Origin of the sequence: Pseudomonas sp. Marseille-P9899 (genome assembly GCF_903166565.1) — a bacterium.
GTDB classification, from domain to species: domain Bacteria; phylum Pseudomonadota; class Gammaproteobacteria; order Pseudomonadales; family Pseudomonadaceae; genus Aquipseudomonas; species Aquipseudomonas huaxiensis.
The window spans coordinates 1-57,671 of sequence record NZ_CAESCG010000006.1; the positions used below are offsets into that span (position 1 = coordinate 1).

The window sequence follows — 57,671 nt, forward strand, 5'->3', positions numbered from 1 at the left end:
GGCGATCTGCACGTTGGCGCTGGCGAAGGTACCGTTGACGGTGAGGCCGCCCGCGTTGACCGAGGTGTTGCCGGTGTAGGTGCTGGTGCCGGTCAGCAGAAGCTGGCCGTTGCCGTTCTTGATCAGCTCGCCGTTGCCACTGAGCGCACCGCTCAGCGTCAGGTCATGGCTGCCGCCCAGCGTCAGTTGCTGCGCCACGACAATGTTGTTGCTCACTTGCAGATTGGCGCTGGTGTCCAGGCTGGTATTGCCGAGAATGCTCAGCGCACCCGTACCCAGCGCGGCGTTGTGACCGAGGGTCAGGCTGCCGGCGTTGAGCAGGGTTCCACCGCTGTAGGTGTTGTTGCCGCTCAGGGTCAGGTTGGCAGCGCCGTTCTTCGCCAGAGCGCCGGTACCGCTGATAGTGCCGGTAAGGCCAAGGTCGTTGCTGCCGGCGAGGATCAGGCCATCGTTCACGGTCACGGCGTTGCCGAGGGTGACGGCGCGGTTGCTGTCCAGCGTGGTCAGGTCGGCGGTGGTCAAGGTGCCGGTGCCCAGCGCGGCGTTGCTGCCCACTACCAAGGTGCCGCCATTGAGCTGAGTACCGCCGCTGTAGCTGTTGTTGCCGTTCAGCACCAGGGTGCCGGATTCCAGTTTGTTGAGGGTCGCGCTGCCGGTCAGGTTCACATCGACCGTAGCCGTGTTGCCGCTGCCCACGCGTACGCCGGCATAGCCAGTGGAACCGTTGATCAGGTTCAACTCACCCGCAGTACCCGCAACCACGTTGTAGCCATCGGTGAGGAACTGCAGGCCGGTGGTGCTTTGAGTGCCTTCGACCGTGACGGTACCCGCCGCGCCCTGGAACACGGCGAAGCCGTCCTTCCAGCCCTGGTCGAAGTTGCCGGTGGCGTTGGTCCAGTTGCTGGCCGTGCCGCCCCAGGTGCCATTGCCGCCGACAATGCCGCCAGGGGCGGTGGTGCTGCCGTTCCAGAACAGCACGCTACCCGCGCCGCCACCCACCAGCAGGTTGACCTGATTGCCGACGCTGGTTTGCACTTCCAGGTCGCCCGCCACCAGGCCACCCGGGATCGTGCCGATCGCCAGACCGTTGTCGGTGAGGGTGCCGGTGTAGTCGATCAGGCGGTAGACGCCCAGGCCGAAGCCGCCCACGTCAGTGACGTTGAGCTTGCCGTCCAGCACCAGGTTGCCGTTGACCTTGATCATTCCTGCGGCACCGGCGACGGCGGCGCCGAGGAGGGCATCAAGGTTGGAGTCGTTGTTGAGGGTCAGGTTGCCCGTAGTCAGCGTGTTGGTGCTGATGGCTTGCAGATGGCCGCCATCGGCGATGGTCACGGCGCTGATGATAGTGCCGCCGCCGCCAAGGGTCGCGCCGTTGGCAACGGACAGCGAAGACGTAGCAAGCGCACCATAAACATACAGGCTGCCCGAGGAGACGGTGGTGGCACCGGTGATGCTGCCAAGGCCGTTCAGCGCCACGATTCCGGAGGCGATGTTCAGGCTGCCAGTCCCGGTGATGCGGCCTGCATAGCTACCATTACGCAGGGTAAGGACGCTATTGTTGTTGAGCTGGACCGCGCCCTGCCCGCTGAGCATGTGCACGGTGCTGTCGACACCAACGCCGAGCATGCCGTTCCTTTGAATACTGATCCGCGGGGCGTTCGAGCCATTGCTGCCCAGCAGGTTGAGGAGACCGCCGTAGATCTCGTAAGAGCCGGAGAAGTTGCTGTTGCCCGTGAGGTTCACGGTGCTGAAGCCCTGCTTGACCAGAGTGCCGTCACCGCTCATCGCGCCGCTCAGGATCAGGTCATGGCTGCCGGCCAAGGTCAGGCTGGAGCCGGAATTGATGCCGATCGCGTTAGCCAACGTCATTGCCGTGCTGGTACCGAGGTGGGCCGGGCCAGCGACGGTAAGCAGGCCGGTGCCCAGCGCGGTGCTGTTGCCCAGTACCACCGTGCCGGCGTTGAACGTGGTGCCGGCATAGCTGTTAGCCTGATTCAGGGTCAGCGTGCTGCCGCCATTCTTCACCAGCGTGCCAGTGCCCTGCACCAGGCCGTTCAGCGTCAGGTCCTGGCTGCCAGCCAGGGTCAGTGCGCCGTTGAGGAGCAAATCGTTGACCAGGCTGACCGCCTTGTTGCTGTCCAGCGTGGTGCCGGCGGAGGTGGTCAGGTTGCCGGAGCCCAGCGCCGCGTTGTTGCCCAGCACCAGGGTGCCCGCGGTCAGGAGAGTTCCGCCACTATAGGTATTGGCGCCATTGAGCACCAACGTGCCGCTGTCGACTTTGTTCAGCACACCGCTGCCGCCCAGGCTCACGTCCAGCGTCGCGGTCGCGCCGTTGTCCACGCGCAGCATGCTGTAGCCGCTGGTGCCGTTGACCAGTTGCAGCGAATCCGTACCGCCGCCCACCAGTTGATAGCCATCGGTGATGAACTGCAGGCCGGTGACGCTTTGGGTGCCATCCACGACCACTGTGCCGGCCGCGCCCTGGAACACCGCGAAGGAACTGTTCCAGGCACCGTTGAGCCCGGCGTTGATAGTGGTCCAGTTGCCGTTGCTGCTGCTCCAGGTGCCGTTGCCGCCTTCGACGGTTCCATTGCCGGTCAGCTCGCTGCCGTCCCAGAACCGGATGTAGTCGGGGCTGCCCACCACCAGGTTGACCTGGTTGGAAACATTGGTCTGCAGTTCCAGTTCATTGGCCAGGAGGCCCGTCGGCAACACACCGAACTGCAGGTCGTTGTCGATCAACGAACCGTTGTAGTCGAACAGGCGGTACACGCCCAAGCCGAAGCCACCGACGTCGGTGATATTCAGCTTGCCGTCCAGGGTCAGGTTTCCGCTGACGTTGGCCAGTCCCGCCGCGCCCGCAATGGCGGCGCCGAGGGCGACGTCGAGGTTGGAGAGGTCATTCAATACCAGCGAGCCGAGGGTCAGTACCGAACCGCTGGCCAAGCTCAGGTGGCCGCCATTGGCGACGGTCACTGCGCCGCCCAGGGTGCCGCTGCCGGTCAGGGATGCACCGTTCTCGACCGAAACACTGCCGTTACCCAGACTGCCATTGACCCGCAAGATGCCACCGGCAATGGTGGTTGCCCCGGCCAGCGCGCTGTTGCCGCTGAGTTGCAGTGTGCCGCTGCTGTTTTTGTAGAGGTCGCCGTTTCCGCTCAGCGCGCCGCTGAAGGTGCCCTCATCAACCCGGAATTCGCCCGCATCGAGTTGCACATTACCCGCGCCGTTGAGCTGGCCGGTGGCAGCACCCGCGGCCAATTGCAGGGTTGCGCCGGACGCGACATTGATCGCGCTCGGCTCGCCCAGGGTGATCGCGGTGTTGCTGATCAGGCGACCGCCGTTGACGTTGTAGACACCGTAGAAACCGTCGCCGCCGTTAAGGGTCAAGGTACCGCTGCCAGCCTTGGTCAGACTGCCCATGCCGGTGATGGAGCCGTCGAGGGTCAGGTTGTTGCTGCCCTGCACGGTGAGGGCGCCACTGATGGTGACGTCGTTGCCCACGGTCAAAGCGCTGCTGCTTTCCAGCGCGCCGGTGCCGTTCACATCCAGCCGGCTGAGGCCCAGCGCCTGGGCATTACCCAGCACCAGCGTGCCGGCGTTGAGGGTGGTCGGGCTCTGGTAGAGGTTGGCACCGCTCAGGGTCAGCTTGCCGGTGCCGTCCTTGACCAGTCCGGAAGCCCCGGAGACCACGCCCGAAAGGGTCAGGTCGTTGCTGCCGCTAACCGTGAGTTCGCCGCCGAGGGCGACGGCGTTACTGACGGTAAGGTTCGCCGCCGCCTGCAAGGTCGACACGCCGCCGACCACCAGGTTGGCGTTGCCCAGCGAATTGTTACTGCCAAGGCGCAGTGTGCCCTGGTTCAACGAGACGCTGCCATTCAAGGTGTTGGCGCCCGTCAGGCTCAGCGTGCTGGTGCCGTTCTTGATCAGGTTGCCGGTACCGGACACAGTGCCGGTAAGGGACATGTCGCGGCTGCCGAGTACCGTCAGGTTGCCGCTCATGGCCACATCGTTGCCGATCTGCACGCCCGCCAGGCCGCTGTCCAGCGTGGTGTTGTTGAGGGTGTTCAGGGTGCCCAAACCCAACGCGGAGTTGCTGCCCAGCACCAGGCCACCGGCATTGAGCCAGGTATTGCCCAGTTGCCCGTTGTTGCCGCTCAGCACCAGGCTGCCGGTACCGATCTTGACCAGACCGCCAGCGCCGCTGACGGCACCAGTCAGGGTCAGATCGGCGCCGCTGCCAACCACGATGTTGGCCACACTGTTGAGAACCACAGTGTTGGTCAACTGCACAGCAGTGGTGTCGGTGCTGAGGAGGGTGCCGGCGCCAAGCGCCAGCGTACCGCTGCCCACAGCGGTATTGCGGCGGACGATCAGGGTGCCCGCCGTCAGTGCAGTACCGCCGCTATGAAGGTTGTTGCCGGCCAGGATCAAGGTGCCGGCGCCGGTTTTCTCCAGCTTGCCAGCGCCGCCGATCTGGGCGTCGATCAGGGTGGAAACCCCGGTGTCGGTGCTGATGGTCGCCGAGCCGCCGGAGGTGTTGACCAGGCTGAGCAGGCCGCCTGAAGCGCTGCTCAGGGTATAGCCACTGGCACTGAACAGCAGGCTGCTGGCGGTCTGGGTGCCTTCGATGATCACCAGGCCCGCAGTCCCCTTGAACACCGCCGACACGCCATTCCAGCCGTCGATGCTGTTGCCGTTGGCCTTGGTCCAGTTGTTTTCCACGTTGTTCCAGACACCGGTGCCGCCGTTGATCACGCCGTTACCGTAAGTGCCGCCGCCGTCCCAATACTGCCGGGCCAGCAATGCCGAGTTGACGACGACATTGACGATGTTGTTCTGGCTGATGTCGAGGGTGATCTCGCCTGACAGGATGCCCGTCGGCACGGTGCCCAGGGTGCCACCCGTATAGGTGAGCGTCCCGGTGTAGTCGAACAGCCGGTAGATGCCGTTGGCCATGTCACCGGCGTCGGTGAAGTTGAAGGTCGGGCTGGCATTGATGGCGAGATTGCCGTTGACGCTGGCCATTGGCGTGGCGACCGTCGGCGTGCCCAGCGCGATATCCACGATGCTGCCGCTGGACAGCGTCAGCGCACCGGTGGTGAGCTTGTTACCGCTGGCAAGCGCCAGATGACCACCGTTGTTGATGGTCAGGCCGCCGGTGAGCGTACCGCTGCCCCCCAGGGTCCCGCCGTTGGCCACGGTGACCAGGTTGCTGGTCAGCCTGCCGCCAGAGGCGATGTTGAGCCGGCCGCCGTTGACTGTGGTGGTACCGGTGTGAGTGCTGATGCCAGTCAGGGTCAGGAGACCGGTACCGGCCTTGATCACAGCGCCAGGACCGCTGATGACGCCGTCGAAGGTCGAACTGGCGTTGCCGTTGCCAATGGTCAGTGGCCCGCTGTTCACGGTTATCTGACCGGCCCCGGTCAGGCTCTTGAGGCCCGCGCCGAAGTCGATCGTGACCAACGCGCCGCTATCGATGTTGAGGTTCGGATTGTTGCCGAGCGCATTGGAGACCGCTGATTTGACCGTACCCTGGCGCACATCCACCAGCCCGGTGAGCGTGGAGGCTATAAACAGTTCCAGACTTCCGGTGCCGGTTTTGACGAGATCACCAGCGCCGGACATCTGAGCGTTGTAATTCACCGTGACGTCGTTGGAAAACTCCAGGGTGTTGCCGCTGTTGATAGTGATCGGGGTCAGCCCCATCAGCGAGGTTCCGTACACCAGACGGCTGTTGCCCGTGACGGTCAAAGCGCCGCTGCCCAGCTCTCCGTTGTCGGCGGGGGCGGTGAGGGTACCGCCGTTGAGTTCGATGCCACCCTGGAAGGTGTTGGCGCCGCTGAGAGTGAGGTTACCGCTGCCGGTCTTGATCAGCTTGGCGGTCGTTCCACCGCTGACAACGTTGTTGAGGGTAATGTCGTTGCTACCGCCGACGGTCAGGTTGGCGACCAGTAATACCTTGTTGTTCAAGGTGACCGATTGGGTGCTGGTCAGGGTGGATGCACCGGTGACCCTCACGTCGCCGCTGCCCAGGGCCAGGTTGTTGCCAACGCTCAACGTACCCGCCGACAGCGTGGCGCCGTCCTGGAAGGTGTTGGCGTTAGTCAGAATCAACTGGCCGCTGCCAACCTTGGAAATGCCCCGGCTGGTGATGTTGCTGATGATGCCGGTCAGGGTCAGGTTGCCGGTACCGCCAAAGGTGCCGTTACCTGTCAGGCTGATGTTGTTGGCGAGGCTGACCGAGCCGCTTGCATCGAGACGGGCGCCGGCGGCACCAATGGCAACACCGCCCGTGCCGAACGCCTGGTTGGTGCTGACCACGGCGGTGCCCGCATTGAGCGTGGTGCCTCCGGCATAGGTGTTGGCGCCGTTGATGCGCAGGGTGCCGGAGCCGTTCTTGATCAGCGTCCCCGTGGCCCCGCCGGACACCACACCATTGAGGGTGAGGGTGTTGATGCCGGTGGTTGTCATGCCTGCGGTGCCGATCAGGATATTGTTGGCCAGGTTGACCGTGCCGACGTGGGTGGTGAGGGTGGCATTGTTGATGCTGACGTCACCGCTGCCGAACACCGCGTCATTGTTCACCGACAGCGAACCACCGATCAGGGTGGTGCTGGTGTAGCCGGTCAGCAGCGCACCGCTCACCGTCCAGCTACCGGCCTGCACCAGCAGGTTGCTGAAGTTGAGGAAGTTCGCCGCCGACACCGAACCCGAGCCCGCTGTGCCGCTACCGCCGCCGATAGCGTTCTGCAAGGCCAGGGTATTGGAGGCACCTGCCCCGCCATCGACGGCACCAGGTCTGACGAATACCAGGTTGGAGTTCGAGTCGACGGTGACCGAATCAGTGCTGCTGGCACCGCCACTCACTACCGACGAGCCGGTGACCGCGTTGAAACGGTTGTTGCCACCACCGGCGCCCAGGGACAGGCTGCCCGCGACTGTGCCGGTGTTGGTGAAGATGTTGCCTTCGACCGATGCCTGGAACGCGACCCGGCCATAGATATCGTTCATGTTGGTCATCTCGACCTGGGCACCACCGTAGACCGCCATAACCGGCATGTCCGCGACCAGCACGCTCGCCCCGAGGATCCGCTCGCTCTGGATGGTCCCGCTGTTGACGATGGTCACCTTGCCGCCCGCCCCAGCCTGCGCATCGACCGCCATGCCCTTCAGATCAAGCAGGGATGCGCCGAGGTCGGCGCTGGTGCCGGACAGTCGAGCATCGGTGTAGTTGGTGATGGAGATGTTCTGGGTAAAGGCGTTACCGACTTGCAAGCCGGTGGTCAGCACTGTCTGCTGGCCGATGTAGGACGGATTGATCCAGCCTTGGTTGTTGATGCGGTTGTTGCTGCCGGTGAGTTGCATCACCGGGTTGCCGGAGCCATCGGAGCCCACCTGGGCAGTGTAGGAAACGTTGACCATGAGGCTGCTGGCCGCGCTGCTGAAGTTGCGCTGGTCGGTTCCGCTACAGGTCACCGTGACACCGTTGCTGGGCACGCCCGGTGTACAGGCTGCCAACACCTGCGCACTGCTGAGGCTGGCCAGCAGTCCCATGGCCGCCAGGCTGATGGAAAGCGACAAGGGGCTACGACGTACACGAATGGATAAGGCTGACCGACTGTCCACACACAACTCCCGATGTGGATCAGGCGACTCACACCTGACAACGCAGGTATCAACGCAATAGGCGCGGTTTCCTGCGGCTATTCAGTTGAATGGCCCGACCTTGGCAATGTAAGAATCCGAATGGGAGAGTTTTACAGCAAAAAGCCATCATCTAGGTAGGAAATGTCTTACTTAAATTACTTTGCGCACTTACCAGCGTGTTCGTGGCCGATCGCCGATGAACAACCCTGGAACGCCCCTGATCGCTTATTCATTCACGCGGCGTTTGAACCCTCGTCATAGGGCTGCAACGGTGGCAAGCCATAGGCCGCGCGGGCATCGTCGCAGCTCGGGTTGTGTTCACCGTTTTCCCACGACGCCTCGAACTCCCGGCAGGTGCTGGAACGTTGCGCATACATGTTGCAGCTCACGCCCTTGCCCACCTCTCCCGCCAGGGACATGCAGCGTACGGGCTTTGCGTCGGTGCCGATCATCGCCACCCGGCTGGGGCTGATCTGCACCACCACCTCGTCCGGCACACAGCCACCGGACGAAGCGCATTCGCCCCAGAAAAAAGACACACGAAAATGCGCGCAGCAGGCGCCACAACTCATACAAGGACTGGTCTTGGACATGATTAGGAGGGGGGGGGAGAATTGTCGTTATAGGGGGAATCCCGGCGACCATTCTATGCAACGGCTTGCGCTTGAGAAGGGGGGCAAAAAAAGAAATACCGGCAGCCGACCGGCGGAAATGAAAACGCCCCGCCAACGCCTTGCGGCATCAGCGGGGCGTCGTTCGATCGACTAGCCGCGAGCAGGTTTGCCAGCCTTCGGCGGCTCGATGCCATCGGCGCGGAACATCTGGCGAATGCCGCGAACCGCCTGGCGGATACGGTCCTGGTTTTCGATCAGGGCGAAACGCACATGGTCGTCACCGTAGTCACCAAAACCAATACCCGGCGACACGCAGACCTTGGCCTCGGCCAGCAGCTTCTTGGAGAACTCCAGCGAACCGAGGTGGGCATATTGTTCCGGGATCTTCGCCCAGACATACATCGACGCCTTGGGGTTCTCGACCATCCAGCCCATCTCGTGCAGGCCCTTGACCAGTACGTTGCGGCGCTGGCGGTATTGCTCGGCGATGTCGAGCACCGGTTGCTGGTCGCCCTCCAGCGCAGCGATGGCCGCGACCTGCAGCGGCGTGAAGGTGCCGTAGTCGTGGTAGCTCTTGATCCGCGCCAGGGCGCTGACCAGTTCCGGGTTACCGACCATGAAACCGATCCGCCAGCCGGCCATGTTGTAGCTCTTGGACAGGGTGAAGAACTCGACCGCGATGTCCTTGGCGCCCGGCACCTGCATGATCGACGGGGCTTTCCAGCCGTCGTAGACGATGTCGGCGTAGGCCAGGTCGTGGATCACCAGCACGTCGTACTGTTTGGCCAGGGCCACGACGCGCTCGAAGAAGTCCAGCTCGACGCACTGCGCGGTCGGGTTCGACGGGAAGCCGAGGATCATCATCTTCGGCTTGGGGATCGACTCGCGAATGGCCCGTTCCAGCTCATTGAAGAAGTCCACGCCCGGCACCAGCGGCACCGAACGCACCTGGGCGCCGGCGATGACTGCGCCATAGATGTGGATCGGGTAGCTGGGGTTGGGCACCAGGACGGTGTCGCCATGATCCAGGGTTGCCAGCATCAGGTGAGCCAGGCCTTCCTTGGAGCCGATGGTGACGATGGCTTCGCTTTCCGGGTCGATCTCGACCTCGTAGCGGTCCTTGTACCAGCGCGAAATGGCCCGACGCAGACGCGGAATGCCGCGAGAGGTGGAGTAGCCGTGGGTATCTTCGCGCTGGGCGACCTGCACCAGTTTCTCGACGATGTGCGGCGGCGTGGCCCCGTCGGGGTTGCCCATGCTCAGGTCGATGATGTCCTCGCCACGACGGCGCGCAGCCATCTTGAGTTCGGCGGTGATGTTGAAGACGTAGGGGGGGAGACGATCTATGCGCGCAAAGCGGCGCGGCGAACCTTGGTCGGCCATGACTTCCTCGAAGACGTAAGCGCCCGGAACCGTCCGAGCGACGTTGGCCACTGCGGTGGCCGATCTGGAAGATAGTGGCTGACGGGGAAGGCTGTAAAGATTTATTTCTGTGGCCAGGCTCCAAGGCCACAAACAAAAACGCCCCGAACCTTTCGGTCCGGGGCGTTCTCGTCAAACCTTTCGCACTCAGTGCGCGTAGGTCAGCAACAGCTCGGCAGGCACCTTGGTGTCCAGCGACATCATCACGCTCAGGGCGGTGATGGTGAAGATGGAGAACACGAACAACTTGCGTGCCCACAGACGATCATCCTTGGCCTTGTAACCGGTCCAGGCCATGTACAACCAGTACATGCCCATGGCCGCGGCCACCGCCAGATAGCTCATGCCGGCGTAGCCACCAAAGGTCAGCATCAGGGTCGCCGCAAGGAAGGCCACGATGTACCAGAGGATGTGCTTCTTGGCCACCAGGATGCCGCGCTTGACCGGCAGGACCGGAATCGAAGCAGCCAGGTAGTCGTTGAAGCGGAAGATCGCGATCGCGTAGGAGTGCGGCATCTGCCACAGGCTGAACATCACCAGAAGGGTCAATGCAGCCAGGTCGAAGGTACCGCTCACGGCGCAATAGCCGATCACCGGAGGCATGGCACCGGACAGGCTGCCAACCAGGGTGCCGTGCACCGATTTACGCTTCAGGTACAGGCTGTAGAAACCCACGTAGATGATGAAGCCAATCAGGCCGAACAGCGCCGCCAGCGCATTGGCCTGCACATACAGCAGGCCGAGGCCGGCCACCCCGAGCAGGGTGGCGTAGACCAATGCAACTTTCGACGAAATCAGCCCCTGAACCATCGCACGGTTCTTGGTGCGCTCCATCTTGATATCGATGTCGCGGTCGATCCAGTTGTTGAAAACACAACCGGATGCGACGACCAGCGAAGTGCCAATCACCGTGGCGAGGAACAGCATGAAGTCGACATGCCCTTGTGCAGCGAGGAAGAATCCGCCCGCTACCGACAACACGTTACCGAAAATGATTCCCGGTTTGGTGATCTGGATAAAGTGCTTGAGGGACATGCCGCCTTACCTCACTTCGCCATCATGCTTGAGTGGATGCTGAACATGATCCACAGCGACAGGCCGACCAACAGCGCAATGACCAGCGCCGTGAACAGGAACGACGTCACGCTGGAGCGTGCTGCTTGCGAGCCATCCAGGTGCAGGAAGTAGTACAGGTGCACCACGATCTGGATCACTGCGAACGCAACGATGATCAGCAGGGTCATGTCTTTCGGCAGGGTCGGGTACATCACCAGGCCGAATGGAATGACAGTCAGGATCACCGACAGGATGAAGCCGATGGCGTAGGACTTGACGCTGCCGTGGTTGGCTTCGTCGTGGCCGTGGCTGCTGTTGTGTGCGTTAGCCATTTACAGAACTCCCATCAGGTACACGACGGTGAACACGCAGATCCAGACCACGTCCAGGAAGTGCCAGAACAGGCTCAGGCAGCTCATGCGGGTCTTGCTGGTGTTGGTGATGCCGTGCTTGTTGATCTGGTACATCAGGATTGCCATCCAGATCAGACCGGCGGTCACGTGCAGACCGTGGGTACCGACCAGGGCGAAGAAGCCCGACAGGAAGCCGCTGCGCGATGGGCCGAAGCCTTCGCTGATCAGCAGATGGAACTCGTTGATTTCCATGCCGATGAAGCCGGCGCCCAGCAGCCAGGTAACGGCCAGCCAGCCCAGTACGCCGCTCTTGTTGCCTTTGTACATCTGCAGCATCGCGAAGCCGAAGGTGATACTGGAGAACAGCAGCAGCGCGGTCTCACCCAGTACGTAGTTCAGTTCGAAGATGTCATGACCCGACGGGCCGCCGGCAAAGTTGCCGGACAGCACCGCGTAGGTAGCGAAGATCGACGCAAACAGAATGCAGTCGGTCATCAGGTACAGCCAGAAACCGAATACGGTCATCTGGCCTGAGTCATGGTGGTGATCGTCGTGCCCATGGTCGTGACCATGAGCACCTGCGTTGATTACTTGACTGGACATTGATTAAACCCGCTCGAACGATTCAACACGTGCGCCAGCAGGCGCGCCGGTGGCCAGACCCAGGGTCTTCATGCGCTCACCTTCGATGCGCGCCACTTCCTCGGCAGGAACCATGTAGCCCTGGTCGTCACGCGCAGCGTGGCGAACGAAGACTGCAACGGTAGCGAACAGGCTCACACCCACCAGCCACCAGATGTGCCAGATGAAGGCGAAACCGAAGATGGTCAGGAACAGGCCCATGAACACACCGGTAGAGGTGTTGTTCGGCATGTGGATCGCTTCGTACTTGGCTGGAGCCTTGTACGCAACACCGGCTTCCTTGGCTTCGTGCCAGGCGTCCAGGCCCACTTTCTCAGGCATGGTGGCGAAGTTGTAGAACGGTGGTGGCGACGAAGTCGACCATTCCAGGGTACGGCCGCCCCATGGGTCGCCGGTCACGTCCAGGTTTTCGTTGCGATCGCGGATCGACACGTACAGCTGGATCAGTTGGCAAGCGATACCGAACAGGATCAGCACGGCGCCGACCACGGCAACGTACAGGTACGGTTCCCAGGCAGGGTTGTCCGAGCTGTTCAGACGACGGGTCATACCCATGAAGCCCAGTGCGTACAGCGGCATGAAGGCCACGTAGAAACCGGAGATCCAGAACCAGAAGGCAGCTTTGCCCCACTTCTCGTTCAGGGTGAAACCGAAGGCTTTCGGGAACCAGAAGGCGAAGCCGGCGATGTAGCCGAACACCGCACCACCGATGATCACGTTGTGGAAGTGAGCGATCACGAACAGGCTGTTGTGCAGCACGAAGTCAGCGCCCGGTACAGCCAGCAGAACGCCGGTCATGCCACCGATGGAGAAGGTGACCATGAAGCCGAGGGTCCACAGAACCGGCGCGGTGAAGCGCAGACGGCCCTGGTAGATCGTGAACAGCCAGTTGAACAGTTTTACCCCGGTCGGGATCGAAATCAGCATCGTTGCCAGACCGAAGAAGGTGTTGACGCTGGCGCCAGAACCCATGGTGAAGAAGTGGTGCAGCCATACCGCAAAGCCAAGTACCGCGATCGCGCCCGATGCATAGATCATCGAGTGGTGACCGAACAGGCGTTTGCCGGTGAAGGTCGAGGTGACTTCCGAGAACACACCGAAGGCCGGCAGGATCAGGATGTAAACCTCAGGGTGACCCCAGGCCCAGAACAGGTTGACGTACATCATCGGATTCCCACCAAGCTCGTTGGTGAAAATGTGGAAGTCCAGATAACGGTCAACAGTCAGCAGAGCCAGTGCAGCAGTCAGGATCGGGAACGAAGCGACGATCAGAACGTTGGCCCAGGTGCAGGTCCAGGTGAAGATCGGCATGTCCATCAGCTTCATGCCAGGCGCGCGCATTTTCAGCACGGTTGCCAGGAAGTTCACGCCCGTAAGCGTTGTACCCAGACCCGATAGCTGTAGCGCCCAGATGTAGTAGTCAACCCCGACACCAGGGCTGTACTGGATTCCCGCAAGCGGCGGATAGGCTACCCAACCGGTCTTGGCGAACTCGCCGACGCCCAGGGAGATGTTGACCAGCGCAACGCCGGACACCAGCAGCCAGAAGCTCAGGGAGTTGAGGAACGGGAAGGCAACGTCACGTGCACCGATCTGCAGAGGAACCGCGAGGTTCATCAGGCCGGTGAAGAATGGCATCGCCATGAAGATGATCATGATCACACCGTGAGCGGTGAAGATCTGGTCATAGTGCTCTGGGGGCAGGTAGCCCTCGGCACCGCCGGTGGCGGCCGCGAGCTGGGTACGCATCATGATGGCGTCGGCGAAGCCGCGGATCAGCATGAGCATCGCGACGATGATGTACATCACGCCGATCTTCTTGTGGTCGACCGAGGTCAGCCACTCGGTCCACAAGTAGGTCCACTTCTTGTAGTAGGTGATTAGCGCGAACAACGCGATACCGCCGAGCGCAATCATGGCGAGCGTCACCATGACTATCGGCTCGTGGTACGGGACCGCGTCCAGACTTAATTTACCGAACATCTCTTACTCCTCTGCCCCAGCAGCTGAATGCATACTCACGTCCATACCCTCGGTAGCGGCCGCTGCCTGCTTGTGCTCGGCCTTCTCGTGTACTACCGGCTTGCCGCGGTTCATGCCTTCGTACTTGTCGACGATGGTCTGGAACTGCTCGGCCGGTGCCACGCTGTACAGCGCTACCGGGTTGTTTTCGCTAGCCTTGGCCAAGGACTCGTATTCAGCCTTGTCCAGCTGTTTTGGCGATTGCTTGACTTCGTTCACCCATGCCTCGAAATCGGCCTGGGAGGTGGCGACTGCCTTGAATTTCATACCGGTGAAGCCGGCACCGCTGTAGTTCGCCGAGATACCGTCGAACACACCGTTTTCGTTGGCGATCAAGTGCAGCTTGGTGGTCATGCCGGCCATCGCGTAGATCTGGCCGCCCAGGCCCGGGATGAAGAACGAGTTCATCACCGAATCAGAGGTCACACGGAAGTTGACCGGGGTGTTGGCCGGGAAGACGATCTTGTTGACCGTGGCAATGCCTTGTTCCGGGTAGATGAACAGCCATTTCCAGTCCAGGGCGACCACATCGATCTGCACCGGCTTCACGTCGGAAACCAGCGGACGATACGGGTCCAGCTCATGGGTGGTCTTGTAGGTCACGACGCCCAGGGCGACGATGATCAGTACCGGGATGGTCCAGATAGCGACTTCGATCTTGGTCGAGTGCGACCAGTCCGGAGTGTATTTGGCAGCCTTGTTCGAGGCGCGATACTTCCAGGCGAAGGCCAGGGTCATGAAAATGACCGGGACCACCACCAGCAGCATCAGGCCGAAGGCGATGAGGATAAGGTTCTTTTGCTCAATGCCAACCTGACCCTTCGGGTCGAGCAGGGTCCAGTTGCACCCACTGAGTAAAAGCATGCCTAAAAAGGGCAGAATGCCAAACAGTCTGGGGTAACGCTTTTTACTCATCTCACGACCTCTAGATCAGCTTGCTTCAATGCAATTTGTGTTTTGGTCGCCAACACTTCGTCCTGCCTAGTGTCAGCATTTACGGGCGAATAGGGACATACCTTGAGAAGCGGCGCTGCTCGGCATGAACCTGGGTGGTGCGTGGTTATTATTCTGACTTCGTGGGCAACAGGCCTGTATCTCAGACCAAGTCCATTTGGTGCGGAAAATCACGGAGAGGAGTCAGCCCTGCATCGCCGCGGGCGGCGCTCGTCGAAGTCAGCGAAAAAGCCCTGGGAGCCTTTGTTAATGCGACTTGCAAGCAGTGCCGAACGGAAATTGGGGGCGATTGTAGATAGGTAACCAACCATTGACTATGACTTATTGAGCAACAGTCTTTTACAAGAAGTGTAATAATCCGGCCCGATAAATCAGTTTCGCGACAGTTTGTCGCACCCTGCTCAATAGTCCTGAAACGCCCGTACCACAAGGGTTTGACATTGACGCAGATCAACCAGGGTGCGCAGCCTGAGGGAAACTTCCTTCAACAAGAGGCTTGCGTCAAAACATGACTTTTGTCTAACGCTGACGACGGTTGCGGATGATGCCCAACGGCACCAGAACCACAGTCAGGATGAACGCCATAAGCGCCCACTGTGCAAGGGAAAGTCCCAATACAGGTGGGTATGGCGTAGAGCAGAAGCCGTCCACCTGGAACACCAGCGGCAATACCGAGGCCAACGGCAGTCCGTCGACGATCGGTTGCAGGGTATCGATGCCGCAACTGACCGCCGGGTTGGCGAGGATATAGACATGGTTGCCGGCGGCGGCGACACCGCCCAGCGCACTGAGCACTACCAGGCCCTCGAAAACGGTCAGGCTGCGCTTGCCGGGCATGGCCGCGCCGATGAAGGCGAACAGGGCGATCAGCAACAGCGCGTAGCGCTGCAGGATGCACAACGGGCAAGGCGCCTCGCCAAGAACGATCTGCATGTACAAGGCACCGCCGATCAGCGCCAGACAGATCACACCCAACAGCACCAGGAAGCGCCTCTCGCGATTGAGACGCTGCGTTTGCTCGTTCATTGCCATTCCCTTCACTAGGTGGTTCGACTCGGCCTCGCTGAAAGCCGCGGGGCGCACAAGATGACGGCGCGCCGGCCGAAAGTCTACATGCAGACCGCGGATCAAAGGTGAAGTCCGTGTGAAAAGGCAGGCGCAGGAAGGAGTGAAGAGGAGGCTGATTAAAGGAGGATTAATGAAAAAGCGCCGCGACGACTCAGCATTGCGCCGAGCCGTCGCGATTGGGCTTATTCCAGCGCCGCAGCCGGCCCGAAGAACTCATACCGGCTCTGCCCTTCCGGCACGCCCGCAGCCTTCAACTGGCGCTTCACCGCCGCCATGAACGGCTTGGGCCCGAGGAAGTAGGCATCCACATCTCGCTCCAGCGGCAACCAGCCGGCCAGTTGCTCCTGGCTCAGATAACCCAGGGCATCGCCCGGCAAGCTCACGCCGTCATCCTCGTCATAGCAATAGAAACGCTTGAGCTGTGGATGCCGCGCCGCCAGCGCATCAACGTGTTCACGGAAGGCATGCACCGCACCGTTGCGGGCGCAATGGATGAAATGCACCAGGCGACCGCTGTCCAGCGCCGCATCCAGCATCGCCAGGGTCGGGGTGATGCCGACGCCGCCGCTGATCAGCACCAGCGGCTTGTCGCTGGCGGCCAGGACGAAATCGCCCGCCGGCGGGAACAGGTTGATGCTGTCACCCACTTTCAGTTGGTCATGCAGGTAATTGGACACCTTGCCGCCCGCCTCGCGCTTGACGCTGATGCGGTACAGACGTCCGTCACCGAGGCTCGACAGGGAATAGTTGCGGCGCTGCTCCGCGCCGTCGATGAACAGTTGCAGGCCAATGTATTGCCCAGGCTCCGCCACCAGTACGGGTTTGCCATCAACCGGCGCAAAGTAGAAGGAGACGATCTCGGCGCTCTCCTCGACCCGCTCGACCAGCGTGAACGCCCGCGCACCGCGCCAACCACCTTCGGCGGCTTCCTTCTGCTGATACATGCCTTCTTCGGCGCCGATCAGGATGTCCGCCAGTTGCTGGTACGCCGCGCCCCAGGCCGCCAGCACTTCGGGGGTGGCGATCTCGCTGCCCAGCACTTCCTCGATGGCGCGCAACAGGCAGCGACCGACGATCGGGTAATGCTCAGGCAGGATCTGCAAGGCCACATGCTTGTTGATGATCTGGCCGACCAGCCCGCCCAACTGCTCCAGTTGGTCGATATGCCGCGCGTACATCAGCACGCCGTTGGCCAGGGCCCGTGGCTGGTCGCCGCTGGACTGGTGGGCCTGGTTGAACAGCGGACGCACTTCGGGGTACTCGCTGAGCATCATTTTGTAGAAGTGGGTGGTCAGGGCTTCGCCACCGCTTTCCAGCAGCGGCACTGTAGCTTTGACGATTGCACGGTCTTGGGCATTAAGCATGGAACGACTCCTGAGCCTTAGGCTTCTGGTTTAAACACTGCCCTTGTCATTTCAGAATTCGTGCCAACTATAAAACCCAGCAAAATCAGGCAATTGAAAGCCAAAGAGTCAAAATGACACAAAGCCTGCTAGAGTCGTTAAGACCAACTGGAGTCATTATGACCGCAAAATCCCTGCTCACCGCCCTGCTCCCCCTGGTCAGCGACCTGTCCCGCGAACTGCCGGAAGGCGAGCGCTATCGCCGCCTGCTGGAAGCCATGCGCGCCCTGCTGCCGTGCGACGCCGCCGCGCTGTTGCGCCTGGACGGTGAATGGCTGGTGCCGCTGGCGGTGGACGGATTGAGTGCCGATACCCTCGGTCGCCGCTTCCGGGTCAGCGAACACCCACGTTTCGCCGCCCTGCTCAGCCGCAGCGGGCCGACCCGCTTCGCCAGCGACAGCGAACTGCCCGATCCCTACGACGGCCTGGTCGAAGGCCTTCACCAGCAGCTTGAAGTCCACGACTGCATGGGCTGCCCGCTGTTCGTCGATGAGCGGCCGTGGGGCCTGATCACCCTCGACGCACTGTCGCCAGAAAGCTTCCAGCAGGTCGAGCTGGATGCCCTGCAAGCCTTCGCCAGCCTCGCCGCGGCCACCGTCAACGTGGCCCAGCGCATCGAACGCCTGGCCCTGCGCGCCGAGGACGAACACCAGCGCGCCGAGGTCTACCGCCAGGCCAGCGGCCAGCAAGACAAGGAACTGATCGGCCAGAGCAAGGCGCACAAGCGCCTGCTGGAAGAAATCCGCCTGGTCGGCGGCAGCGACCTGACCGTGCTGATCACCGGGGAAACCGGGGTCGGCAAGGAGCTGGTAGCCCAGGCCATCCACCAGGCCTCGCCGCGCGCCGACAAACCGCTGATCAGCCTCAACTGCGCCGCCCTGCCCGACACCCTGGTGGAAAGCGAACTGTTCGGCCATGTCCGCGGCGCCTTCACCGGCGCCGTGGGCGAACGCCGCGGCAAGTTCGAGCTGGCCAACGGCGGCACGCTGTTCCTCGATGAAGTCGGCGAGCTGCCGCTGCTGGTTCAGGCCAAACTGTTGCGGGTGCTGCAGAGCGGCCAGTTGCAGCGCCTGGGTTCGGACCAGGAGCACCGGGTGGACGTGCGACTGATCGCCGCGACCAACCGTGACCTCGCCGAGGAAGTGCGCGCCGGCCGCTACCGCGCCGACTTCTACCACCGCCTGAGCGTTTACCCGCTGCCCGTGCCGGCGCTGCGCGAGCGCGGTCGCGATGTGCTGCTGCTCAGCGGTTACTTCCTTGAACAGAATCGCTCGCGCATGGGCCTCAACAGCCTGCGTCTGAGCCCCGAAGCCCAGGCCGCGCTGCTGGCCTACGACTGGCCGGGCAATGTCCGCGAACTGGAACACCTGATCGGCCGCTCGGCGCTCAAGGCCCTCGGCCAACACCGCGACCGCCCGCGTATTCTCAGCCTCGACGCCGCCGACCTCGACCTGCCAGGTATCGCCAGCGCGCCGGCCGAGCCCGCACCGTTTCACGACACCACCAACGCCGCCGTCAGCGGCGATCTGCGCCAAGCGCTGGACCTGTACCAGCGCCACCTGATAGAAGCATGCCTGGAGCGGCATCAACACAACTGGGCCAGCGCCGCCCGCGAACTGGGCCTGGACCGTGCCAACCTCGCCCGCCTCGCCCGCCGCCTCGGTCTACGCGGATAGCGAGATGTGTTAAAGCGATGGCTGCTCGGGTCGATAACCCGGCACAAGCCTCTGAATCCCATTTTTCACGAAGGTCACTATGTTCTCGCAAAAAGCTCGCGCGGACTCGCTGTCGCTGCTGCTGTTCACCCTGCGCAGCGGCAAGCTGATGGCGATCAACCTGCTCAAGGTCAGCGAGATCATTCCCTGTCCGCCGCTGACCCGCCTGCCCGAAGCGCATCCCCACGTCAAAGGCGTGGCGACCCTGCGTGGCAACCCGCTGCCGGTGATCGACCTGTCCCGCGCCATTGGCGAGCGGCCGCTGGCCGACCCCAACGGTGGCTGCCTGATCGTCACCGACATCAGCCGCTCCAAGCAGGGCCTGCATGTCCAGGCGGTGAGCCGCATCGTGCACTGCCTGAGCACCGACATCCGGCCGCCGCCCTATGCGTCCGGGGAAAAATCGTTCATTACCGGCGTGACCCGCATCGACGACGCGCTGGTGCAGGTGCTGGATATCGAGAAGGTCATCCACGGCATCACCCCGAGCCGCCACGACAACGCCCCGGCACAATTGAACAGCGAAGACGCGGCGGTGCTGGCGGCGACCAACATACTGGTGGTGGATGACAGCCAGGTTGCGCTGCAACAGTCGATCTACACCCTGCGCAGCCTCGGCCTGGAATGCCATACCGCGCGCAGCGCCAAGGATGCGATTGCGACGTTGCTGGAGCTGCAAGGCACCGATCAGGAAATCAACGTGGTGGTGTCGGATATCGAGATGTCCGAGATGGATGGCTACGCCTTCACCCGGACCCTGCGCGAGACGCCGGACTTCCAGCACCTGTATGTGCTGCTGCACACCTCGCTCGACAGCGCGATGAACAGCGAAAAGGCCAAGGCGGCCGGGGCCAACGCGGTGCTGACCAAGTTTTCGTCGCCGGAGCTGACCGACTGCCTGATCGTGGCGGCGCGGACGGTGGCGTTCGCCGAGCGGTAGCCAACGGAGCCGACTGGGCGGCGCTGCGCTTGTCGCAATATGGCAGTCAGGCATAATCCAGCCTTCATGCCCCTGCGGAGCCAACTCCCGATGAAAGCGCAGACCCTCACCCTTCTCAGCGCCCTGTTGCTGGCGAGCACCGCGCAGGCCTCCAGCGACCAGGCCTGGGCCGAACACGACAAGCAACTGCTGCGCGCCTGCACCCAGGCCAGCCAGCTCAAGGACGTCCGCGCCCTCGGCAAGAGCGCCGAGTTCGACGACCGCACCGGCTACTCCGCCCTCCTCCTGCAAGGCCGCTTCCCGCAAAAACACATGAACAACCGCAAGGGCACCGAACTGTGCCTCTACGACCGGCGCCACAAGACCGCCACCGTGACCGAATGGACCCCTGGCAAACCGTGAGCAACGCTGAAGCGAACACCCTGCATTTCAACTGCACCGGCTGCGGCAAGTGCTGTACCGGCCACCATGTCCCGCTGACCCTGAGCGAAGCCCGCCAATGGGTCGATGACGGCGGCCAGGTCATCGTGCTGGTCGAGGCGTTCCTCGACAACGGCCTGGGCTTGCCGGTCGAGCAACAGGAACACGCCCGCCGTCGTTCCTGCGCGGTGCCCTGCGGCGCGACCGACGCCTTTGTCGCCATCACCTTCGCCGCCTTCAATCCGGGGCCGTGCCGCAACCTGGACGCCGAACTGCGCTGCCTGATCTACGAGCGCCGCCCGCTGGTCTGCCGCATCTATCCCATGGAGATCAATCCGCATATCCCGTTGCGCCCCGAAGCCAAGGACTGCCCGCCCGAAGCCTGGGAAAGCGGCGCGGCATTGATCCACCGCGAGCGCGTCGTGGACCCGCAACTGCTGGAACTGATCGAGCGTTCACGCCAGGCCGACCGCGAGGACATCCGCAACAAGGCCCTGGTCTGCCAACGCCTGGGCATCGACACCAGTGCCCTGAAAGGCAACGGCTTCACGGCTTATCTTCCGGACACGACGGCGCTGCGCCAGGCCATGGTGGAAACGGCCAGCGAACCGGACGCGGCTCTCGCCGCCTGGACATTACATGTGGAGGATGGCGACCTTGCCGGAAAGCTGAGCTCGGCAGGGGCCAGGATCACCGGCGTGAGCGCCGGGCACTACAGTTTCATCGGGTTCTGATACGGCGTCTTATTGACGCCGGCACCAGAACTCTTCGGCCAGGCGACGCAGGTCTTCGGCAAGACCGGCCACGTCACTGGCAGTGGAATGTCCGCGCTGACCGGCAGTGACACTCTGCTCACTGGCCTGGCGGATGCTGATGATGTTGCGGTTGATGTCTTCGCTGACCAGGCTCTGCTGCTCGACCGCCGAAGCGATCTGCATGCTCATCTCGCTGATCTGATTGACCCGCTGGCTGATGCCGTGCAGCGCCTGGGTCGCGTGCTGGGCCTGTTCGACGCTTTGCCCGGCGTGATCGCTGCTCTGCTGCATCGCCACCACCGCGTCACGGGCGCCACTCTGCAGCACGCTGATCATCCGCTGGATTTCCCCGGTCGATTGCGCGGTGCGCTGGGCCAGGCCGCGGACTTCATCGGCAACCACCGCAAACCCGCGGCCATGATCACCCGCCCGGGCGGCTTCGATCGCGGCGTTGAGGGCCAGCAGGTTGGTCTGCTCGGCGATGCTGTGGATAACTTCCAGCACGCCGGAAATCTCCTCGCTGTGGTTTTCCAGGGTGTGCACCACTTCCGTGGCTTCGGCCAGGGCGTTGGCCAATTGCAGGATGGTCGTGCGGCTCTGGTCAACCAGGTTGTGGCCGACCTGGGTTTCATCCTCGGCCTGGTCCGCCGCGCGGGATGCCTGCTGGGCGCTGCTGGCCACTTCCGCCACCCGGGCCGCCATGCGGTTGATCGCATCGGCCACCTGATCCGCGTCGCCCTGCTGGCCGACCGTGGTGGTGTGGCTGTGTTGCAGATGGCTGGCGAGGTCGGCGGTGTGCCCGGCCAGACGCTTGGAGGTGTCGCCGATGCGGCCGACCACGGCGCCCATCTGCGCTTCGAGCATCTGCAGGGCGAATTCGATCTGCCCCACTTCGTCGCGGCGACCGGTGTACAACTGCTGACTCAGCGGGTTGTCCGCCACTTCGTTGGCCCGGGCGCGCAACCGCTCCAGCGGGCGCAAGGTCCGCGAGATCAACACGGCACCGAGTGCCACGAAGACCAGCCACTCCACCGCGCCCTGCATGGGAAACTCCGGCAGCAACAGGCGGCTGCCGCCCATGACCAACGCCAGCAGCCCGGCCAGGTTCAGCGCCAGGCGCTTGCCCAGGCCCAGCACTGGCAGACGATCACGCCAGGTCAGCGTGCCGTTGCGCAGTTTGGCGTAATGCAGCTCGGCGGCGGCCACCTGGGCACGGGTCGGCTTGGTGCGCACCGATTGATATTCCACCGTCTCACCATGGCTGGTGATCGGCGAGACGAACGCGCTGACCCAATAGTGATCGCCGTTCTTGCAGCGATTCTTCACCAGGCCCATCCACGAGCGGCCCTTTTTCAGGGTTGCCCACATGTGCTCGAACGCCGCAGGAGGCATGTCTGGATGGCGGACGATATGATGCGCGCTCCCGATAAGCTCTTCCCGGGAGAACCCGCTGATCTTCAAGAATTCGTCGTTGGCGTAGGTTATGGCACTGGTGAGATCAGTGGTGGAAAGGATGTTAGCGTCACCACGGTAATCCACATTGCGACCGGTCACAGGCAGATTGCTCTTCATCGAGAGGCGCTCGTCATTCGGATGAGGGGGTTATAAAGCAGGGCGGAAATACTACGGGTGGCCCCTTGTGCGCACCTTGATCCAGAGCAGCATTACGGCCCTTTGCCATCACCGTCTGTCCGCCGCGTCCCGGCTAACTGACAGCCGTGACAGCTAGCCGTCACGCTGCCGACCCGGTCTGATCTATATAAACGTAATAGCCCTCTCTCCCACCTGTCCCGGCACCTTTGACGCATGCGAATTACCAGCCCCCGAACGCTGCTTGTCCTGCTTGCCATCGTCCTCCTGGCCGTCGCGGCCTGGTTCGTCAATGAGCGCCCACGCACCGCCCGGAGCAGCCAGCCCACGGCCATTCCGGTCAGCGTGATCGCCGTCAAGCGCGAGGACGTGCCGCGTTACCTGAGCGCCATCGGCACCGTGCAGTCGCTGCACAGCGTGGTGATTCGCCCGCAAGTGGAAGGCGTGCTGACCCGCATCGCCGTGCAGGAAGGCCAGACCGTTCGCGAAGGCGACCTGTTGGCGACCCTCGATGACCGTGCCATTCGCGCCAGCCTCGACCAGGCCCGGGCACAGCTCAAACAGAGCCAGGCGCAGTTGCAGGTGGCCCAGGTGGACCTCAAGCGCTACCGCCTGCTCAGCGAAGACAACGGCATCTCGCGGCAGACCCTCGACCAGCAACAGGCGCTGGTCAACCAGCTCGACGCCAGCATCCTCGGCAACCAGGCGAGCATCGCCGCCGCCGAAGTGCAGTTGTCCTATACCCGGGTGCTGTCGCCGGTCAGCGGCCGGGTCGGCATCCGCAATGTCGACGAAGGCAATCTGGTGCGCAGCACCGACACCCAGGGCCTGTTCAGCGTGACCCGCATGGACCCGATCGCCGTGGAGTTCTCGGTCCCGCAACAATGGCTGCCGACCCTGCAGCAACTGGTCGCCAGCAGCGAACCCGCGCCGATCAAGGCGTTCCTGGAAGGTGACGGCGACAGCGGCGGCACCCTGCTCGGCGAAGGCCGGCTGAGCCTGATCGATAACCAGATCGCCGCCGGCACCGGTACCCTGCGGGCCAAGGCCACTTTCAGCAACGCCGATGCCCGCCTCTGGCCCGGCCAACTGGTCAGCCTGCGGGTCCAGACCGGCGTCGAGCGCGACGCGCTGGTGGTGCCACCGGGCGTGGTGCGTCAGGGCGTGGACCAGCATTTCGTCTACCGCATCAACGGCGACAAGGCCGAGGCGGTGACGGTCAAAGTGCTGTATCAGGACAGCCGGCTGAACGTCATCAGCGGCGTGGACGCCAATGACCGGCTCGTCGCCGACGGCCAGTCGCGGCTCAAGCCCGGCGCTACGGTGGAAGTCCTCGACACCGCGCCGCCCGCGCAGAACGTCGCCCGTAGCGATGCGAGCGTGCAGCCATGAACGCCGCCCTGCCCAATGGCCGCCGTGGCCTGTTCGGCTGGTGCATCGACCGACCCATCGCCACCCTGCTGTTGACCTTCGCGTTGGTCCTGCTCGGCGTGGTGGCCTTCCCGCGCTTGCCGGTGGCGCCGCTGCCGGAAGCGGACTTCCCGACCATCCAGGTCAGCGCCCAGCTCCCCGGCGCCAGCCCGGAAACCATGGCCTCGTCGGTGGCGACACCGCTGGAAGTGCAGTTCAGCGCCATCCCCGGCATGACCCAGATGACCTCCAGCAGCGCCTTGGGCTCCACCAGCCTGATCCTGCAATTCACCCTCGACAAAAACATCGACACCGCCGCCCAGGAAGTCCAGGCGGCGATCAACACCGCCTCCGCGCGCCTGCCCCAGGACATGCCCAGCCCGCCGACCTGGCGCAAGGTCAACCCGGCCGACAGCCCGGTGCTGATCCTCACCCTCAGCTCCGACCAGATGCCTGCCAACGCGCTGAGCGACTACGCCGAAACCCTGCTGGCCCGGCAACTGAGCCAGATCGACGGCGTCGGCCTGGTCAACATCACCGGCCAGCAGCGCCCGGCGATCCGCGTGCAGGCGCAGCCCGAAAAACTCGCCGCCCTCGGCCTGACCCTCGCCGACCTGCGCCTGGCCATCCAGCAGACCAGCCTGAACCTGGCGAAGGGCGCGCTGTACGGCGCCAACAGCGTTTCGACCCTGGCCACCAACGACCAGTTGTTCCACCCCGAGCAATACGCGCAGTTGATCGTCTCTTACCGCGACGGCGCGCCGGTCCAGCTCAAGGACGTGGCGCGGGTCATCAACGGCTCGGAGAACGCCTACGTCAAAGCCTGGTCCGGCGACCAGCAGGGCTTGAACCTGGTGATCTTCCGCCAGCCCGGAGCGAACATCGTCGACACCGTGGACCGGGTCAACGAAGCGCTGCCGCGACTGGAAGAAATGCTGCCGGGCACGGTGCAGGTGGCGGTGCTGCAGGACCGCACCCAGACCATCCGCGCCTCGCTGCATGAAGTGGAAATGACCCTCGGCATCGCCGTGCTGCTGGTGATCGCGGTGATGGCGCTGTTCCTGCGGCAATGGTCGGCGACCCTGATCGTTTCGGCAGTGCTGGTGGTCTCGCTGATCGCCAGTTTCGCGATGATGTACCTGTTCGGCTTCAGCCTGAACAACCTGACCCTGGTGGCCATCGTCATCGCCGTGGGTTTCGTGGTGGACGACGCCATCGTCGTGGTGGAAAACATCCACCGTCACCTCGAAGCCGGCGACAGCCGCGTCGAAGCGGCGCTCAAGGGCGCCCGGGAAATCGGCTTCACCGTGGTTTCCATCAGCTTCTCGCTGGTGGCGGCGTTCATTCCGCTGCTGTTCATGGGCGGCGTGGTCGGCCGGCTGTTCAAGGAATTTGCCCTGACCGCCACCAGCACCATCCTGATTTCCGTGCTGGTGTCGCTGACCCTGGCGCCGACCCTGTGCGCGCTGTTCATGAACGCCCCCAACAACCATGACAAACCGCAGAAGCCCGGCTTCGGCGAACGCCTGCTGGCCGGTTACGAGCGCTTGTTGGACAAGGCCCTGGCCCACCAGAAAACCATGCTCGGCATCTTCGGCCTCAGCCTGGCACTGGCGGTGGTCGGTTACATCGCCATCCCCAAGGGCTTCTTCCCGGTGCAGGACACCGGTTTCGTGCTCGGCACCAGCGAGGCCGCCGCCGATATTTCCTTCCCGGATATGGTCGCCAAGCATCAGGCGCTGGCCAAGATCATCGAAGCCGACCCGGCGGTGCGGGCGTTCTCCCATTCCGTCGGCGTCACCGGCAGCAACCAGACCATCGCCAACGGCCGCTTCTGGATTTCCCTCAAGGACCCGGGCGATCGCGATGTCTCGGCCAGCGAGTTCATTGACCGCCTGCGCCCGAAACTGGCCAAGGTGCCGGGCGTGGTGCTCTACCTGCGCGCCGGCCAGGACATCAACCTCAGTTCCGGCCCGAGCCGCAGCCAGTACCAATACGTGCTCAAGAGCAACGACGGCCCGGCGCTGAACCTGTGGACCGAGCGCCTGACCGAGCGGCTGAAGGCCAACCCGGCGTTCCGCGACCTGTCCAACGACCTGCAACTGGGCGCCAGCGTCACCCGCATCGAGATCGACCGAAAGGCTGCGGCACGCTTCGGCCTGACCACCACCGACATCGACCAGGCGCTCTACGACGCCTTCGGCCAGCGGCAGATCAGCGAGTTCCAGACCGAGACCAACCAGTACAAGGTCATCCTCGAACTCGACGCCCGCCAGCGTGGCCGCGCCGAAAGCCTGAACTCCTTCTACCTGCGCTCGCCGCTGAGCGGCGAAATGGTCCCGCTGGCCGCCGTGGCGAAAGTCGCCGCGCCGAGCACCGGGCCGCTGTCCATCAGTCATGACGGCCTGTTCCCGGCCGCCAACCTGTCGTTCAACCTGGCGCCCGGCGTGGCCCTCGGCGATGCGGTGGCGATCCTTGAACGCACCCAGCTCGAACTGGGCATGCCGGCGTCCATCAGCGGTTCGTTCCAGGGCGCGGCGCAGGCGTTCCAGAGTTCGCTGTCGAGTCAGCCTTGGCTGATCCTCGCCGCGCTGGTGGCGGTGTACATCATCCTCGGCGTGCTCTACGAGAGTTTCGTCCATCCGCTGACGATCATTTCCACCCTGCCCCCGGCCGGCCTCGGCGCCCTGACGCTGCTGTGGCTGTGGGGCCAGGACTTCACGATCATGGGGCTTATCGGCGTGGTGCTGCTGATCGGCATCGTCAAGAAGAACGGCATCCTGCTCATCGACTTCGCCCTCGACGCCCAGCGCAACCAGGGCATGAGCCCCGAGGAAGCGATCCACAAAGCCTGCCTGACGCGCTTCCGGCCCATCATGATGACCACCCTCGCCGCCCTGTTCGGTGCCGTGCCGCTGATGCTCGGCGCCGGGGCCGGCGCCGAGTTGCGCCAGCCGCTGGGCATCGCCGTGGTCGGCGGGCTGCTGGTCAGCCAGGCCCTGACACTGTTCACCACCCCGGTCATATACTTGGCCCTGGAGCGCCTGTTCCACCGGCGCCAGCGCGCTGCTGAAGCGCCCCGGCCGATTGCCCATTGAGAGCCGACCATGCGCGTGCTGATTATCGAAGACGAAGAAAAAACCGCCGACTACCTGCACCGCGGCCTAACCGAGCAGGGCTTTACCGTGGACCTGGCGCGGGACGGCATCGAAGGCCTGCACCTGGGGCTGGAGGGTGATTACTCGGTGATCGTCCTCGACGTCATGCTCCCCGGCCTCGACGGCTATGGCGTGTTGCGCGCGCTGCGGGCGCGCAAGCAGACCCCGGTGATCATGCTGACCGCCCGCGAGCGCGTCGAAGACCGCATCCACGGCCTGCGCGAAGGCGCCGACGACTACCTCGGCAAGCCGTTCTCGTTTCTCGAACTGGTGGCGCGCCTGCAAGCCCTGACCCGGCGCAGCGGCGGCCACGAGCCGGTGCAGATCCAGGTCGCCGACCTCTGGGTCGACCTGATCAGCCGCAAGGCCAGCCGCGCCGGCCAACGCCTCGACCTGACCGCCAAGGAGTTCTCGCTGCTCAGCGTGCTGGCCCGGCGTCAGGGCGAGATCCTGTCGAAGACGGCGATTGCCGAGCTGGTCTGGGACATCAACTTCGACAGCGACGCCAACGTCGTAGAGGTGGCGATCAAGCGCCTGCGCGCCAAGCTCGACGGCCCCTTCGAAACCAAACTGCTGCACACCATCCGAGGCATGGGCTATGTCCTGGAAAACCGCGCGAACTAACTCCCTGGCCCTGCGCCTGAGCGCACTGTTCACACTGGTGGCGCTGCTGGTGTTCCTGTTGATTGGCTGGGCGCTGTACAAACAGGTGGACCGCAGCCTCGACATGCTGCCGTCGGCCGAACTGGAGGCGCGCTTCAGCGTGCTGGAGTCGAGCCTGATGCGCTTCGGCAACCCGGACCACTGGAGCAAGATGGTCCGCAAGCTCGACCAGCTCAGCGAGGAAGACCGGCGCATCCGCTTCTGGGCGGTCAGCAGCGACAGCCACTACGAATACGGCAACCCCGACGCGGCGATCCGCCATGTCGCCGAGGGCAAGCCGGGGATGCGCGACCTGTACCTGGCCGACAACCCCTTCCCGTACAAAGTGATGCTCAGCGAACTGCCGGCGCTGGAGCAGCGCCCACCGCTGCGCTTTCTGATCGGCATCGACACCGAGACGTTCTGGCACACCCAGCACACCCTGCTGATCGCCCTGGTCAGCCTGGCGGTGGTGGGCGTCCTGCTGGCCTCGGTGTTGGGTTACTGGGTGGCGCGGATCGGCCTGCGGCCACTGCGCGAACTGTCCGCCGAAGCCCAGCAACTGGCGCCGCCGCGCCTCAGCGGTCGGCTGCGGGTGTCGGCGCTGCCGCCGGAGCTTGAGCAATTCGCCCAGACCTTCAACGCCGCGCTGGAACGGGTCGACCAGGCCTACTCGCGGCTCGAAGCCTTCAACGCCGACGTCGCCCACGAACTGCGCTCGCCGCTGACCAACCTGATCGGCCAGACCCAGGTCGCCCTGACCCGCGGGCGCAGCGCCGAACATTACTTCGAAGTGCTGCAATCGAACCTCGAAGAACTGGAGCGGCTGCGCAGCATCATCAACGACATGCTCTTTCTCGCCAGCGCCGACCAGGGCAGCAAGGCCACCGCGCTGATCAGCACCTCGCTGGCCGAGGAAGTGGCGACCACCCTCGACTACCTCGATTACATCCTCGAAGACGCCCAGGTGCGGGTGGAGGTCAAGGGCGACGCCCAGGCACGCATCGAAAAAGCCCATCTGCGCCGGGCGCTGATCAACCTGCTGAACAACGCGGTGCAGCACACCGAGCCGGGCCAGGTGATCCGCGTGGTTATCCACAGCGAAAACGATCAGATACGCATCGCCGTCAGCAACCCCGGCCCGGCGATTGCCGACGAACACCTGCCACGGCTGTTCGAACGCTTCTACCGGGTCGATGCCGCCCGCAGCAATAACGGCAGCGGTAACCACGGCCTGGGCCTGGCCATCGTCAAGGCCATCGCCGTCATGCACGGCGGCAGCGTCTTTGCCCGCAGCCAGGCGGGCGCCAACACCTTCGGCATTCTTCTCCCGGCCTGAGCCAACACGCTCTGGGCCGCGGCCTTTCGAGACTGTTACTTTTTCCGCAACAGTCCATCTCTGAAATACGGCTTTTTCGTTCGCTTCCTAACGATTAATTTAGCCGCACCAAATAGATACTTGCTCTGCAAGAAGGTTGTTTGAAATGTCCAACAGCATGGGTATTGCCAGCGTTTTCGTCCTGTCTTCCGTGTTGCTTTCCCCTCTGGCCATGGCTGAAGAGTCCCAGGCCTTCGTCGCCCAGACCGCGCGCCACCAGGCGACCCTGGAGCACGCTCGCGAAGCGTTCGCCAAGCAACAGAACGACGCCGCGAAAGGCTCGGAACAGACCGCATCAAAGGTTGATTCGAGTGCCAGCAAAGATAGCTGAGTCGCTGCTCGACGCTCCTGTTTCTCCCTCGACTTTCGCGCAGGCAGCGCATCTGCCCGCGCGCCTGTCGTTTAAAGCCGCTGCTTGTCAGCGGCTTTTTTTCGCCTGGTGAAAAGTACCGGAATACGGCCCGTTTCCAACAAGAAAAATACCGCTTCGCAGAATAAAAACTGCCGCCATCAGCACCTCAAGGAGTTCATCAAGGTGACCATTACTACGCGTTTGACCCCACTATTCGTTGCGCTGGCTGCAACGATGCCGTTCCACGCCCAGGCTGACGACGACAAGCCCGAAGGCTTCGTCGAAGGCGCCAGCCTCGATGTCCTGGCCCGCAACTACTACATGAGCCGCAACCAACTGCTGCCCGGTGTGCGCGACAACCGCGAATGGGGCCAGGGCTTCATTGGCAAGTTCGAATCCGGCTTCACTCAAGGCACCGTCGGCTTTGGCCTCGACGCCTACGCCATGCTCGGCCTGAAACTCGACGGCGGTGGCGGCACCGCCGGGTCGAGCATCCTGCCGATCAACAGCCCGAGCAAAGATGGCTACGACTACGGCAAGGCGCCGGACGAGTTCTCCAGCGCCGGCGCCTCGGTGAAAGTCCGCGCGTTCGACACCGTGCTGCGCGCCGGCGACCTGTTCCTCACCAACCCGGTGATCGCCGGCGGTGAGACCCGCATGCTGCCGCAGACCTTCCGCGGCGTGAGCCTGACCAACACCAGCATCGACAACCTGATGCTCGAAGGTGGCCAGGCCAGCTTCACCAAGCCGTACAACCAGAGCGGCCACCGCCGCATCGACACCTTCTACGGCTCGCTGCCGGACCACCGCGAAAGCCGCCACCTGAACTGGGCCGGCGGCGTCTGGACCCCGGTCGACGGACTGAGCACCAGCGTCTACGCCGCCGAACTGAAGGACATCTGGAACCAGTACTACGCCAACCTCGACTACATCTGGCAGCTCAACGAGCTGGTCAGCCTCAACCCTGGCGTGAACTACTACCACACCCAGGACACCGGCAATGCCTTGCTGGGTGATATCGACAACAACACCTACAGCCTGCATTTCACGGTGAACGTCGGCTATCACGCGGTAACTGCGGTGTACCAGCGGGTCAACGGCAACACGCCGTTCGACTACATCAACCAGGGCGACAGCGTGTACCTGGACAACTCGCAGATCTACTCGGACTTCAACGGCCCCAACGAGCGCTCGTGGAAGCTCAAGTACGCCTACGACTTCGCCGGCGTCGGCATTCCCGGCCTGACCACCGCCGTGTCCTATTCCAAGGGCGAGCTGGACCTGACCAAGGCCGATGCCGACAGCAGCGGTTATGGCCACTGGTACAGCGAAGACGGCAAGAACGCCCAGCACTGGGAACGCGATTTCGACCTGGCCTATGCCTTCCAGGAAGGCCAGCTCAAAGACCTCAGCGTGCGCCTGCGCTGGGCCAGCCATCGCGGCAGCCAGGGTTACTCGCATGTGGATAACGACATCGACGAGTACCGGGTGATCGTTGACTATCCGGTGAATATCTTCTGACCTTCATCGCGAGCAAGCTCGCTCCTACAGGATTCACTGCCTCTCTGTAGGAGCGAGCTTGCTCGCGATGGGCCCAACGACCCAACCACGACCGCACATCCGCCTTGCACACTAAATTCTTGTCCTACAATCCGCCCCCACCTAGAATACCCGCCGCCGCGCAGCCCCCCTGTGCGCGGTTGTGATCGATTTCCATCGCCAAAACCCGACCCCGGAACAGTCCACACTGCTTCCGACGCCCGGTTTTACCCGTTTCCCGGCCCAACCTGACGGTCAGAACACCTTCGCGACCATGAACGCGCACACCACGCCCCCGCGTGCCGGCCTGTACCGGACGCATCCGGAGTTGATCCTGAACCTGGGCAGTTGTCTGGCCGTGCTGGCTATCGTCGCCATCGTGACCTTCCTGTTGCTGCGCGAACGGATGAACGTCGAACAGACCGCCACCCGCTCAGCGCGCAATATCGTCAAGTTGATAGAGACCGACATCATTCGTAATGTCGAGCTCTACGACCTGTCCCTGCAAAGCCTGATCTGGGCCGTGCAACACCCGGAACTGCTCGGCATCCCGCCGCACATGCGCCAGCAGGTGCTGTTCAACCAGGCTTTCAGCAGCCCGGTACGCGGCGACATTCTCTGGCTCGACCGCGACGGCAACGTGGTCGCCGATTCCGCCAGCACTACACCGCGCAGCGCCAACTTCGCCGACACGCCAATCTTCCAGGAACACAAGCGCAACCCCGACCTGGGCATGGTCATCAGCCCGCCGTTCAAGGCGCGCCTCGGTGATCTGGACTGGTGCATCAGTTTCAGCCGGCGCATCGAAGATGCCGACGGCGACTTCGCCGGGGTCGCCGGCGGCGCCCTGCGCCTGTCGCACTTCAACGATGTGTTCCGGCGCCTGGATGTCGGCCACGACAGCAGCATCAACCTGATGAACACCGACGGCCAGTTGCTGGCACGCCACGCCACCGGACCGAGCGCCAACACCGTCGACCGGACCGGCAGCAGTTTTTCCACGCGGATCAACTTCCAGCGCCTGCTGGCCGAGGGCAGCGGTAGTTTCAGCGCGCCGTCCGGACATGATGGCAGGCCGCGCCTGTACACTTTCGCCCGGGTCGCCGAGTTGCCATTGGTGCTGGTCGTCACGCAATCGGAGGATGAGGTCTACAGCGCCTGGAAACGCACCGCGATTCTGGTCAGCGCCGCCACCGGCGTGCTGTGCATCGGCATTCTCTGGCTGAGCCTGATGCTCGGTCGCGAACTGCGCCGTCGGCACAGCGCTGAACGCAGCCTGGCGGAACTGGCGGCCACCGACAGCCTGACCGGCCTGCCCAACCGCCGCCAGCTCGACCAGGTGCTACGCCGCGAATGGGCGCGGGCGCAGCGTACTCAACGGCCGATCGCGGTATTGATGATCGACGTCGATCACTTCCGCGGTTTCAACGAACGCCACGGCCATCACGGCGGAGACGAAGCGCTGCGGCGCGTGGCCAACGCGATTGGCTGCAGCCTGCTGCGCCCCACCGACCTGGCGGCGCGCTACGGCGGTGAAGAGTTCGTCGCCGTGCTGCCCGATACCGACCTGCACGGTGCGATGCTCCTCGCCGAGCGCATCCGCCTCAGCGTGCAAACGCTACCGCCCTATGGCGATGACGAGAAAGCGGTCAGTGTCAGTGTCGGCGTGGGCGTCCACGTCCCCGGCAGCGCACTGAGCCTGGGCGAGTTGATGGCCGGTGCCGACGAGGCGCTGTATCGGGCCAAACGCAACGGCCGCAACCGCGTCGAAGGGCCAAAGCCGGCTACCACCTGAAACACAAATGCCCCGCCGGCCAATGGCCGACGGGGCATGAGCAACGCGCGGGGTCGCGACTCAGGACTGGGCGCGGGCGCTGTTGCGCAGCACTTTTACCTGGTCGTGGTTGCGCTGTACGCCGTGGTACTGGCGCTCAACCAGCGAGTAGGCAGCCGACGCCGGAGCGACCTTGGCGAGTTTTTCCAGCGCTTCCTTGTAGGCTTTGAGCGCATGGTCTTCGCCGCGTTCGGCTTCGTTCAGCACCGCTTCCTCGTCCTTGCCGGTGACCATGGATTTCAGGTTCACCCAGCCACGGTGCATGTCGCCGGTGAGGCTGGTGGAGGTTTCCGGGTCACCGCCCAGGCTGCGCACATGCTGCTGCAGTTCCGCAGCGGCGTTGCCGCAGTCGGAAGAACGTTGCAGGAAGTAGGTTTTCAGGTCTGCGCGCTTGACGTCCTCGGCGCAGGTTTTGAAGCCTTTCTCGCCATCCTTGCTGAACTCGATCAGGTCGTTGAGGACAGAAATGACTTCTTTGTTGGTATCGGTCATGACACGGCTCCTTTTGCATGAGGGATGTTCCCAATGGATAACGCAGCCTTCGTGCCAGACCCGACAACCTTTAATTTTCCATTTATATCAATGGCTTACAAAAATCATTGAAAACTGTACCCGCGCTTTCTGCATGAACTGTCCTTTGGCCTTCATGCAGATTGCCTGTATCGTCCAGCCATTCATCAGTCTTTGCCGTGTGCCATGAATCCCGAAACCCTCGAACTGCTGGTCACCCGCGAAATGCCTTATGGCAAATACAAGGGCCGGCTGATCGCCGACCTGCCCGGTCCCTACCTGAACTGGTTTGCCCGCCAGGGTTTTCCCCACGGCGAGCTGGGCGGCCTGCTGGCGCTGATGCACGAGGTCGATCACAACGGCCTTGCCGACCTGCTGGAACCCCTGCGCAAAAAACACCCCCGCCCCCGTCCCTGAAAAGCGAGCACGTGCATGGACCACCCGCCTTCATCTGAGCCCTCCCTTCTGGCCCGCGATGAGGGCTACTGGCAACGCATCGCCGCCAAATACGACGTCGAGCCCGGCCCGGTAAACCTGGAATACGGTTACTTCGGGCGCATGACCCGCACCGTCGCGCAGACCTATCAACAGCACATCGACACCATCAACCGCTGCAATTCGCTGCCGGTGCGCCAGCACTTCGAGCAGATCGGCAGCGTGCAGATCCGCGATAGCGTCGCCGAGCTGCTGGGCGTACCGGACTACACCGTCGCCATCGCCCAGAGCGCTTCTGCCGCGCTGCAATCGCTGATCCGCAACTACAACCGCCTGCAGCCCGGCGACCAGTTGCTGGTCAGCGACCTGGAATACGACAGCGTGCAGAACGCCATGCGCTGGCTCGCCCGCCAGCGCGGCCTGGAACTGATCGAGATCCATCACCCGCATCCGGCCACCTTCGACAACCTGGTGCAGAGTTACCGCGACGCCTTCGAACGGCACCCGCGCATCCGCCTGATGCCACTGACCTACGTCACCCACCGCACCGGGCTGGTGATGCCGGTCCAGGCGATTGCCGCCTGCGCCCGCGAGTTCGGCGTGGACGTGATCCTCGATGGCGCCCATGCGCTGGGCCAGATCGACTTCGACCTGGAGCACCTGGGTATCGAACTGGCGGGCTTCAATTTGCAGAAATGGATCGGCGCGCCGCTGAGCCTTGGCGTGGTCTACATCGCCCCCGACAAGATCGACGCCATCGCCCCGGATATGGGCGAGCTGCGTTATCCACAGGCCGACATCCGCTCGCGGGCTCCGTATGGCACGCCGAACGTTCCCGCCTGGCTGACGTTGCCGACGGTGTTCGATGAGCATGAGGCTGTCGGTGGTACGGCGGTGAAAGGTGCGCGGCTGAATTACCTGCGCAATCTGTGGGTGGCGCCGGCGCGGGAGATTCCGGGTATTGAAGTGATGACCCCGGATGACCCGCGGCTGTATTGCGGCATCACCTCGTTCCGCTTCACCCGGCACCACGACCAGGTCGCCATGGCCGAGCGCTTGTTGCGCGAGTTCGACCTGTTCACCGTGGCACGCGAGGGCTCGGCGTGCGGGCCATGTATTCGGGTGACGCCGGGGTTCAGCACGACGCCGACGGAGGTTGGGTTGCTGGTGAAAGCGCTGGAGCGACTGGCCTGACCCTCATTTCCCCTGTGGGAGCGAGCTTGCTCGCGAAGGGGCGCATCGCGGCCCCAAATGCATCGGCCAACGTAATTTTGGGGCTGCTGCGCAGCCCTTCGCGAGCGAGCTCGCTCCCACAGGAAACGCTCAACCCCGACTGAGCCAGATTGCCAACTCCAACCGCGCTATCAGCCCTTGACTGGCGCCACCGCCAACTCCCCCCCCTCGCCCCGCTTCAACACCGCATACACCACCGCCGTCAGCAAACTCCCCGCGACAATCGCCAGCAGGTACAACAGCGCATGGTTGATCGCGTTCGGGATCAGCATCACGAACAGCCCGCCATGGGGCGCCATCAGCTTGCAGCCGAAGTACATCGACAAGGCCCCGGTCAGCGCGCCGCCAGCAATGCTCGCCGGAATCACCCGCAGCGGGTCTTTCGCCGCAAAGGGAATTGCGCCTTCGGAGATAAAGCACAAGCCCAGCACCAGCGCCGCCTTGCCCGCTTCGCGCTCGCTCTGGGCGAACTTGCGGCGGGCGAGGAAGGTGGCGATGCCCAAGCCGATCGGCGGCACCATGCCGGCCGCCATGGTCGCGGCCATCGGCGCATAACTCTGCGACGCCAGCAGCCCGACCGAGAACGCATACGCCGCCTTGTTCACCGGGCCACCGAGGTCAACGCACATCATCGCGCCGAGCACGATGCCCAGCAGAATCGCATTGGTGGTGCCCATGCTGTCGAGGAACTGGGTCAGCCCGGCGAGCAGCCCGGCCACCGGCTGGCCGACCACGTAGATCATCACCAGCCCGGTGAACAGGCTGGCGAACAGCGGGATCAACAGGATGGGTTTGAGCGCCTCAAGGCTGGTCGGCAGTGTCAGCCAGCGGCTGATGGCCTTGGCGCTGTAGCCGGCAAGAAACCCGGCGATGATGCCGCCAATGAAACCCGCGCCTAACGTACTGGCCAGCAGGCCGCCAATCATCCCGGGCGCCAGCCCCGGCCGGTCAGCGATGGAATAGGCGATGTAGCCCGCCAGCAGCGGCACCATCAGCTTGAACGCCGCCTCGCCGCCGATCTGCATCAACGCCGCGGGCAGCGTGCCCGGCTCCTTGAAAGCCTCGATGCCGAACACGAACGACAGGGCAATCAACAGACCACCGGCCACCACCATCGGCAGCATGAACGACACGCCGGTCAGCAGGTGCTTGTAGACGCCGGTCTTCTCGTTGCTCGCCTTCGCCGCCTGGGCGTTGGCGGTGCTTTCTTCGCGGGCTTCGACGAGGGCTTTTTCCAGCGTGGCCTTGGCCTGTTTCAGCGCCACACCGGTGCCGCAACGAAAGATGCGCTTACCGGCAAAACGCTCGGTGGGCACGTCGATATCGGCGGCCAACAGCACCACATCGGCCTCAGCGATCGCGGCGGCGCTCAACGGATTGCGCGCGCCGACCGAACCCTGGGTTTCCACGCTCAATTGCAGGCCCATCTGTTGCGCGGCCTGTTGCAGCGCCTCGGCGGCCATGAAGGTGTGGGCCACGCCGGTCGGACAAGCGGTGACGGCGACAACCTTGGCCGCCTTCGCCGGGACAGGTGCGGCAACGTCCTCGCCTGGCTGATAGACCTCGGCCTTGTCGGCCGCTTCGCGCAAGAAGTTATCCACATCCTGCAACGCCCGGGCCGGGGTGCTCTGCAACAGCCGCTTGCCGGCGAAACGCTGCAACGCCAGCGGACCGCTGGCAACCACCAACACCCAGTCGGCATCGGCAATCACCGCCGCCGACAACTGCCGCTCGGGGCGGGCCGGGTCGTGCACTTCGACGCTGGTGCTCCAGCCCAGACGCTGGGCGGCGGCGTCCAGCAGGCGGGCGCTCAATACACTGGCTACCTGGCCATTGGGGCAGGCGGTGACGATCGCGAGTTTCATTGTTCACCCTCTTGTTCTGCGCTCGGGGTCTGAATGCGGACTTCCGTTTCGAAGCGCGCCAGTTGCGCGCGGTCGTTGATGCCGAAACCGATCTGGCTGACCGCCTGGGCGGCGATGGCAGTGGCGCGGCGCAGAGTCTGCTCCGGCGCTTCGCCGGCCAGCAGGCCGTGGACCATGCCGGCCAGCAGCGAATCGCCGGCGCCCACGGTGCTGGCGACCGTCACCTGCGGCGGCAGCCCTTGCAGCACCGCGCCACGGCGGAACCAATTGACGCCCTGCTCGCCCTGGGACACCACCACATGCTCGATACCCTGTTCGATCAGCCGTTGCGCTGCCTCACGCTGCTCGGCAAAACCGTGCACCGGCGTGCCGAGCACTTCGCCCAGTTCCTCGGTGTTGGGTTTGACCAGCCACGGCACTGCGCGCAAGCCAGCTTCGAGGGCCGCGCCGCTGCTGTCGAAGGCGACTTTCAGGCCCATGGCCCTGAGCCGGGTCAGTAGCGCTTCGAGCCACTGCGGGCTGATGCCGCGTGGCAGGCTGCCGGCGACTACCACGGCGTCGTGTCCGGGCGCGAGCTGGTCGAGGCGCTCGAGCAGCGCCTGGCGGGCCGCTTCGTCCACTTCCGGGCCCGGACCGTTGATATCGGTGACCTGCCCGCCGTGCTCCACCAGCTTGATATTGCTGCGGGTCTCGCCCGGCACGCGGATAAAGCCGTCGACAAAGCCGCGGCGCTGCATCAGCGCTTCGAACGGCGCCAAGTTGTCCAGGCCGAGAAAGCCGCTGACGCTCAGCTCATGGCCAAGGTCGGCGAGCACCTGGGCCACGTTCAGGCCCTTGCCGGCAGCATGGCTGTGCTGGGCCGAAGCGCGGTTGACCGCGCCGGTGCGCAACGCCTCGAGGCTCACGGTGACGTCCAGCGCCGGGTTCAGGGTCAGGGTCAGAATCTTGGCCATCACAGCGTCTCCACCAGTGCCCGCACTTCGCCGGCACTGCCCAGGCTCAGCGCTTGTCGCGCCAGAATCCGGGCTTGTTCAATACTCAGGGCGCGCACCTGGGCCTTCACTTCGGCAATGCCACGCGGCGCCACGCTCAATTCATCCACCTCCAGCCCGACCAGAATCGGCACCGCCTGCGGATCGCCCGCCAATTCGCCGCACACGCCCACCCACTTGCCATGGGCGTGGGCTGCGCGCACGGTCATGTCGATCAGGTTGAGCACCGCCGGGTGCAGGCCGTCGGCCTGGGCCGAAAGGCTCGGGTGACCACGGTCGATGGCCAGGGTGTACTGGGTCAGGTCGTTGGTGCCGACGCTGAAGAAATCCACTTCTGCCGCAAGGACCGGTGCCAACAGCGCTGCCGAGGGCACTTCGATCATGATCCCGACCTGCAGATCAGCGACCGGAATCTCGCCGCGCAAGCGCTCGACCATCTGCCGCGCCTGACGCCATTCCTCCACCTGCCCGACCATCGGGAACATGATCCGCAACGGCCGCTCGTCCGCCGCACGCAGCAGGGCGCGAAGCTGGCTTTCCATCACCTGCGGGCGTTGCAGGGTCAGGCGGATGCCGCGCACGCCCAGAAACGGGTTTTCTTCCTTGTCGATCGGCCAGTACGGCAGCGGCTTGTCGCCACCGACATCCGGGGTGCGCACCACCAACGGGCGCCCGCCAAGGCCGTCGAGCACGCGGCGGTATTCGGCTTCCTGGGTGGCCTCGTCCGGCAATTGCGGATGGGCCATGAAAATCAGTTCGGTACGCAGCAGCCCAACGCCTTCGGCGCCCTGCTCGACCACTTTGTCGATGCCGCTGCTTTCACCGATGTTGGCGAAGACTTCCACCCCGTGGCCGTCGCGGGTGATCGCCGGCTCGTGTCGGGAAGCGTGGGCGGCGCGCAGGCGTTCTTCACGCTGCTCGCGCTCGGCCAGGGCCTTTTCCAGTTGATCCGCGGCCGGCGCCACGGTGACCCGACCACGCTGACCGTCCAGCAGCAACGCCGTGCCAGGCGCGATCAACAACACCGCATCGCCAGCGCCGACCACGGCGGGAATGCCCAGCGCCCGCGCCACAATGGCGCTGTGCGCCGTGGCACCGCCGCGGGCGGTGAGGATGCCGGCGACCCGCGTCGGGTCCAGGCGCGCTACGTCGGACGGGCCGACCTCGGCCATCACCAGCACGTAAGGCTGGTCGGGCTCGGGTGTTTCGCTGATGCCACAGAGTTGCGCCAGCACGCGGCGGCCCACATCACGCAGATCCGCCGCACGCTCGGCGAGCAAGGCGTCCTGCAACGCTTCCTGCTGCCGCGCCGCCGCGTCGATCACCGCCAGCCAGGCGGCCGGAGCGCTTTCGCCCTGACGCAGGCGCAGTTCCACTTCGTCGCCGAGGCCGGGGTCGGCGAGCATTTCCAGGTGGGTGATGAAAATCTCGCGGATCGCCGTGGCCTGGCTGCGCTGGATCAGCCCGTCGATCTCGGCGCGCACCCGCGCCAGTGCGTCCTGCAGACGTTGGCGTTCCAGCGCGGGAGACTCACCGCGCAACGGGTAATCGAAGGTCTGCAACAGGTGAACATGCGCCGGGCCACTGGCGATGCCCGGCGCGGCGGCGATGCCCTGAAGCGTCGAGCCGTCGGCGGGTTTCACCTGTGTGGTCAGCGGCGCGGGCGTGTCGATCGCCACTTGGGTGACGGCCGGCAGCGCTTCAACTTCTTCGCCCAAGCCGCTTTCAACGGCCGCCAGCAAGGCCGGCAGCGCCTCGGCGATACGCGGCTCGACACTGAACTCCAGCACCTGGCCGCGGCGCGCGCCGAGGCTCAGCAACTTGCTCAGGCTCTTCACCGAGACGGCGGGCGCGTTGCCGTCGACTACCTGCACGCGCACCTCGCCGTCGAATTCCTTGGCCAGTTGCGCAAGGATTTTCGCCGGGCGCGCATGCAGGCCGTGCGGGTTGGCCAGGGCGATACGGGCGCTGGGCCAATCGGTCGGTACCGCGCCGCCCAACATGCCCAGCACGGTGCGGACGTTGCCGGCGCGCAACAATTCCTGCCCCCGGCCCTCGACCAACAGGCCGCACAGGCGCTCAAGCACGGCTTGATGCGCCTCGCCCTGGCTGGCCAGGCAGAACAGGCCATTGATCGGCTGGCCCTGATGGCGCAGCGGTTGTTGCGGCGTGACGAAGGCCAGCCCCGGCTGGCGCACCGCCTGCTCGCTGTGCAGCCACCAGAGGCCGTCGCCCAGCGACAGCGGATCGACCTGCTGCAAGCGGCCGGCGAAATCACCGTCGACGCACTCCACCCGGCGCAACAGCCGCGCGCCTTGCCAGAGCAGGTCATCGAAATCGTCGGCGGGTACGCCGAGGCCGAGGGTGCGCTCATCCAGCAGCAGTTCGCGCGGCGCGCCCTGCAACAGGTGCAGCACCGCTTCGGCGCTGTCAGCGCGGCTCAGGGCTTCGGCCATATCGGCGTCGCCCAGGGCGCGGGTGAGTTGTTGCAGCAGGAGCAGGTGTTCATCGGAGCGGGCGGCAATGGCGATGGCCAGGAACACACGCTGGCCGTCGCCCCAGTCCACACCCTCGGGGAATTGCATCAGGCGCACGCCGGTGACGTGCACCAGGTCGCGGGTCTGCGGTGTACCGTGGGGAATGGCGATGCCCTGGCCGAGAAAGGTCGAGCCCTGCGCTTCGCGGGCCTGCAACCCAGCCAGGTAACCTTCGGCAACCAGCCCGTCGCGCACCAGGTGTCCGGCCAGAAGCTGCAAGGCCGCGGACTTGTCCACAGCCGTCTGGCCCATGGATATCTGCGCCGTGGTGAACTCGAGCATGACCGTCTCCTTTGCAACGCCGGGACGGCGTCGAGGTTATTGTTGTTGAGGTAAAAGCATAGGGCCAGCAATCATCTGATCCTATGGCAAGCGCTTGGTGCGGCAGTAAAATCGCTTGCTGAAACGTTTAATCCATAAATGGAGTGCACGTTACTCGATAACCTGCGAACAATGAAGTCCCTTTGTGCCGGACAATTGCGACAATGGTCGTCTGCGCCAAAGGCTCAGGATCGGCGACAATGCGCGGTCAGGCTTCGCAGCCAGTCCCGGTATATAACAAGGAAAATTCGGTGAAACTCAGCGATATAGCCCGTCTGGCCGGTGTCTCCGTGACCACCGCCAGCTACGTGATCAATGGCAAGGCCGAACAGCAACGCATCAGCAATGCGACCGTGGAACGTGTTCGCGCGGTGGTCGAGGCCCATGGCTTCACCCCCAACCCGCAAGCAGCGGGTCTGCGCAGCCGGCATACGCGGACACTCGGCTTCATCCTCCCCGACCTGGAAAACCCCAGCTACGCACGCATTGCCAAGCAGCTTGAGCAAGGCGCGCGGGCCCGCGGTTACCAGTTGCTGATCGCCAGCAGCGACGACCAGCCCGACAGCGAGCGGCAATTGCAGCAACTGTTCCGCGCCCGTCGCTGCGACGCGCTGTTCGTCGCCAGTTGCCTGCCACCCAGCGACGACAGCTACCGCGAGCTGCAAGACAAAGGCATGCCGATCATCGCCATCGACCGCAGCATGGAGCCGAAGGTGTTCTGCTCGGTGGTCAGCGACGATCAGCCGGCCAGCCTGCAACTCACCGGCAGCCTGCTGGAACTGGCGCCGTCGAACATCGCCCTGATCGGCGCACGCCCGGAACTCAGCGTCAGCCAGGCCCGCGCCAGCGGCTTCGACCAGGCGCTGCACGCCTTCACCGGCAAGGTCAGCCAGTACCAGGGCGAGGCGTTCAGCCGCGAATGCGGGCGCCAGTTGATGAGCCAGTTGCTGGCCGACCTGGGCGGTCTGCCGGATGCGCTGGTGACCACCTCCTACGTGCTGCTGCAAGGCGTGTTCGACGTGCTTTCAACCCGCCCGGCCGACTCCCGCACCTTGCACCTGGGCACTTTCGGCGACACCCAGTTGCTGGACTTCCTGCCGCTGCCGGTCAATGCCATGGCCCAGCAACACGGCCTGATCGCCGAAACCGCGCTGGAGCTGGCCCTCGCCGCCGTGGAACAGAAGCAGTACCAGCCGGGCATTCATGCCGTGGCGCGGACGTTCAAGCAGCGCATCTTCAAAGGCTGACCATGCGCCTGATCGACACCCACACCCACCTGGACTTCCCCGACTTCGACGCCGACCGCCGGGAGCTGCTGGCGGCGGCCGCAGCGGGCGGAGTCGAGCGGATGGTGGTGCTGGGTGTGTTCGAGGCCAACTGGCAACGGGTGTGGAACCTGGTCAAGGCCGAGCCCTCGCTGTACGCAGCGTTCGGCCTGCACCCGGTGTACCTCGACGCGCACACGCCGCAGCACCTGACCGCACTGGGTGACTGGCTGAGCCGCCTGCGCGGCGATCCGCAACTCTGCGCCGTGGGCGAATTCGGTCTGGATTACTACCTGCCGGAGCTGGACCGCGAGCGTCAGCAGGCGCTGTTCGAAGCACAACTGCAATTGGCGGTGGATTTCCACCTGCCGGCGTTGCTGCATGTGCGCCGCAGCCATGCGGCGGTGATCGCCACGCTCAAGCAGTTCAAGCTGCCTCGGGGCGGGATCATTCATGCCTTTGCCGGCAGCTATGAAGAGGCGCGGGAATACATCCGCCTCGGCTTCAAGCTCGGCCTCGGCGGCGCCGCCACCTGGCCGCAAGCGCTGCGCCTGCACAAGGTGCTGCCGCGTTTGCCGCTGGAGAGTGTGGTGCTGGAAACCGATGCACCGGACATGGCGCCGGCGATGTTTCCGGGGATCAGGAACAGCCCGGTGCATTTGCCGGAGATTGCGGCGGCGCTGGCGGGGATCATGGGGATTGGGGTGGAGGTGCTTGCGCAGGCCAGTACGCGGAATGCCTGTGAGATGTTTGGCTGGGATTAAGGGCCCTATCGCTGCGGTTCGGCGTCCCGACAAGCCAGCGATGAGCCCTTCGAACTAAACCCTGAACGCTCCGATCAACTGCTTCAATTCCATCACCTGCGCACTCAACTGCCGGCTCGCGTCCTCGGTCTGATGCGCGCCTTGGGTGGTGTGCTCTGCCGCGCGGTTGATCTGCACGATGTTCTGGTCGATGTCATGGGCCACTGCGGTCTGTTGTTCCACCGCCGCAGCAATCTGCTGGTTCTGGTCGACGATCATGCCAATCGCGCCGAGGATATTTTCCAGCGCCTGCTGCACCTGCTGCGACTGACTCACCGTCCCCGCCGCCATCTGGTGGCTGCTGTCCATCGCCCGCACCGCCGCACCAACGCCGTTTTGCAGGCGCGAAATCATTTCGTCGATTTCGCCGGTGGACTGCTGGGTGCGCTTGGCCAACGTGCGCACCTCGTCCGCCACCACCGCAAAGCCCCGGCCCTGCTCGCCCGCCCGCGCCGCTTCGATGGCTGCGTTGAGCGCCAGCAAGTTGGTTTGCTCGGCGATGCTCTTGATCACTTCCAGCACCCGGCTGATGGCCTGGCTGTCGCTGACCAACTGGTTGATCACCGCCACCGACTGATCGATCTCCGCCGCCAGCCCGGCAATGCTGCCCTGCTGCGACTCGACCAGGCCACGACCGGTGACCGTCTCCTGGTTGACGCTGTGGGCGCTGCTCACCGCCGCCGCCGCGCTGCGCGCAACTTCCTGGGCGGTGGCGGACATCTGGTTCATCGCCGTGGCGACCTGCTCGATCTGCCCGCGCTGGCCACTCACCGCCTGATTGCTGCGCGACGACACCACATGCACCTGCTCGGCCTGGCGCTCGACTTCGCTGACGGTCTGGCCGACGCGCTCGATCAGGTCATGGATGCGCCGCACCGTGCCGTTGAACACCTGGCCCAGTTCGCCCAGCTCGTCACGGCTCTGCGCCTGGAAGCTGACCGTCATGTCGCCGGCCGCGACCTTGTCCATCACCGCGCCGAGGCTGCTCAGGGTGTTGCGGGTCGAGGCATAGAAGCCGCTATAGAGGTAGACGATCAGCAGGAACACAGTGGCCAGCGCCACCACCAACAGGATCATGTGGCGGCGGTACTCGCCCAGGCGCTGCTGCAACTGCTGGTCGAGAAAGGCCACGGTGGCCTCGTTCAATTCATAGGTGCGGGCCATCAGGTCGCTGGTCTGCTGATAGAACGCCGTCCACGGTGCATCGAGGGTTTCGGCCACTACCACCTTGCTTTCGAACAGTTCGCTGGCTTGCTTCAGCGAGGCGTGGCTGCTGGCGGCCAGGGAACCCAGGCGGGCCTGCGCCTGCGAGTCGCCGGCCAGGGCGTCCTGGACCTTGAGGGCGTAGTCGGCGGCGAGTTTTTCGAGTTGCTGCAACAGGTCTTCGAAGCGGGTGCTGGCCGTGGAGTTGATAAAGCCCTGGCCCAGCGAATAAGCGCCCATAGCCCGCCCTTCACCGAGCATCTGGGTGACTTGCGGGGTCACCGTGGTGACCAGTTCGCTCAGTTGGCGCATGGCGCTGTCGGCGTCCTGGTTCAGGCCGGACTGACTGGCGATCAGCCGCGGCAGCGTCTGGGCCTGGGACTGCAGCTTGTCGAAGAGCGCGACCTGGGCCTGCAGCGAGCTTTCCGCCTGGGCGGTCGCCAAGGCGTTGGCCAGTTCGTCGCGCTTGCTGATGAACGCCTTCGCCAGCGCCTCGTCGGTGCTCACCGGCTGGAGCGCGGCGAGCCGTGCCTGGGCTTGCTGGCCGACGGTGGCGATACGGGCCTCGATGTCCTCGGCCTTGCCTGCCTGACCGAGCACGGCGTTGATCTGCACCAGATTGCCGAGGGTCTCCAGATCAGCGCGCAAGGCGAGGCTGCCGCGCAGCAGATCGAGGCTCTGCAGTTCGACGCGGGTCGCATGGAATTTGGCGTAGGAATCGCTGACCAGATAGAAGTTGGTCACGAGCATGGGCAGGAAGAACATGACACTTATCAGACTGAACTTCATCCCGAAGCTCAGGCGATTCATCAACGCAACGGCCGGACGGAGCAGGCTCTTCACTGGGCGTCTCCTTCGATTTCTTATTGTTGTCTGGCGCTATGGCAGATAGCCATTTACCGCGCTTATGCAACTGTATAGCGCATATCGAAGGAGAGGTTTGTAACTTAAGGTAAAGCGACTGGCGGGTCATTATTGGGAGCATGGGCCGCGTTGCGGTCCATCGCGAGCAAGCTCGCTCCTACAGTCTGTTCGCAATCTCTGTAGGAGCGAGCTTGCTCGCGATTGGCCGAAAATCCATCCCCCAAAGCCTCACCCCAACACTGTCCACAAGGCAAAAAACGCATACCACAACACCGCCGAACGCAGCAGCAACTCCCACAGATGATCCAGCCCCGCCAACCCTTCCGCGCCCACCGGCGCAGTGGCGGGCAGTTCCGCGGCAGCATGGCCAGCCATGTTGATCAGCCGTGGCGCGGCGATATGCCAGTTGAGCAGTTCGGGCAACATCACCCGGCTCACCGCGACAAAATTGCCCACCAGCGCAAAGCTCGCCGCCAGCACCCGTACCGGCGCCCAGTCGAAGGCGTGGCGCAGTTGCCGGGCGCGCTCCTGCAAGGCTGGGTTGCCCGCGTTGTCGGCGGTCAGCGCCAGCAAACGATAGGCCAGCGCAGCGGCAGGCCCTAGCAGCACATACCAGAAGATCACCGCGAAAAAGCTCTGGCAGGCGTCCCAGAGCAGGTGGCCCTGAACCTTGTGCAGCAAGCTGTTTTCGTCGTCGGCGATCACCCTCAGGTCGCGCTCGGCCACATGCACCGCGGCCTGTTCGTCACCACGGCGCCAGGCATCGCGGAACGGGCCGAGCGACGCTTTCACATCACCCCGGCCCAGGCTGTAGATCAGCACCAGCACATGTACCGGCAAGGCCAGCAGTCCGTAAGCCACCGGCTCCAGCACATGCAGCAGCAACGCCAGCAGCGCCACCGGCAACAGCACGAGAATCGCCAGGATCCACCAGGGATGGGTCTTGCCGGTGCGCTCCAGGCGCGCCAGTTCAGTCAGGAAAAAGCCGTCGCGTTGCAGGCGTGCGCGCAGGGCGGAGAATTTCTCCACCCACAACACCAGCAACAGCACCAGGAAATTCATCGTCAGTCCTCCTTGTCACGCAGGGCGGCGCGGTAGCGCGCCCAGTCGAACGCAGGCCCAGGATCGGTCTTGCGTCCGGGGGCGATATCGCTATGGCCCTGGATACCCTCGCCATCGAGGGCCGGCCAGGCCGCGCGCAATTGCCGGGTCACCAATTCCAGCGCCCGGTATTGGGCATCGGTGAACGGCAGTTCGTCGGTGCCCTCCAGTTCGATGCCGATGGAAAAGTCGTTGCAACCTTCACGCTCGCCGAAACGCGAGACGCCGGCATGCCAGGCACGGTCCAGGCAGGACACGAACTGAGTGACATGACCGTCGCGCTCGATCAGAAAATGCGCCGAGACGCGCAGGTCCTTGATGGTTTCGAAAAACGGATGCTCGCAAGGGTCGAGGCAATTCTGGAAGAACGCCTGGACCTTGCCGGTGGCGAACTGCGCGGGCGGCAGGCTGATGTTGTGGATCACCAGCAGGGCGATCGCCTCGCCGTCGGGGCGCGCATTGAAATTGGGGGAAGGGCAATGGGTGACACCAGCAAACCAGCCTGTAGTGCGATCCAACTGCATAAAAAGTCCTGAAACACGAGGGCACCGCGCAAGTATGCCCCTAGCAGCAGCGTCTGTATCGTTAAAAAGTGGGTGATGGCTCAGTGCCGACGGCCCTGTAACTGGCTGACCACCGAGTCCAGCGCGCGGTCGAACAGCAGGCTGTCGTCCAGCAGCGTCACTTCGCCGCACTGCAGCGCCACGGCCAGGCCAACGGAGGTCCACTCGCGGACTTTCAGGCCAGTACGGTTGACGAAGACATAGCGGTCGCTGTCGTCGAACAGGGCGATCAGCTTGCAACGCAGCGGCTCGCCTTCGTCGTCGAGTTCGATCCAGGTGCCCGGTTGCAGTTGTCCGACCCGCAGCAGCGCCGGGTCGTCCTCGGCGAGCGGGGCATCGCTGTCGCCTGCTGGCCAGTCTTCAGGCCCGCGCAGGCTGAGTTCATCGCGCACCAGCACCCGCGCGGTGGCGTCCGAGGCGTCGCCCTGCCCGCCCGTGGGGTCGAAGGCGCTGAGGTGGAGGATCTCCAGGCAGGCGAAGAATTCGCTGGTGGCGAACGGATCGAACGCCGCGCCACCCAAGCCCTCACGCAGCGCCTTGAGCAAAGCGGGCACGCGCTCCAGCAAACGCGTGCGATCGTCGGCCCGCGTCAGCGGACCCACGCTCCACAGCAATTCATCCATGGTCAGCAGGGCATCGCGCCACGGCGCCGAGTCTTCGCCGTGCTTGAGCCACGCCAGCAGCAGCACCTGACTCCAGGCATCTTCCAGGACCTGCACGACGATCCGCGGCAGGTACTGGCCTTGCAGACGGGTATTGAGTTCTTGCTGCACCCGGCGCCGGGCATGCTCGGTACGGGTCCGGCCTTCCTCGGCATCGCGGGTGCGCTGCTCCAGCAATTCGCTGCGGCGGCGCTCGTCGTTGTTGAACGCCAGGAAGTCGTTGAGCAATTCGGTGAAGATCGCCGGGTCATCGTTGAAGTCATCCAGCAGCCGCTGCACCAGCACTTCCACGCGCTGGTAGAGGCTGTCGCGCTGGTAGTCGTCGCGTTTGTCCCAGCCCATGGCGGCGTTGGCCACTTCATTGAGCAGCCGCCGCGCCGGGTGCGTGGCACGGCTGAAGAAGCGCTTGTCCAGCAGCGCCACCTTGAGCAGGGGGATCTGCAGGCGGGCGATCAGCACCCGCAGCGAGCGCGGCAGGTTGCGGTCGGTGAGGATGAAATCGAAGAGCATGGCGATCAGGTTGATCACGTCTTCGTCGCCCGCCTCGATCTGCCGCCCCTGGCCGGTCTGCACGCTGAGCCGGGTCAGCAGTTGCTCAAGGTGATGGCGCAGGTCGAAGTCCTCCGCCTCAAGCTCAGCGGGCACGTACTGTTGCAGATGGGTCAGCAGCCGCAGCAGGTCGCGGCTGTTGATCGGCCGTGGCGGCAACCCGGCCGCGCGGCGCGGCGCCAGACGCCCGCGCTCCGGCGACAGCAAGGTCTGCAACGACGAGAACACTGCCTGGGTGTTGGCATCGATTTCGTCGGCCGGATCGTCCGCCTCGTTGGCCGGGGCCCGTGGCTCCAGCACCGCCTGGTCCTGGGCGCGGCGCCGCGGCAGGGCCTTGAGTTCGGGAAGGATGCCGGTCGCGATCAACAGCTGGTTGGCCTCGCCGTACAACTGATCGGCCTCACGCAACACATAGCGCTCGAACAGCTTGAGCAGCACCAGTTTGACCTTGATCCCCACGCCAAGGCTGCGCCCGGCGCGCAGGAAGTATTCGCACAGCAGGGTCGGACCCAGGGGGTTGTTGCGGTCACTCAGCGGCTGTTCCAGCACGCTGTTCAGGCGCAGGGTCAACTGGCCCAGGGCAACGCCGTCGCGGGCCAGCACCCGGGCGACCATGGCATCCACCGCCACGGTCCGTTCCAGTTCATCGCGGGCCACCAGGCTAAGAGTGTCGTGGGTGCGCGCCGGCAGAGCTGCCAGCGGGTCGCCGTGGCCGACTTCCATGAAGGCGGCGTAGAAACTGTCGAGAAAGCCGCGCTCGATACTGTTGCGCTTGTGGCGCAGGTCGCGCATGGCTTCGAAAAGGAGGTTCTGTTCCTTGCTGCTGGTGGCCTTGTCGGCCATCTCGAAGAGGGTGTCGTCGGCGTTGTCGAACAACATCTGGAGGGCGAGGCGCAATTGCAGCGCGGCCTTGTCACGCACATGCAGGAGGGCGACCGGCAGACGAGCGAGTGGCGCAGGCGAAGCCTGGCTGGCGGTGCTTCGAAACAGCAGCACCTTCCCGTCTTTATGCATCCCGGACTCCTTGCAGGGTGGATTTGGATAATCGTCAAAGCCATGACGCCAAATATTAGGCGCGCATTATCTTGAAAAGTTTCCCTGTCCGCCAGTCATTGAAAGGCGCGACAACAGCCATCTGTAGACCCCGTCACGGGATGAAAGGCTCAACCGCCCCGACCAAAGGCGCGGCGCCGCGCTGCCGTCGGCGTTTGCTGCACGCGCCACCCGGCCTGCCCTATAATCCCGGCCACTTAGCTTGTGGAGCTTGTCATGCCGAACCTACGCCTCGCCGATCTGACTGCCGAAATCGAAGCCAACGTGCGCCGCGCGTTGCTGGAAGACGTCGGCAACGGCGATATCACCGCCCAGTTGATCCCCGCTGAACGCCTGGCCAAGGCCACCATCATTACTCGCGAAGACTGTGTCATTGCCGGTACGGCGTGGGTCGATGCGGTCTTTCGCCAGCTTGATCCGCGGGTCGCGGTGCACTGGCAGGTCCAGGATGGCGAGCGCGCCATCGCCAATCAGGCGCTGTTCCATCTGGAAGGCCCGGCCCGCTCGCTGCTGACCGGCGAGCGCAGCGCGCTGAACTTCCTGCAACTGCTGTCTGGCGTGGCGACCTATGCCCAGTCGCTGGCTGATAAAGTCGCCGATACCCAGGTCAAGCTGCTCGACACCCGCAAGACCCTGCCTGGCCTGCGCCTGGCGCAGAAATACGCCGTCACCTGCGGTGGCTGCCACAACCACCGCATCGGCCTGTTCGATGCCTTCCTGATCAAGGAAAACCACATCGCGGCCTGCGGCGGCATCGCCGAAGCGATCACCGCCGCGCGGCGTATCGCCCCGGGCAAGCCGGTGGAAGTCGAAGTGGAAAGCCTGGACGAACTGCAACAGGCGCTGACGGCGGGCGCCGACATCATCATGCTCGACGAACTGAGCCTCGATGAAATGCGCGAAGCCGTGCGCCTAAACGCCGGCCGCGCCAAGCTGGAAGCCAGCGGCGGCGTCAACGAAAGCACCCTGCGGGTGATCGCCGAAACCGGCGTGGACTACATCTCCATTGGCGCCATGACCAAGGATGTGAAGGCGGTGGACCTGTCGATGCGACTGAGCCTGTAATCCATCCCGGGATTACCCCCCTGGCGATGAACGCCTGAAGAACAGCAAAAGACTCAGGCCAGCGCCTTCTCGATCGCCTGCACCACCGTCGGATCATCCGGTGCAGTGCGCGGCGAGAAGCGCGCCAGCACGCGGCCGTCCTTGCCCACCAGGAATTTTTCGAAGTTCCAGGTGATGTCGCCCGGAAACTCGGCGCCCTCGCCTGCCAGCAGCCGATACAGCGCATGCCGGTGCGGCCCGTTGACCTCCAGCTTGCTGCCCAGCGGGAAGCTCACGCCGTAGTTGAGGCTGCAGAACTCGGCGATCTCCGCCTCGCTGCCCGGCTCCTGCCCGGCGAACTGGTTGCACGGCAGGCCCAGCACATTGAAGCCCTTGCCCTTGTACTGCTGATAGAGATTTTCCAGGGCGGCGTATTGCGGTGTCAGACCGCACTTGGAGGCGACATTGACTACCAGCACCACCTGCCCCTTGAACGGCGCCAACGACAGCTCATTGCCATCCAATGCCTGCAACTTCAGGTCGTGAAATGCACTCATGACGTACTCCCCTCTACAGATCCCTGCCGGTCACCGCACGAATGCGGCCCACTAAAAAGGCGCCCGGCCTGCCGCATGCCCCCTTGCGGGTTGCACGACGGAAGGGCCTAGGCGCCTTCGCGACTTTCTGAGCTTAGCGCAGAAAATCAGTGGTGATGGCCACCTTCGCCATGGACGTGGCCATGAGCGATTTCTTCTTCGCTGGCATCACGGATGCTGACGACCTTGACCTTGAAGTTCAGGCGCTGGCCAGCCAGTGGGTGGTTGCCGTCGACGGTAACGTCGTCGCCGTCCAGGTCGCGAATGGTGACGATCTGCATCTGGCCATCCGGCGCCGAAGCGTGGAACTGCATGCCAACTTCCAGTTGGTCGACACCTTCGAACATGCTGCGGTTCAGGGTGCTGACCAGCTCGGCCAGGTATTCGCCGTAAGCGTCTTCCGGCTCGATGGTGACGTCCAGCTCTTCATCGGCGCCTTTGCCTTCCAAGGCTTTTTCCAGGCCTGGAATGATGTTGCCGGCACCGTGCAGGTAAACCAGCGGGGCGCCGCCGGCGGAGCTGTCGATGACCTCACCAGCGTCGTTGGTCAGGGTATAGTCGATGGAGACAGCCTTATTGGCGGCAATCAGCATGGGGCGAGACCTTTTGCATAAGAATGTTGAGCGAGCAAGTGTAACCAACGCCTCGCCTGAAAGCGAACGCAACCCGGACAAACGGGTCAGCCTGATTACCGGGTTTCATCAGGACGAAGACGGCCACTGGGTCGCCGAATTGTCCTGCGCTCACACCCAGCACCTGCGCCACCAGCCGCCCTGGCAATCACGCGCCTGGGTGCTCGACGCCACCGAGCGTCAACGCCGCATCGGCCAGCCTTTTGCCTGCGGCTGGTGCGCTCAGGGGGTCGATAGCGATACCCTTGTCAATTGACTCTTTTGCACAGCTCATTTCGAGAAGCTCGCATGCAGACTTTTTTCATCGCGCCGACCGACTTCGGCGTCGGCCTGACTTCCATCAGCCTCGGCCTGGTCCGCACGCTGGAGCGGGCGGGCCTGAAGGTCGGCTTCTTCAAGCCGATCGCCCAGCCGCACCCCGGCGACACCGGCCCTGAACGCTCCACCGAACTGGTCTCGCGCACCCACGGCCTGAAGCCGCCCAAGCCGCTGAGCCTGGGCCATGTCGAGCGCATGCTCGGCGACGGCCAGCTGGATGAATTGCTCGAAGAAATCATCACCCTTTATCAACAGGCCTGCGTCGACAAGGACGTGCTGGTGGTCGAAGGCATGGTCCCGACCCGGCACGCCAGCTATGCCGCGCGGGTCAACCAGCACCTGGCCAAGAGCCTCGACGCCGAAGTGATCCTGGTCTCGGCGCCGGAAAACGACGTGCTCGCCGAGCTGTCCGGCCGTGTCGAGTTGCAGGCGCAACTGTTCGGCGGCCCCAAGGACCCGAAAGTCCTCGGCGTGATCCTCAACAAAGTGCGCAGCGACGACAGCATCAGCGAGTTCGCCCGCCGCCTGCGCGAGCATTCGCCGTTGCTGCGCAGCGGCGATTTCCGCCTGCTCGGCTGCATTCCGCTCCAGGAAGGGCTCAACGACCCGCGCACCCGTGACGTCGCCGACCTGCTCGGCGCTCAGGTGCTCAACGCCGGTGACTACGAAACCCGGCGCATGAACAAGATCATCATCTGCGCCCGCACCGTCGCCAACACCGTGCCGCTGCTCAAGCCCGGCACCCTGGTGGTGACCCCCGGCGACCGCGACGACATCATCCTCGCCGTCAGCCTCGCGGCGATCAACGGCGTGCCGCTGGCCGGACTGCTGCTGACCAGCGACAGCAAGCCCGATCCGCGCATCCTCGAACTCTGCCAGGGCGCCCTGCTCGCCGGCCTGCCGATCCTCTCGGTGAGCACCGGCTCCTACGACACCGCCAACCAGCTCAACGGCCTGAACAAGGAAATCCCGGTGGACGACCGCGAGCGCGCGGAGATCATCACCGACTTCGTTGCCAGCCACCTCGAAGCCGACTGGCTGCACCAACGCTGCGGCACGCCGCGAGAGATGCGCCTGTCGCCGGCAGTGTTCCGCTACCGGCTGATCCAGCAGGCCCAGGCCGCCGACAAGCGTATCGTCCTGCCCGAAGGCGCCGAACCGATGACCGTGCAGGCCGCCGCCATCTGCCAGGCCCGCGGCATCGCCCGCTGCGTGTTGCTGGCCAAGCCGGATGACGTCCAGGCCGTGGCCCGCGCCCAAGGCATCACCCTGCCGGAAGGCCTGGAGATTCTCGACCCGGACCTGATCCGCGAGCGCTACGTCGAACCGATGGTCAGCCTGCGCAAGAGCAAGAGCCTGAACGCGCCGATGGCCGAGCAGCAACTGGAAGACCCGGTGGTGATCGGCACCATGATGCTGGCGCTGGACGAAGTGGACGGCCTGGTGTCCGGGCTGGTCCATTCCACCGCCAACACCATCCGCCCCGCCCTGCAACTGATCAAGACCGCGCCGGGCTGCAGCCTGGTGTCGTCGGTGTTCTTCATGCTATTCCCGGAGCAGGTGCTGGTGTACGGCGACTGCGTGATGAATCCGCACCCGAGCGCCGCGGAACTGGCGGAAATCGCCCTGCAAAGCGCCGACTCTGCCGAAGCCTTCGGCATCGCGCCGCGGGTGGCGATGATCAGCTATTCCAGTGGTGATTCGGCCAGTGGCGAAGAGGTGGAAAAGGTTCGCGAAGCCACCCTGCTCGCCCAGGAAACCCAGCGCGGCCTGCTGATCGACGGCCCGTTGCAGTACGACGCCGCCGCCAACCTGGAAATCGCCCGGCAACTGGCGCCAACAGCCAGGTGGCCGGGCGCGCCACGGTGTTCGTGTTCCCCGACCTGAACACCGGCAACACCACCCACAAGGCGGTGCAGCGCAGCGCCGACTGCGTCAGCCTCGGGCCGATGCTGCAGGGCCTGCGCAAACCGGTAAACGACCTGCCGCGGGGCGCCCAGGTGGACGATATCGTCTACACCATCGCCCTGACCGCAATCCAGGCCAACCGCTCGATGGACGACTGACCCATGCTCGCTTCCCTGCCCGCGCCGGTGCGCGGGGTAATCGCCTCACTGCTGCTGGGGCTCAACACCATTGTCTGCTGCACGCCGTTGTTCATCGTCAGCCTGTTCAAGCTGTGCCTGCCGTTCGCGGCGGCGCAGCGGATCACCGACGAGCTGATGCGGCATATCCACGAAGCCTGGATCAGCAACAACAAGGCCTGGATGAACCTGATCGGCAACACCCACTGGCAGGTCGAAGGCCTCGCCGGGCTGGACTATCAGCACAGCTACCTGGTGACCAGTAACCACCAGAGCTGGGTCGATATCCTGGTGCTGCAATACGTGCTCAACCGGCGTATCCGGCCGCTGAAGTTCTTCCTCAAACAGGTGCTGATCTGGGTGCCGGTGATTGGCCTGGCCTGGTGGGCGCTGGGCTTCCCGTTCATGAAGCGCTACAGCAAGGCGTACCTGGACAAGCACCCGGAAAAACGCGGCAAGGACCTGGAAACCACGCGCAAGACCTGCGCGAAATTCCGTGGCAAACCCACGGCGATCTTCAACTTCGCCGAGGGCACCCGCTTCACTGCGGCCAAGCATCGCCAGCAGCAATCACCGTTCAAGCACCTGCTCAAGCCCAAGGCCGGCGGCATCGCCTTCGTGCTGGATGCGATGGGTGACCAACTGGAGTCGATCATCGACGTGACCATCCACTACCCCGAAGGCGCGCCGGGGTTCTGGGATCTGTTGTGCGGACGGGTGCGGCGCATCGAGGTGCAGTTCGAGGAACTGGCGATTCCGGAGGATTTCCTGGGTCGCAGTTATGACCAGGACGAAGTGTATCGGGCGGAGTTCCAGCGCTGGATCAACCGCTTGTGGGAAGTGAAGGATGGGCGGTTGGAGAAGTTGAAAACCCGTTGAGAGCATCGCGACGGTTCGGCGCCCCGACAAGCTCGCTCCTACAGGTGTTGCATGTCCCTGTAGGAGCGAGCTTGCTCGCGAAAATCACTGATAATTCTGACCCGGAATCGGCTTCAGATTCACCTCGACCCGACGGTTCTGCGCCCGCCCGTTGGCATCGGCGTTGCTCGCGATCGGCTGGTCAGGGCCCATGCCGCGCACGCTCACCCGCGACGAATCGACACCCTGCGAGGTCAGGTAAGTACTGACCGCCTGCGCGCGACGCTGCGACAGGTCCATATTGTGCTGGCGGCTGCCGGTGCTGTCGGTGAAACCAACCACTTCGATGGTGTTCTGGTTGAACTGCTTGAACGAGTTCGCCAGGTTGTTCAGCGGCGTGTAGAAGCTCGGGGCGATGTTCGCCGAGTCGGTGGCGAAGGTGATGTTGCCCGGCATGATCAGCTTGATCTGGTCGCCTTCACGCTTAACTTCAACACCGGTGTTGGCCATGCTTTCGCGCAGCGCGGCCTCCTGCTTGTCGGCGTAGTAGCCATAACCTGCGGCGGCAGCGCCTACTGCGGCAGCGCCGATCAGCGCGCCCTTGCCGCGGTTGTTGTGGTCGATGGCGGCACCGGCGATGGCGCCGGCCAATGCGCCTAGGCCGCCGTACTTGGCGGTTTTGCTCATCCCTGAGGAGTCCTGTGCCTGACCGCCCTGACTGTCATAAGGGTTCTGGCCGGCACAACCGGACACCAAGGCGGCGACGGTAGCGACGATAATCAAACGACGCATGGTGAACATGGAAAGCTCCTGCAGTAATTCGTTGAGGCAGCGGACGCAATCGGTCCTCTGCCAGCCTTGGAACGCGGCCGGGCGGAAAAATTCCCTGCGCGCAACCGCCTTCAGAGTCAAGCCCGCACAAACGGGTTCTGGCGCATCTCCTCGCCCAGGCGGGTGTCGGGACCATGCCCGGCGACCACCGTCGCCTCCTCATCGAGGCTGTACAAGCGCTCTCTGATTGAACGAACGATAGTCGCCTGGTCGCCACCCCACAAATCGGTGCGACCGATCCCACGGCGGAACAGGGTGTCGCCAGCGATCAACAGCTTGGCGTCGGCAAACCAGAAACTCATCGACCCCGGTGTATGCCCTGGCGTGTGCAACGCCACGCCGCAGCCGCAAGCCAGCTCCTCATCATCCGCCAGCCAGCGGTCCGGCGACGGCACCGGGACGTAGGGCACGCCGAACATGCGGCACTGCATTTCCAGGTTGTCCCACAGGAACTGGTCGTCCTTGTGCAGGTGCAGGGTGGCGCCGGTCTTTTCCTTCAACTGCCCGGACGCCAGGAAGTGATCGAGATGGGCGTGGGTGTGAATGATGCTGACCACCTTGAGGCCGTGGGCGTCGAGGCGTTTCATGATCAGCTCGGGATCGCCGCCCGGGTCGACGACAATCGCCTTTTTCGTCACAGGATCCCCGATGATCGTGCAATTGCACTGCAACGGGCCGACGGGGAAGGTTTCGCGGATAAGCGTGGTGGGTGCGGGATTCATGACAGCGTCCTCTCAGGCGAATCGGCCATTCTAGCCATTCGCCGCGCGATCCCGCAGGGGACGCGGCAAAGACCGGGGCAACGCACAGAAATCGCAATTGCGACAAATTCTTATTCGCTGCTACCATGCGCCCCGCTCTGATCAGGGGAATGCGCAATGGAGCCGGGAGTCGGCAAGCAAGAGCTGGATGCTTTATTCGTCGATCAACGACCGGTGCTGGTGCGCATGCTCGCCAAGGTCGTCGGCTGCGCCAACCTCGCCGAGGACCTGGCCCAGGAAGCCTACCTGCGGGTCGCGCAGGCGGTGCAGGGTCGGCATATCGAGCATTTGCGCCCGTTCCTCTACCAGACCGCCCAGCATCTGGCCTTCGATCATTTGCGCAGCCAGCGCAGCAAGCGCCGCTTCGAATACACGCCGGACGATGACCAGCAGATCGCCGCCGTGCCCACGCCACAACCCGGACCGGAATCCCATGCCCAGGGCCAGCAGCAGTTGCGCCAGTTGCAGGACGCGCTCAGGCGTTTGCCCGAGCGCCAGCAGCGTATACTCCTGCTCCACCGCCTGCATGGCCTGCCCCAGAGTGCCATCGCCGAGCGGCTGAATATCTCGCTCAGCACCGTAGAAAAGGATTTGCGCATTGCCCTGGCCGCTTGCCTCAAAGGCACAGAGTGGGGGTCGCGATGACTGAACACGATTTCGAAGCCTGTGAAGAACAGGCGCTCGTCTGGTTCACCCGCAGCCTCGACGCGCCTCTCGACGCCGAACAGCAACAGCACTTCCAGGACTGGCTCAGCGCCCGCCCGGAACATGCCGACGCCTACGCCCGGGTGGAAAACCTGTGGCAGGCCAGCGCGTTCGAACAGGCGCTGCGCGACCTCGAAACCGAGAAACCCGAACTGGCCGTGGCGCCAGTGGCCGCGAGTTCCTTCGAGCGCCCAACCGTCGCGAAGGCCCCTGACGCCGGCCGCAAATCCCGAAGAACACGTTGGCCTCAATTCGCCAGCGCCGCCGCGATTCTCCTGATGCTCGGTGGCTGGCTCGGCGATGTTCCGCTGCGCCTGCAAGCCGATTACCTCACCAGCACCGGCGAACAGCAGCGCCTCACGCTCGCCGACGGCTCACGCATTCTGCTCGGCAGCAACAGCGCCCTCGCCGCCGATATCGACAGCGATCACCGTGCCCTGCGCCTGCTGCGCGGCGACCTCTACATCGAGGCCGCCCACGACAGCAGCCGGCCACTGCGGATCACCGCGGACCGGGCGCAGGTCGAAGTCGTCGGCACCCGCTTCAGTGTCAGCCTGCGCAAGGACGACGTGACCGTGGCTGTTGACCAGGGCCGGGTCCGCCTGAGCAATGCGGCGGGCGACGCCAGCCTGCTGGACGCCGGCGCCTGGCAGCACCTGCGCGGCGGCCAGTTGGGCGAACGCCACAGTGAAGGCAGCGCCGAGCAACACGGCTGGACCGAAGGCCGATTGATCTTCCAGGACCGCCCGCTGGCCGAGGTGCTCAGCGAGCTGGGCCGCCAGCGCGTGGCGCCGATCCTGCTGTTCGGCGAAGCCGGAAAACTGCGGGTCAGCGGCAACTACAAACTGGACGAACCAGAGGCCGTGGTCGCCGCCCTTGCACGCCTGAGCGGCGCGCAACTGACCCGCCTGCCCGGAGGCGTATTGATCGTCCACTGACCCGGACGCGAATGATGGCAAAGCAATCGCA

43 protein-coding genes and 2 pseudogenes are annotated in these 57,671 nt (G+C 64.1%); 21 read left to right on the forward strand and 24 right to left on the reverse strand.

Translation table 11 applies throughout. From position 1 onward, the window contains the following. From HWV67_RS24490 to hmpA, 10 genes are all read right to left on the reverse strand, one after another. On the reverse strand, positions 1-7,584 hold a 7,584-nt coding region (locus HWV67_RS24490; protein WP_175653130.1), incomplete at its 3' end, for an autotransporter-associated beta strand repeat-containing protein. A 299-nt stretch (positions 7,585-7,883) separates the two neighbouring features. Next, on the reverse strand, positions 7,884-8,243 hold the full coding sequence (locus HWV67_RS24495; protein ID WP_175653131.1) for a YkgJ family cysteine cluster protein: 360 nt from the start codon (positions 8,241-8,243) through the stop codon (positions 7,884-7,886). A gap of 171 nt (positions 8,244-8,414) precedes the next feature. Then, positions 8,415-9,647 carry an alanine transaminase gene (gene alaC, locus HWV67_RS24500; protein WP_110972782.1) on the reverse strand — a complete coding sequence of 411 codons (1,233 nt, stop codon included), beginning with the start codon at positions 9,645-9,647 and terminating at the stop codon, positions 8,415-8,417. Positions 9,648-9,833: 186 nt separating this feature from the next. Continuing rightward, positions 9,834-10,721 (reverse strand): heme o synthase, encoded by an 888-nt coding sequence (gene cyoE / locus HWV67_RS24505; RefSeq protein WP_095158544.1) that lies wholly within the window; start codon positions 10,719-10,721, stop codon positions 9,834-9,836. Between the two features lie 11 nt (positions 10,722-10,732). Beyond that, positions 10,733-11,074, reverse strand: a complete 342-nt coding sequence (cyoD, locus tag HWV67_RS24510) for a cytochrome o ubiquinol oxidase subunit IV (protein WP_095158545.1) — start codon at positions 11,072-11,074, stop codon at positions 10,733-10,735. Further along, positions 11,075-11,698, reverse strand: a complete 624-nt coding sequence (cyoC, locus tag HWV67_RS24515; protein ID WP_095158546.1) for a cytochrome o ubiquinol oxidase subunit III — start codon at positions 11,696-11,698, stop codon at positions 11,075-11,077. It lies immediately after the preceding gene. A 3-nt stretch (positions 11,699-11,701) separates the two neighbouring features. Then, positions 11,702-13,720 carry a cytochrome o ubiquinol oxidase subunit I gene (gene cyoB, locus HWV67_RS24520; RefSeq protein WP_175653132.1) on the reverse strand — a complete coding sequence of 673 codons (2,019 nt, stop codon included), beginning with the start codon at positions 13,718-13,720 and terminating at the stop codon, positions 11,702-11,704. 3 nt (positions 13,721-13,723) lie between these two features. Continuing rightward, the gene (gene cyoA / locus HWV67_RS24525; RefSeq protein ID WP_095158548.1) at positions 13,724-14,674 is read right to left on the reverse strand and encodes a ubiquinol oxidase subunit II; all 951 of its coding nucleotides are present in this window, start codon (positions 14,672-14,674) and stop codon (positions 13,724-13,726) included. A 558-nt stretch (positions 14,675-15,232) separates the two neighbouring features. Further along, positions 15,233-15,739, reverse strand: coding sequence for a disulfide bond formation protein B (locus HWV67_RS24530; RefSeq protein ID WP_095158549.1), 507 nt, complete (start codon positions 15,737-15,739; stop codon positions 15,233-15,235). Between the two features lie 224 nt (positions 15,740-15,963). After that, positions 15,964-17,145, reverse strand: a complete 1,182-nt coding sequence (gene hmpA / locus HWV67_RS24535) for an NO-inducible flavohemoprotein (RefSeq protein ID WP_095158550.1) — start codon at positions 17,143-17,145, stop codon at positions 15,964-15,966. A 158-nt stretch (positions 17,146-17,303) separates the two neighbouring features. On the opposite strand from hmpA, the gene norR reads away from it, so the two are divergent. The 4 genes from norR to HWV67_RS24555 all read left to right on the forward strand — a co-directional run bounded on the left by norR (position 17,304) and on the right by HWV67_RS24555 (position 20,993). Next, positions 17,304-18,860, forward strand: coding sequence for a nitric oxide reductase transcriptional regulator NorR (gene norR / locus HWV67_RS24540; RefSeq protein ID WP_175653133.1), 1,557 nt, complete (start codon positions 17,304-17,306; stop codon positions 18,858-18,860). Between the two features lie 79 nt (positions 18,861-18,939). Next, complete coding sequence (locus HWV67_RS24545; protein ID WP_110972788.1) at positions 18,940-19,839, forward strand: chemotaxis protein; 900 nt, start codon at positions 18,940-18,942, stop codon at positions 19,837-19,839. A gap of 90 nt (positions 19,840-19,929) precedes the next feature. Continuing rightward, positions 19,930-20,241 (forward strand): hypothetical protein, encoded by a 312-nt coding sequence (locus HWV67_RS24550; RefSeq protein ID WP_175653134.1) that lies wholly within the window; start codon positions 19,930-19,932, stop codon positions 20,239-20,241. After that, positions 20,220-20,993 (forward strand): YkgJ family cysteine cluster protein, encoded by a 774-nt coding sequence (locus HWV67_RS24555; RefSeq protein ID WP_175653135.1) that lies wholly within the window; start codon positions 20,220-20,222, stop codon positions 20,991-20,993. Before HWV67_RS24550 ends, HWV67_RS24555 begins: the two co-directional genes overlap by 22 nt. 9 nt (positions 20,994-21,002) lie before the next feature. Here HWV67_RS24555 and HWV67_RS24560 read toward each other — a convergent pair whose 3' ends face one another. After that, a complete protein-coding gene (locus tag HWV67_RS24560; RefSeq protein ID WP_175653136.1) occupies positions 21,003-22,586 on the reverse strand; it encodes a methyl-accepting chemotaxis protein in 1,584 nt (527 codons plus the stop codon). Positions 22,587-22,820: 234 nt separating this feature from the next. Between HWV67_RS24560 and HWV67_RS24565 the strand changes: the two genes are divergently transcribed. The 7 genes from HWV67_RS24565 to HWV67_RS24595 all read left to right on the forward strand — a co-directional run bounded on the left by HWV67_RS24565 (position 22,821) and on the right by HWV67_RS24595 (position 32,878). Further along, positions 22,821-23,996 (forward strand): efflux RND transporter periplasmic adaptor subunit, encoded by a 1,176-nt coding sequence (locus tag HWV67_RS24565; RefSeq protein ID WP_175653137.1) that lies wholly within the window; start codon positions 22,821-22,823, stop codon positions 23,994-23,996. After that, entirely contained in the window at positions 23,993-27,112 is a 3,120-nt protein-coding gene (locus HWV67_RS24570) for a multidrug efflux RND transporter permease subunit (RefSeq protein WP_175653138.1), read from the forward strand. The genes HWV67_RS24565 and HWV67_RS24570 overlap by 4 nt, the downstream gene beginning before the upstream one ends. Before the next feature lie 9 nt (positions 27,113-27,121). Further along, a complete protein-coding gene (locus HWV67_RS24575) occupies positions 27,122-27,796 on the forward strand; it encodes a heavy metal response regulator transcription factor (protein ID WP_110972794.1) in 675 nt (224 codons plus the stop codon). Beyond that, on the forward strand, positions 27,771-29,153 hold the full coding sequence (locus HWV67_RS24580; protein WP_175653139.1) for a heavy metal sensor histidine kinase: 1,383 nt from the start codon (positions 27,771-27,773) through the stop codon (positions 29,151-29,153). The genes HWV67_RS24575 and HWV67_RS24580 overlap by 26 nt, the downstream gene beginning before the upstream one ends. A gap of 145 nt (positions 29,154-29,298) precedes the next feature. After that, on the forward strand, positions 29,299-29,523 hold the full coding sequence (locus tag HWV67_RS24585) for a hypothetical protein (protein ID WP_175653140.1): 225 nt from the start codon (positions 29,299-29,301) through the stop codon (positions 29,521-29,523). Positions 29,524-29,778: 255 nt separating this feature from the next. After that, positions 29,779-31,065 carry an OprD family porin gene (locus HWV67_RS24590; protein ID WP_175653370.1) on the forward strand — a complete coding sequence of 429 codons (1,287 nt, stop codon included), beginning with the start codon at positions 29,779-29,781 and terminating at the stop codon, positions 31,063-31,065. Positions 31,066-31,357: 292 nt separating this feature from the next. Further along, complete coding sequence (locus HWV67_RS24595) at positions 31,358-32,878, forward strand: sensor domain-containing diguanylate cyclase (protein WP_175653141.1); 1,521 nt, start codon at positions 31,358-31,360, stop codon at positions 32,876-32,878. 60 nt (positions 32,879-32,938) lie between these two features. Here HWV67_RS24595 and HWV67_RS24600 read toward each other — a convergent pair whose 3' ends face one another. Next, positions 32,939-33,409, reverse strand: coding sequence for a ferritin-like domain-containing protein (locus HWV67_RS24600; RefSeq protein WP_110972797.1), 471 nt, complete (start codon positions 33,407-33,409; stop codon positions 32,939-32,941). Positions 33,410-33,613: 204 nt separating this feature from the next. On the opposite strand from HWV67_RS24600, the gene HWV67_RS24605 reads away from it, so the two are divergent. Beyond that, positions 33,614-33,844, forward strand: coding sequence for a DUF3820 family protein (locus HWV67_RS24605; protein WP_110972798.1), 231 nt, complete (start codon positions 33,614-33,616; stop codon positions 33,842-33,844). A 15-nt stretch (positions 33,845-33,859) separates the two neighbouring features. Continuing rightward, positions 33,860-35,056 carry an aminotransferase class V-fold PLP-dependent enzyme gene (locus HWV67_RS24610; RefSeq protein ID WP_175653142.1) on the forward strand — a complete coding sequence of 399 codons (1,197 nt, stop codon included), beginning with the start codon at positions 33,860-33,862 and terminating at the stop codon, positions 35,054-35,056. A gap of 170 nt (positions 35,057-35,226) precedes the next feature. Here the strand turns inward: HWV67_RS24610 and HWV67_RS24615 are convergent, their stop codons facing one another. Genes HWV67_RS24615 through ptsP form a run of 3 tightly spaced genes read right to left on the reverse strand, consistent with a single transcriptional unit; the run spans position 35,227 to position 40,771 of the window. Continuing rightward, positions 35,227-36,960: a PTS fructose-like transporter subunit IIB gene (locus HWV67_RS24615; RefSeq protein ID WP_175653143.1), complete on the reverse strand. Its 1,734-nt coding sequence runs from the start codon at positions 36,958-36,960 to the stop codon at positions 35,227-35,229. Further along, positions 36,957-37,913 carry a 1-phosphofructokinase gene (gene pfkB / locus HWV67_RS24620; RefSeq protein ID WP_175653144.1) on the reverse strand — a complete coding sequence of 319 codons (957 nt, stop codon included), beginning with the start codon at positions 37,911-37,913 and terminating at the stop codon, positions 36,957-36,959. Before pfkB ends, HWV67_RS24615 begins: the two co-directional genes overlap by 4 nt. Then, a complete protein-coding gene (gene ptsP / locus HWV67_RS24625; RefSeq protein ID WP_175653145.1) occupies positions 37,913-40,771 on the reverse strand; it encodes a phosphoenolpyruvate--protein phosphotransferase in 2,859 nt (952 codons plus the stop codon). The genes pfkB and ptsP overlap by 1 nt, the downstream gene beginning before the upstream one ends. A gap of 290 nt (positions 40,772-41,061) precedes the next feature. On the opposite strand from ptsP, the gene cra reads away from it, so the two are divergent. Beyond that, complete coding sequence (gene cra / locus HWV67_RS24630) at positions 41,062-42,057, forward strand: catabolite repressor/activator (protein WP_110972807.1); 996 nt, start codon at positions 41,062-41,064, stop codon at positions 42,055-42,057. A gap of 2 nt (positions 42,058-42,059) precedes the next feature. Then, positions 42,060-42,839 (forward strand): TatD family hydrolase, encoded by a 780-nt coding sequence (locus HWV67_RS24635; RefSeq protein WP_175653146.1) that lies wholly within the window; start codon positions 42,060-42,062, stop codon positions 42,837-42,839. Positions 42,840-42,893: 54 nt separating this feature from the next. Here HWV67_RS24635 and HWV67_RS32260 read toward each other — a convergent pair whose 3' ends face one another. From HWV67_RS32260 to HWV67_RS24655, 5 genes and pseudogenes are all read right to left on the reverse strand, one after another. Continuing rightward, on the reverse strand, positions 42,894-43,607 hold the full coding sequence (locus HWV67_RS32260) for a methyl-accepting chemotaxis protein (protein WP_371864331.1): 714 nt from the start codon (positions 43,605-43,607) through the stop codon (positions 42,894-42,896). Positions 43,608-43,748: 141 nt separating this feature from the next. Then, positions 43,749-44,891 (reverse strand): annotated as a pseudogene (locus HWV67_RS32265) (HAMP domain-containing protein); the annotation flags it as partial. A gap of 282 nt (positions 44,892-45,173) precedes the next feature. Further along, entirely contained in the window at positions 45,174-46,007 is an 834-nt protein-coding gene (ampE, locus tag HWV67_RS24645) for a regulatory signaling modulator protein AmpE (protein ID WP_175653148.1), read from the reverse strand. 2 nt (positions 46,008-46,009) lie between these two features. Continuing rightward, positions 46,010-46,570, reverse strand: a complete 561-nt coding sequence (gene ampD, locus HWV67_RS24650) for a 1,6-anhydro-N-acetylmuramyl-L-alanine amidase AmpD (RefSeq protein WP_110972705.1) — start codon at positions 46,568-46,570, stop codon at positions 46,010-46,012. Between the two features lie 80 nt (positions 46,571-46,650). Next, positions 46,651-48,834 carry a DUF1631 domain-containing protein gene (locus HWV67_RS24655; protein WP_175653149.1) on the reverse strand — a complete coding sequence of 728 codons (2,184 nt, stop codon included), beginning with the start codon at positions 48,832-48,834 and terminating at the stop codon, positions 46,651-46,653. A gap of 255 nt (positions 48,835-49,089) precedes the next feature. Between HWV67_RS24655 and nadC the strand changes: the two genes are divergently transcribed. After that, a complete protein-coding gene (nadC, locus tag HWV67_RS24660) occupies positions 49,090-49,938 on the forward strand; it encodes a carboxylating nicotinate-nucleotide diphosphorylase (RefSeq protein WP_110972703.1) in 849 nt (282 codons plus the stop codon). A 53-nt stretch (positions 49,939-49,991) separates the two neighbouring features. Here nadC and HWV67_RS24665 read toward each other — a convergent pair whose 3' ends face one another. Both HWV67_RS24665 and HWV67_RS24670 read right to left on the reverse strand, forming a co-directional pair. Beyond that, positions 49,992-50,474, reverse strand: a complete 483-nt coding sequence (locus tag HWV67_RS24665) for a glutathione peroxidase (RefSeq protein WP_175653150.1) — start codon at positions 50,472-50,474, stop codon at positions 49,992-49,994. Between the two features lie 146 nt (positions 50,475-50,620). Next, positions 50,621-51,106, reverse strand: coding sequence for an FKBP-type peptidyl-prolyl cis-trans isomerase (locus HWV67_RS24670; protein ID WP_095158582.1), 486 nt, complete (start codon positions 51,104-51,106; stop codon positions 50,621-50,623). On the opposite strand from HWV67_RS24670, the gene HWV67_RS24675 reads away from it, so the two are divergent. From HWV67_RS24675 to HWV67_RS24685, 3 genes and pseudogenes are all read left to right on the forward strand, one after another. Then, a complete protein-coding gene (locus tag HWV67_RS24675) occupies positions 51,075-51,401 on the forward strand; it encodes a DUF3565 domain-containing protein (RefSeq protein ID WP_175653151.1) in 327 nt (108 codons plus the stop codon). The genes HWV67_RS24670 and HWV67_RS24675 overlap by 32 nt on opposite strands. A 32-nt stretch (positions 51,402-51,433) precedes the next feature. Continuing rightward, positions 51,434-53,529: pseudogene (gene pta, locus HWV67_RS24680) on the forward strand (phosphate acetyltransferase). Between the two features lie 3 nt (positions 53,530-53,532). Continuing rightward, complete coding sequence (locus tag HWV67_RS24685; protein ID WP_175653152.1) at positions 53,533-54,426, forward strand: acyltransferase; 894 nt, start codon at positions 53,533-53,535, stop codon at positions 54,424-54,426. Positions 54,427-54,510: 84 nt separating this feature from the next. Here the strand turns inward: HWV67_RS24685 and HWV67_RS24690 are convergent, their stop codons facing one another. Together HWV67_RS24690 and HWV67_RS24695 are read right to left on the reverse strand one after the other, a co-directional pair. Further along, entirely contained in the window at positions 54,511-55,206 is a 696-nt protein-coding gene (locus HWV67_RS24690) for an OmpA family protein (protein WP_175653153.1), read from the reverse strand. A 107-nt stretch (positions 55,207-55,313) separates the two neighbouring features. Next, positions 55,314-55,958, reverse strand: coding sequence for an MBL fold metallo-hydrolase (locus tag HWV67_RS24695; protein WP_110972693.1), 645 nt, complete (start codon positions 55,956-55,958; stop codon positions 55,314-55,316). A gap of 156 nt (positions 55,959-56,114) precedes the next feature. Here HWV67_RS24695 and HWV67_RS24700 point away from each other — a divergent pair, with 156 nt between their 5' ends. Continuing rightward, the gene (locus tag HWV67_RS24700) at positions 56,115-56,642 is read left to right on the forward strand and encodes an RNA polymerase sigma factor (protein ID WP_175653154.1); all 528 of its coding nucleotides are present in this window, start codon (positions 56,115-56,117) and stop codon (positions 56,640-56,642) included. Continuing rightward, positions 56,639-57,640: a FecR family protein gene (locus tag HWV67_RS24705; protein WP_175653155.1), complete on the forward strand. Its 1,002-nt coding sequence runs from the start codon at positions 56,639-56,641 to the stop codon at positions 57,638-57,640. Before HWV67_RS24700 ends, HWV67_RS24705 begins: the two co-directional genes overlap by 4 nt. Positions 57,641-57,671 lie beyond the last annotated feature (31 nt).

What these genes read in the sequence shown, in the direction of transcription:
- HWV67_RS24565 (WP_175653137.1), top strand. Translation starts at nt 22,821, where the DNA reads ATGCGAATTACCAGCCCCCGAACGCTGCTTGTCCTGCTTGCCATCGTC.
- HWV67_RS24595 (WP_175653141.1), top strand. Translation starts at nt 31,358, where the DNA reads ATGAACGCGCACACCACGCCCCCGCGTGCCGGCCTGTACCGGACGCAT.
- HWV67_RS24610 (WP_175653142.1), top strand. Translation starts at nt 33,860, where the DNA reads ATGGACCACCCGCCTTCATCTGAGCCCTCCCTTCTGGCCCGCGATGAG.
- HWV67_RS24635 (WP_175653146.1), top strand. Translation starts at nt 42,060, where the DNA reads ATGCGCCTGATCGACACCCACACCCACCTGGACTTCCCCGACTTCGAC.
- HWV67_RS24675 (WP_175653151.1), top strand. Translation starts at nt 51,075, where the DNA reads ATGGAGACAGCCTTATTGGCGGCAATCAGCATGGGGCGAGACCTTTTG.
- HWV67_RS24555 (WP_175653135.1), top strand. Translation starts at nt 20,220, where the DNA reads ATGGACCCCTGGCAAACCGTGAGCAACGCTGAAGCGAACACCCTGCAT.
- HWV67_RS24530 (WP_095158549.1), bottom strand. Translation starts at nt 15,739, where the DNA reads ATGAACGAGCAAACGCAGCGTCTCAATCGCGAGAGGCGCTTCCTGGTG.
- HWV67_RS24570 (WP_175653138.1), top strand. Translation starts at nt 23,993, where the DNA reads ATGAACGCCGCCCTGCCCAATGGCCGCCGTGGCCTGTTCGGCTGGTGC.
- HWV67_RS24670 (WP_095158582.1), bottom strand. Translation starts at nt 51,106, where the DNA reads ATGCTGATTGCCGCCAATAAGGCTGTCTCCATCGACTATACCCTGACC.
- HWV67_RS24685 (WP_175653152.1), top strand. Translation starts at nt 53,533, where the DNA reads ATGCTCGCTTCCCTGCCCGCGCCGGTGCGCGGGGTAATCGCCTCACTG.
- HWV67_RS24585 (WP_175653140.1), top strand. Translation starts at nt 29,299, where the DNA reads ATGTCCAACAGCATGGGTATTGCCAGCGTTTTCGTCCTGTCTTCCGTG.
- HWV67_RS24590 (WP_175653370.1), top strand. Translation starts at nt 29,779, where the DNA reads ATGCCGTTCCACGCCCAGGCTGACGACGACAAGCCCGAAGGCTTCGTC.
- hmpA (WP_095158550.1), bottom strand. Translation starts at nt 17,145, where the DNA reads ATGCTTAATGCCCAAGACCGTGCAATCGTCAAAGCTACAGTGCCGCTG.
- cyoC (WP_095158546.1), bottom strand. Translation starts at nt 11,698, where the DNA reads ATGTCCAGTCAAGTAATCAACGCAGGTGCTCATGGTCACGACCATGGG.
- ampE (WP_175653148.1), bottom strand. Translation starts at nt 46,007, where the DNA reads ATGAATTTCCTGGTGCTGTTGCTGGTGTTGTGGGTGGAGAAATTCTCC.
- norR (WP_175653133.1), top strand. Translation starts at nt 17,304, where the DNA reads ATGACCGCAAAATCCCTGCTCACCGCCCTGCTCCCCCTGGTCAGCGAC.
- HWV67_RS24615 (WP_175653143.1), bottom strand. Translation starts at nt 36,960, where the DNA reads ATGAAACTCGCGATCGTCACCGCCTGCCCCAATGGCCAGGTAGCCAGT.
- HWV67_RS24605 (WP_110972798.1), top strand. Translation starts at nt 33,614, where the DNA reads ATGAATCCCGAAACCCTCGAACTGCTGGTCACCCGCGAAATGCCTTAT.
- HWV67_RS24700 (WP_175653154.1), top strand. Translation starts at nt 56,115, where the DNA reads ATGGAGCCGGGAGTCGGCAAGCAAGAGCTGGATGCTTTATTCGTCGAT.
- ampD (WP_110972705.1), bottom strand. Translation starts at nt 46,570, where the DNA reads ATGCAGTTGGATCGCACTACAGGCTGGTTTGCTGGTGTCACCCATTGC.
- HWV67_RS24665 (WP_175653150.1), bottom strand. Translation starts at nt 50,474, where the DNA reads ATGAGTGCATTTCACGACCTGAAGTTGCAGGCATTGGATGGCAATGAG.
- pfkB (WP_175653144.1), bottom strand. Translation starts at nt 37,913, where the DNA reads ATGGCCAAGATTCTGACCCTGACCCTGAACCCGGCGCTGGACGTCACC.
- nadC (WP_110972703.1), top strand. Translation starts at nt 49,090, where the DNA reads ATGCCGAACCTACGCCTCGCCGATCTGACTGCCGAAATCGAAGCCAAC.
- cyoE (WP_095158544.1), bottom strand. Translation starts at nt 10,721, where the DNA reads ATGTCCCTCAAGCACTTTATCCAGATCACCAAACCGGGAATCATTTTC.
- cyoA (WP_095158548.1), bottom strand. Translation starts at nt 14,674, where the DNA reads ATGAGTAAAAAGCGTTACCCCAGACTGTTTGGCATTCTGCCCTTTTTA.
- HWV67_RS24600 (WP_110972797.1), bottom strand. Translation starts at nt 33,409, where the DNA reads ATGACCGATACCAACAAAGAAGTCATTTCTGTCCTCAACGACCTGATC.
- HWV67_RS24655 (WP_175653149.1), bottom strand. Translation starts at nt 48,834, where the DNA reads ATGCATAAAGACGGGAAGGTGCTGCTGTTTCGAAGCACCGCCAGCCAG.
- HWV67_RS24550 (WP_175653134.1), top strand. Translation starts at nt 19,930, where the DNA reads ATGAAAGCGCAGACCCTCACCCTTCTCAGCGCCCTGTTGCTGGCGAGC.
- HWV67_RS24495 (WP_175653131.1), bottom strand. Translation starts at nt 8,243, where the DNA reads ATGTCCAAGACCAGTCCTTGTATGAGTTGTGGCGCCTGCTGCGCGCAT.
- HWV67_RS24545 (WP_110972788.1), top strand. Translation starts at nt 18,940, where the DNA reads ATGTTCTCGCAAAAAGCTCGCGCGGACTCGCTGTCGCTGCTGCTGTTC.
- HWV67_RS32260 (WP_371864331.1), bottom strand. Translation starts at nt 43,607, where the DNA reads ATGAACCAGATGTCCGCCACCGCCCAGGAAGTTGCGCGCAGCGCGGCG.
- HWV67_RS24695 (WP_110972693.1), bottom strand. Translation starts at nt 55,958, where the DNA reads ATGAATCCCGCACCCACCACGCTTATCCGCGAAACCTTCCCCGTCGGC.
- HWV67_RS24580 (WP_175653139.1), top strand. Translation starts at nt 27,771, where the DNA reads ATGTCCTGGAAAACCGCGCGAACTAACTCCCTGGCCCTGCGCCTGAGC.
- HWV67_RS24705 (WP_175653155.1), top strand. Translation starts at nt 56,639, where the DNA reads ATGACTGAACACGATTTCGAAGCCTGTGAAGAACAGGCGCTCGTCTGG.
- cyoD (WP_095158545.1), bottom strand. Translation starts at nt 11,074, where the DNA reads ATGGCTAACGCACACAACAGCAGCCACGGCCACGACGAAGCCAACCAC.
- HWV67_RS24575 (WP_110972794.1), top strand. Translation starts at nt 27,122, where the DNA reads ATGCGCGTGCTGATTATCGAAGACGAAGAAAAAACCGCCGACTACCTG.
- cyoB (WP_175653132.1), bottom strand. Translation starts at nt 13,720, where the DNA reads ATGTTCGGTAAATTAAGTCTGGACGCGGTCCCGTACCACGAGCCGATA.
- HWV67_RS24560 (WP_175653136.1), bottom strand. Translation starts at nt 22,586, where the DNA reads ATGAAGAGCAATCTGCCTGTGACCGGTCGCAATGTGGATTACCGTGGT.
- HWV67_RS24690 (WP_175653153.1), bottom strand. Translation starts at nt 55,206, where the DNA reads ATGTTCACCATGCGTCGTTTGATTATCGTCGCTACCGTCGCCGCCTTG.
- ptsP (WP_175653145.1), bottom strand. Translation starts at nt 40,771, where the DNA reads ATGCTCGAGTTCACCACGGCGCAGATATCCATGGGCCAGACGGCTGTG.
- alaC (WP_110972782.1), bottom strand. Translation starts at nt 9,647, where the DNA reads ATGGCCGACCAAGGTTCGCCGCGCCGCTTTGCGCGCATAGATCGTCTC.